The sequence below is a fragment of the Pseudomonas sp. GW821-FHT11D10 genome, from assembly GCF_058808435.1.
The window spans coordinates 173015-228359 of sequence record NZ_JBXARR010000007.1 but is presented as its reverse complement, the minus strand read 5'-3'; the positions used below and the strand labels follow the sequence as shown (position 1 = coordinate 228359).

Sequence of the window (55345 nt, the reverse complement as noted above, 5' to 3'; positions counted from 1 at the left end):
GGCGATCAACCCGGGCAACTCCGGCGGTGCGCTGGTCGACGCCAACGGCAACCTCACCGGCATCAACACCGCAATCTTCTCCAAGTCCGGCGGCTCCCAAGGCATCGGCTTCGCGATCCCGGTGAAGCTGGCAATGGAAGTGATGAAGTCGATCATCGAGCACGGTCAGGTGATTCGCGGCTGGTTGGGTATTGAAGTGCAACCGCTGACCCAGGAACTGGCCGAGTCGTTTGGCCTGTCCGGGCGTCCGGGAATCGTGGTGGCGGGTATTTTCCGCGACGGCCCGGCCCAGAAGGCCGGCCTGCAACTGGGCGACGTGATCCTGAGCATCGACGGCGAACCGGCCGGCGATGGCCGCAAATCGATGAACCAGGTGGCGCGGATCAAGCCAACCGACAAGGTCACGATTCAGGTGATGCGCAATGGCAAGGAGTTGAAGCTGACCGCTGAAATCGGCCTGCGTCCGCCGCCAGCGCCGGTGAAGGAAAAAGAAGAGTAAGACTTTGTTCGCGTCACTGGCGCGAATAACAGACATTCTCAACAGGCATGTTATATTGTTTCAATTAGCACATTGGAACAACATAACATGTCGTCTCGAAAAAAGGCCTCCCTCCTCGGCCTGACCCTTGGCCTGCTTGGCGATCCCGCGTTTGCCGATGAACCGCAAACGCTTGAACTCGACGCCATCAGCGTCACCTCCGATTACGAATCCCCTACCGGTCCGGTCAAAGGCTACCGCGCTACCCGCTCGTTCAGCGCCACCAAAACCAACACCGCAATCCGCGATATTCCGCAGGCCATCAGCGTGGTGCCCGCCAGCGTACTCAAGGATCTGGGCAGCACCAGCGTCGAACGTGCGCTGGATTTCGCCGGTGGTGTGTCGAAGCAAAACAACTTCGGCGGCCTGACGCTTTACGAATACAGCGTGCGCGGTTTCACCACCTCCGAGTTTTACCAGGACGGCTTCAGCGCCAACCGTGGTTACCCGAGTACACCCGACGCTGCCAACATCGAGCGCATCGAAGTGCTCAAAGGACCGGCCGCCAGCCTGTACGGCCGAGGCGATCCGGGTGGCACAGTGAACATCGTCACCAAGAAACCGCAGCCCGAAGCGTTCACTACCCTGCAAACCAGTGCCGGCAGTTGGGATCGTTATCGCACTGCGCTGGACTTCAACACGCCGCTGGATGATCAGGGTGATGTGCTGTCGCGGATCAACCTCGCGGTCGAGGACAACAACAGTTTTCGCGACCACGTCGACAGTAAACGCGTATTCGTCGCCCCCACTTTCAGCTGGCAGTTGAACCCGGACACCAACCTGCTGGTGGAGAGCGAATTCGTGCGTCATAGCTCGACCTTCGACCGCGGCATCGTTGCGCCAAACAATAAATGGAGCGGCGTCTCGCGCTCGACATTCCTCGGTGAGCCGAACGACGGCAACATCGACAACCACAACAACAGACTGCAAGCCACGCTTGAGCACCACCTCAGCGATGCCTGGAAACTGCGCCTGGCCAGCCATTACAAGGAAGGCAAACTCTGGGGTTTCGCCTCCGAAAACCGCCCTTTGAATGCCGATGGCCACACAATCAACCGCCGCTATCGCGAACGCGATACCAACTGGCACGACAGCATCACCCAGCTGGAACTGCGCGGCCTGTTCGACCTCGGCACCTGGCAGCACGAACTGCTGATCGGCAGCGAGTACGAGAACTTCCGCAAGAACGAGCGCGTCACCACCATCGCCGGCGGGCCTTACGCCATCGATATCTACAACCCGGTGTACGGCCAGCCCAAACCCAACGGCGCACGCTCCGGCACAGACTTCTTCGAACACGTCGAAAGCCATGCGCTGAACCTGCAGGATCAAATCGTCTTCAGCGAAAAACTGCGCGGGATGATCGGGGCACGCTTCGAGCACTTTGAGCAGAACATCGATGACCACAGCCGCAACACCACCAGCCGTCAGACCCACGATGCGCTCACCCAACGTGCCGGCCTGCTCTATCAACTGACACCGGACACCGGCCTGTTCGCCAACGCCTCGACTTCATTCAAACCGAACAACGGCCTCGATGCGGCTGGCAAATCCTTCGATCCGGAAGAAGGCGTGGGTTACGAAATTGGCATCAAGAACGAGCTGTTCGACGAACGGTTAAGCAGCACCCTCGCCTTCTTTCATATCGACAAGGAAAACGTCCTCGCCCTCGACCCGGGCACCGACACCAGCCGCGCCATGAGCAAGGCCCGCAGCCGGGGTTTCGATCTGCAAGTCACCGGGCAAGTCACCGACGCCGTCAGGGTGATCGGCGCTTTCGCCTGGATCGACGCCGAAGTCACCAAGGGTGATGCCGCGATTCCTGCCGGTAGCCGCATCCTCGGGGTGGCCAAACGCAGCGGCAGCCTGCTGGCTGTCTACGAGTTTCAGGACGGCCGCTTGCGCGGCTCGGATATCGGCGCGGCGTTCACCTACGTCGGTGACCGCTCAGGTGAGTCCGGCAGCGATTTCGAGCTGCCGGCCTATCACACCGTCGACCTGCTGGCCCATTACAAGGCCAGCGACACCGTCACTCTCGGCCTGAACCTGAACAACCTGTTCGACGAAAAATATTACGAGCGCTCGTACAGCAACTACTGGGTCAACCCCGGCGAGCCGCGCAATTTCACGGTCAGCCTGACACTCAACCTGTAAAAGGACGTCACCATGCAATACGGCAAATCCCTGCTGCTCATCGCCGCGCTGTTCGCCACTCACGCCTCGGCCCATGGTCTGTGGACCGAACAACGGCGCGGCAATATCGAAGTCGTCTACGGCCACGGTGCCGAAGACAATGCGTTCAAACCGCAGAAAGTCAGCGGGGCGTGGGCCTTTGACGCGGGCGGCAAGATGATTCCCGTCAGTGTGCAGCGCCTTGCAGATCACGCCCGCCTGCAACCGTTGAAACCGCCAGCGGTGTTGGCCGTGGCGCTGAACAACGGCATGTGGTCGCAAACCGCCGACAAGAAATGGATCAACGAGGGGCGCAGCAAAGTCCCGGGCGCCATCGAGTCGACCGAGACCCTCAAGTACAGCCTGGCGATTTATCAGCCGGGAGCGAAGCTGCCCAAACTGGATCAGATCAAATTGCTGATTTTGCCGGAGGTCGATCCGCTGACCGTCGGGCCGGGGAAATCATTGCCAGTGCGGGTGTTGCTGGATGGCAAACCGGCAGCGGGCGTGAAATTGATCGGTGACTACCGCAGCGCGCCGAATACCTTGAGCACTGAAACCGACAAGGACGGCCGCGCGCAGGTGCTGGTGCGTAATGAGGGGTTGAATGTGATTGCGGCGCAGGTGGAAGTGCCGGTGAAGGACAGTTCAGAGGTGAGCAGCAGAGGGTTGTTCAGTTCGTTGACGTTCCTTGGCGAACCGCATCACGAATAAACCAGCGCTGATCCCTGCGGGACTGAACCCACAGGGATCAGCGTCGTTTCAGAGTTCGCCCAGACCGTCGATCAACGCCTGATTCTGTTCCGGCGTGCCGATCGAGATCCGCAAGAACTGGGCAATCCGCTCCTGCTTGAAGTGGCGCACGATCACACCCTGCTCACGCAGTTTGGCTGCGAGCCCCGCCGCATCGTGTTGCGGATGCCGGGCGAAGATGAAGTTCGCCGCTGACGGCAGCACTTCAAAGCCCTTGGCCTGCAACTGCGCAACCACCCATTCGCGACTCTCGATGACCAGTGCGCAGGTCTTGTCGAAGTATTCGCGATCCTCGAACGCTGCCGCCGCGCCGACATTCGCCATGCGATCGATCGGGTAGGAGTTGAAGCTGTTCTTGATCCGCTCCAGCGCCTCGATCAGATCCGGATGGCCGACCGCCAGACCGACCCGCAGGCCCGCCAGCGAACGGGACTTGGACAGGGTCTGAGTCACCAGCAGGTTCGGATAACGGTCCACCAGACTGATCGCGGTTTCGCCGCCGAAGTCGATATAAGCCTCGTCGACCACCACCACCGAATCCGGGCTGGCCTTGAGGATCTGCTCGACCGCTTCCAGCGCCAGCAGGCAACCGGTCGGTGCATTCGGGTTGGGGAAGATGATCCCGCCGTTCGGCTTGGCGTAGTCCGCCGGGTTGATCTGGAACTGCGCATCCAGCGGCACCGCGTCGAACTTGATGCCGTAAAGACCGCAGTAGACCGGATAAAAGCTGTAGCTGATATCCGGGAACAGGATCGACTGATCGTGTTGCAGCAGACCGTGGAAGATGTGCGCCAGCACTTCGTCCGAACCGTTGCCGAGGAACACCTGATTGCTTTGTACGCCGTAGTACTTGGCGACGGCGTTTTTCAGCAGGTCGCTGTTCGGGTCCGGGTACAGGCGCAGGTTGTCGTTGAGTTCGGTCTGCATCGCCGCCAGGGCTTTTGGCGACGGGCCGTACGGGTTTTCGTTGGTGTTGAGTTTGACCAAGCGGGTCAGCTTCGGCTGCTCGCCCGGCACGTAAGGCACCAGATCCTTGACGAACGGGCTCCAGAATTTACTCATGTTCAGTTCCCCTTCACTTCGTCTTTGATGCGGTATTCGGCGCTGCGCGCGTGGGCGCTCAGCGATTCGCCACGGGCCAGGATCGATGCTGTCTTGCCAAGTTCCGAAGCACCGGCCTCGGAGCAGAAGATGATCGACGAACGTTTCTGGAAGTCATACACGCCCAGCGGCGAGGAGAAACGCGCGGTGCCGGAGGTCGGCAACACGTGGTTCGGACCGGCGCAGTAGTCGCCCAGCGCTTCGGAGGTGTGACGGCCCATGAAGATCGCGCCGGCGTGGCGGATCTGCGGCAGCCAGGCCTGCGGGTCGGCGACCGACAGCTCAAGGTGCTCCGGCGCGATGCGGTTGGCGACTTCGATGGCCTGGGCCATGTCGCGCACGTGAATCAGGGCACCACGGCCGTTGATCGAGGTTTCGATGATGGTTGCGCGATCCATGGTCGGCAGCAATTTGTCGATGCTCGCGGCGACCTTGTCGAGGAACTCGGCGTCCGGGCTGACCAGAATCGCCTGGGCGTCTTCGTCGTGCTCGGCCTGGGAGAACAGGTCCATGGCGATCCAGTCCGGATCGGTCTGGCCGTCGCACACCACGAGGATTTCCGACGGGCCGGCGATCATGTCGATGCCGACCTGACCGAACACGTGACGCTTGGCCGTGGCGACATAGATGTTGCCCGGGCCGACGACCTTGTCCACCTGCGGCACGCTTTCGGTGCCATAGGCCAATGCGGCAACGGCTTGCGCGCCACCGATGGTGAACACCCGGTCGACGCCGGCGATGCACGCCGCCGCCAGCACCAGCTCGTTGACTTCACCGCGCGGGGTCGGCACCACCATGACCACTTCGGTCACGCCGGCAACCTTGGCCGGAATCGCGTTCATCAACACCGAAGACGGGTACGACGCCTTGCCACCCGGCACGTACAGACCGGCGCGATCCAGTGGCGTGACTTTCTGGCCCAGCACCGTGCCGTCGGCTTCGGTGTAGCTCCAGGAGTCCTGCTTCTGTTTCTCGTGATAGCTGCGCACGCGGGCGGCGGCTTTTTCCAGCGCTTCGCGTTGCGGCACGGTGATGCGGGTCAGGGCCAGTTCCAGACGCTCGCGCGGCAGGATCAGGTCCGCCATCGAAGCGACTTCCAGGCCATCGAATTTCTGGGTGAACTCGACCAGCGCCGCGTCACCGCGCTCGCGCACAGCCTTGATGATGTCCAGCACCCGCTGATTGACCGAGTCGTCAGACACACTTTCCCAGCTCAGCAGATGATCCAGATGATGCGCGAAATCCGGGTCAGCAGCGTTGAGTCGGCGAATTGCAGTCGGTGCGGTCATAGCGAGAGCCTCATAGGAATGGCAAAAACTCAGGCGCCCTAACTTAGCAGTCGTTTCCGCTTGGGCACCTGAGATTCTGGCTATGAGGCGGATAGACGGGCGCGACTTAACGTCGCGCAGGTACATCAGCCGCGGTGTCGAGACTCCACTGCCTTGCGCAGGGTGTCGATCAACGCCTGGATTCGGGCGTGTTGCATTTTCATCGAAGCTTTATTGACCACCAGACGCGAGCTGATCGTGGCGATCAGTTCCTGGGGTTCCAGGCCGTTGGCGCGCAGGGTGTTGCCGGTGTCGACCACATCGATGATCTTGTCGGCCAGACCGATTAGCGGTGCCAGCTCCATCGAGCCGTACAGCTTGATGATGTCGACCTGACGGCCCTGCTCGGCGTAGTAACGCTTGGCAACGTTGACGAATTTGGTGGCGACACGCAGGCGGCCCTTGGGCTCGACCGCGCCGACCTTGCCGGCGGTCATCAGCTTGCACTGGGCAATCTGCAGATCCAGCGGCTCGTACAGGCCCTGGCCGGTGTATTCCATCAGCACGTCTTTACCGGCAACGCCGAGGTCGGCCGCGCCATGCTCGACATAGGTCGGCACGTCGGTGGCCCGCACGATCAACAGGCGAACGTCTTCCTGGGTCGTGGGGATGATCAGCTTGCGGCTCTTGTCCGGATTCTCGGTCGGCACGATGCCCGCTTCGGCGAGAAGCGGCAGGGTGTCGTCAAGGATGCGGCCCTTGGACAGTGCGATGGTCAACATGGGAAACGTCAGTCCTTATCAAGGTACTCATGTCCGGTCGCAATCGGCGCCGGACATACTTCGAGGGCGTTGCCACCCCCGATCGAAACGAATTCAACGGACACTTCCCTGTGTCCAGATGCAGCGATCAGCCCGGAACGCGACGGATCTTGGCGCCCAGCATCTGCAGTTTTTCCTCGATGCACTCGTAACCACGGTCGATGTGGTAGATGCGATCGATCAGGGTATCGCCCTGTGCCACCAGTGCCGAAATCACCAGGCTAGCCGAAGCACGCAGGTCGGTCGCCATCACTGGCGCGCCCTTGAGTGTTTCGATGCCGGTCACGATGGCGGTGTTGCCTTCGACCTGGATGTGCGCGCCCATGCGGTGCAGTTCGTACACGTGCATGAAGCGATTTTCGAAGATCGTCTCGATGACCGCACCGGTGCCTTCGGCAATGGCGTTGAGCGAGATGAACTGCGCCTGCATGTCGGTCGGGAACGCCGGGTACGGCGCAGTGCGCACGTTGACCGCTTTCGGGCGCTTGCCGTGCATGTTCAGCTCGATCCAGTCCTCACCACAGGTGATTTCTGCGCCGGCTTCACGGAGTTTTTCCAGAACGGCTTCGAGGATGGTCGGATCGGTGTCCTTGACCTTCACGCGGCCACCGGTAACCGCAGCGGCCACCAGATAGGTGCCGGTTTCGATGCGGTCAGGCATGACTTTGTAGAAAGCCGAACCCAGACGCTCGACACCGTCGATGGTGATGGTGTCGGTGCCGGCACCGGACACCTTGGCACCCATGGCGTTGAGGAAGTTCGCCAGGTCGACCACTTCAGGTTCGCGAGCGGCGTTCTGCAACACGCTGCGACCCTTGGCCAGAGCGGCGGCCATCATGATGTTCTCGGTACCGGTCACGCTGACGGTATCGAAGAAGAAGTGCGCGCCGCGCAGGCCGCCTTCAGGCGCCTTGGCCTTGATGTAGCCGCCTTCGACGTCGATGACCGCGCCCATGGCTTCCAGGCCACGGATGTGCAGGTCGACCGGACGCGAACCGATGGCGCAACCGCCAGGCAGTGCGACTTCGGCTTCACCGAAACGCGCAACCATCGGGCCCAGCACCAGGATCGACGCACGCATGGTTTTCACCAGCTCGTACGGAGCGATCAGGGTCTTGATGGTGCGCGGGTCGATTTCGACGCTGAGCTTCTCGTCGATCACAGGCTCGATGCCCATGCGACCGAACAGCTCGATCATGGTGGTGATGTCGTGCAGGTGCGGCAGGTTGCCAACGGTAACCGGGCCATCGCACAGCAGGGTGGCGGCCAGGATCGGCAGGGCGGAGTTCTTCGCCCCGGAGATGCGGATCTCGCCATCAAGACGAGCGCCACCGGTAATAATCAATTTATCCATAAGAATCTCGACGCCCTAGGGCTCAGGTGCGCTCGGCCCAGGCCGCGCTGCTGAAAAATTTCATAGTGACCGCGTGGATGCTGCCATCGGCGATCCAAGGGTTCAAATGGGCATAGATGCTTTGCTGACGCTTGACCGGGCTCAACGCCGCCAGTTCATCACTAATCACGTTCAGCTGGAAGTTGCAGCCTTCGCCTTCAACTTCCACCAGCGTTCCTGGCAGCTTTCCTTCAAGGAAGCTCTTCACTTCTACGGCCTGCATGCTCAACCTCAATCGGCGCCCTGTGCGCACGGGTCGGACATCATACAAAAAAGCCCCGCGCCTGCGAACCCCGCTGCGCAGGACTCTGACGGGGGGCTTCTCTATTGATGCGGGTTCAGGGTTGCGCCAACAGCTCGGTCAGTTCGCTGACCTGAGCAATTTCGCGCATGTCTTCGGGCATCCCGCGGATGCTGACCGCCTTGCCGGCGGCCTTTGCATCGCGAATGAAGCACAGCAGCAGCGACAGACCGACGCTGCTGGACTTCTCCACCGCCGAGCAATCGATCACCAATGCCGGGGCATTGCACGACTTGATCAGCGCCCGGCCCTGCTCGCGCAGATCAGGGCCGGTGCGGTAATCCAGCACGCCACTGAGCTGCAGCTCACTGGCTTCGTCCAGACGAATGGCCGACTCGGTCATTGGGCTGGTTTCTCGTTCTGCTCGGCCGACTGCTTGGCCTTGGCGACTTCACCGGCCCAGCCGTTGATGGTCTTGTCCAGGTCGTTGCCATTGCGCTGCATGGCGTCGGCGAACTGATCGCGGAACAGTTTGCCGATGTTGATGCCGTTGATGATCACGTTACGCAGTTTCCACTCGCCGTTGATCTTCTCCAGGGTGTACGACACCGGATAGATCGCGCCGTTGTTGCCCTTGACGGTCATGCCGACGCTGGTGCGGTCGCCCGACTCATCCTTGGGCGCATCGACAGTGATGCCCTGGTTGTTGTACTCGAGCAGCGCGTTGCCATAGAACTGGAACAGGCCGCGCTTGAAGTTTTCCTCGAAGGTCTTCATCTGCGCCGGGGTTGCCTTGCGCGAATACTTGACCGTCATGATGCTCTTGGAAATGCCCTCGGCATCCACGACCGGCCCGACGATGGTGTTCAACGCGGTGTAGAAGTCAGCCGGATCCTGCTTGTACTTCTCTTTGTTGGCAGCCAGATCAGCCAGCATCCGGTTGGTGGTGTCCTGAACCAGGTCATGCGCCGAAGGCGCCGCCACGGCATTGGCCACCAGCGGCAGCGCCGCAAGCAACACCAACAGGCCACGTCGCAAGGTAGAGATCATTCAAAAGCTCCTCATTTGGCGTCTTTGCTAACGGTATTGAGCAGGAATTTACCGATCAGGTCTTCCAGTACCAGAGACGACTGCGTGTCGTGGATGGTTCCACCATCCTTGAGCCGGGTGTCTTCCCCGCCCACGCTGATACCGATGTATTTCTCGCCCAGCAGACCCGCTGTCAGGATAGATGCTGTGGAGTCGGTCGGCAGATTGTCGACGCTTTTATCCACTTGCAGGGTCACCCGACCGGTGAAGCTGTCGCGATCCAGATCGATCGCGGTGACCTTGCCGATGGTCACACCCGCCATGGTCACTTTGGCTCTGACCGTCAAACCGGCGATATTGTCGAAATACGCGTAAAGCTTGTAGGTATCGGTGGTCGAAGTCGGAGACAGGCCACTGACCCGCAGGGCCAGCAGCAACAAGGCCAGGATCCCTGCCAGCAGGAACAGGCCGACACCGATTTCCAGGGTGCGGTTTTGCATCAGAAATCTCCAAACATCAAAGCGGTCAGAATAAAGTCCAGGCCGAGTACTGCCAGCGAGGCGTAAACCACGGTCTTGGTGGTGGCACGGCTGATCCCCTCGGAAGTGGGTTCGCAGTCATAGCCTTGAAATACGGCGATCCAGGTGACGACAAAAGCGAACACTGCACTTTTGATGATGCCGTTGAGCACATCGTCACCGAAGCTCACGCTGTTCTGCATGTTCGACCAGTAGGAACCTTCGTAGACCCCCAGCCAGTCGACGGCAACCCACGAACCGCCCCAGATGCCGACCACGCTGAAGATCATCGCCAGCACCGGGAGGGAAATGAAGCCGGCCCACAGGCGCGGGGCAATGATGTACTTGAGCGGGTCGACCCCGATCATTTCCAGGCTGGACAGCTGTTCGGTGGATTTCATGTTGCCGATTTCCGCCGTCAGCGCCGAACCGGCACGACCAGCAAACAACAGCGCGGTCACCACCGGCCCCAGCTCACGCAACAGGGTCAGTGCCACCATCTGGCCAACAGCCTGCTCCGAACCGTAGCTGGACAGGATGTTGAAGCCCTGCAGCGCCAGCACCATGCCGATGAATATCCCGGACACCACGATGATCACCAGCGACATCACGCCGACGGAGTGCAGCTGCTTGACCAGCAGGCCAAAACCGCCGCCGATACCGCCACGACCAAGCAAGGCATGAAACAGGAACAGGGTCGAACGCCCGAACACTGCGACGCTGTCGATTCCGGCGAGTCCGAAACGACGCACACGCTCCATTAATGTAATTCTGCGCATCAGCGGCGCTTCCCCAGAAGATCGGCGCGGTAATCCGGCGCTGGAAAGTGATACGGCACCGGGCCGTCGGGTTCACCGGTCATGAACTGACGGATACGCGGATCGTCCGAGCTCATCAGTTCGTCCGGCGTGCCCTGCCCCAATACCTGGCCATCACCGACCACATAGATGTAGTCGGCGATGCTCGCGGTTTCGGCGAGGTCGTGGGACACAACGATGCTGGTGATTCCCAGGGCATCATTGAGCAGACGGATCAGGCGAACCAGAACGCCCATGGCGATCGGGTCCTGGCCGACGAACGGTTCGTCGTACATGAGGATCTGCGGATCGAGGGCAATGGCCCGGGCCAGAGCGACACGGCGTTTCATGCCGCCGGACAGCTCGTCGGGCATCAGTTCGATCGCACCGCGCAAGCCCACCGCCTGCAATTTGAGCAGCACGATGTCGCGGATCATCTCGTCCGGCAGGTCGGTATGAACGCGCAGAGGGAAGGCGACGTTCTCGAACACATCGAGATCGGTGAACAGCGCACCGCTCTGAAACAGTACGCCCATGTGCTTGCGCGCATCGAACAGATCGCTGCGCGACAGCTTCGGCAGGTTCTGGCCGTTGACCCAGACTTCGCCCTTGGATGGCCGCAACTGGGCGCCCATCAGGCGCAGCAGCGTGGTCTTGCCACACCCGGAAGGCCCCATGATGCCGGTGACCTTGCCGCGCGGGATGCGGATATCGACGTTATTGAAAATGCTCCGCGCACCGCGCTTGAAGGAGACTCCCTTCAGCTCGACCGCGTAGGCGTTATCGGCACTCATCTAAACTCCTTGCGATGCAGCCTCTCACTCGGACGCCTGGCTTTCTTGAGAAAGCCCCTACATCCCGGGCAGGCCGAACTGGCGGCGAACTATATCACTGCAAAGGGCAAGCGCCCAAGGCCTGCACCGACCCGCAATCTGCGAGTTGAAGGGCTGGAAGCGTTATTTGCGGAGTTTTGGTAACGAGGAATGACAAAGCACGACGAACTTGCGTGAGGCTTTTCAACATAACCGCTATAATCGCCGCCTTTTCATCGGGCTATACGATTTCTGACATGAGCCAAACCAGCGACCTGATTCAATCGGCACAACGCACCATCCGCCTCGAAGTGGAAGCCGTACAAGGCTTGTTGCCCCATATCGACGCCGATTTCGTACGCGCTTGCGAGATGATTCTGGCCAGCAAGGGCCGTGTTGTCGTGGTCGGCATGGGCAAGTCCGGGCACATCGGCAACAAGATTGCCGCCACCCTGGCCAGCACCGGCACCCCGGCGTTTTTCGTGCACCCGGCCGAGGCGAGCCACGGCGACATGGGCATGATCACCCGTGACGACGTGATTCTGGCCCTGTCGAACTCCGGCTCCACCAACGAAATCGTCACCCTGCTGCCACTGATCAAGCGCCTGGGCATCCAGCTGATCAGCGTCACCGGCAACCCGCAATCGCCGCTGGCCAAGGCCGCCGAGGTCAATCTCAACGTTCACGTCGAGCACGAAGCCTGCCCGCTGAACCTGGCGCCGACCTCCTCGACCACCGCCGCGTTGGTCATGGGCGATGCCCTGGCCGTGGCGCTGCTGGAGGCGCGCGGCTTCACTGCCGAAGATTTCGCCTTTTCCCACCCGGGCGGCGCACTGGGCCGACGTCTTCTGCTGAAAGTGGAAAATGTCATGCACGCCGGCCAGGAACTGCCACAGGTACAACGCGGCACCCTGCTCAAGGACGCGCTGATGGAAATGACCCGCAAGGGTCTGGGCATGACCGTCATTCTTGAAGCGGACGGCAAACTGGCCGGGATCTTCACCGACGGCGACCTGCGCCGCACCCTGGATCGCAGCATTGATATCCACAGCGCCACCATCGACCAGGTGATGACCGTGCACGGCAAGACCGCCCGCGCCGAGATGCTCGCCGCCGAAGCCCTGAAAATCATGGAAGACCACCGAATCAATGCGCTGGTTGTCGTGGATGAAGAGGATCGCCCGATCGGCGCCTTCAACCTCTCCGACCTGCTGCGCGCAGGAGTGATGTAAATGAGCACCGATCTGCTGCAACGCGGCAAAGCCATCAAACTGGCGGTATTCGACGTCGACGGCGTCCTCACCGACGGGCGCCTGTACTTCCTTGAAGACGGCAGCGAATTCAAGACTTTCAATACGCTCGATGGCCAGGGCATCAAGATGCTGATGAACGCCGGCGTCCAGACCGCCATCATCAGCGGTCGCAAGACCCCGGTGGTCGAGCGTCGGGCAAAAAACCTGGGCATCCCGCACCTGTTTCAGGGCCGCGAAGACAAACTGGTCGTTCTCGACGGCCTTCTGGAGCAACTGGGCCTAAGCTATGAGCAAGTGGCCTACCTCGGTGACGACCTGCCGGATCTGCCGGTGATCCGCCGTGTGGGGCTGGGCATGGCCGTAGCCAACGCCGCTGCTTTCGTGCGCGAACACGCTCACGGCGTCACCCAGGCCCGTGGCGGCGAAGGTGCCGCCCGCGAATTCTGCGAACTGATCCTGCGCGCCCAAGGCAGCCTCGACGCCGCCAACAACGCGTACCTGTGAGTCCAACCATGTTTAGCAAAAAGTTTCGCAACATCCTGCTGTTCGGTTGCATCGCAGCGATTTTCGGTGCGGTCGGCTACTGGAACATCAGCCCGGAACGCTTCCTCGACAAGCCGCCCGTCTCCGCGGCGGAAAGCCCGATCGACTGGTATGCGACCAATACACACACGATCCAGTACCTCGAAGACGGCAAAGTGCAATACGAAATGACGTCCGAGAAGGCTGAGCACGTCAAGGTGACCGACATTACACTGGTCACCAAGCCCGATCTGAACATGTTCCGTGGCACCGACTTCCCATGGCACGTGACCAGTGAACGCGGTGAAGTGAATTCCGGTGGCACCGAGGTCGAGCTGATCGACTCGGTACGCGTCAAACGCACCGACGAAAAGAACCGCGACACCCTGATCACCTCCACTCGCATGACGGTGTTCCCGCAGCAGCAATATGCGCAGACCCAGCAACCCGTTAGAATCGACGGCGCTGGCGGTGTATCGACTGGCGTAGGAATGAAAGCGTATTTGAAGGAAAGCAGGATACACCTGCTATCGAACGTAAGAGGACAGTATGAGGCTCGTTAAAACCCTCCCTATTTTGCTCAGTCTGGGCGCAGCACTGGGAAGCGTGAGCGCCTGGGCTCTGCCGAACGATCAAGAGCAGCCAATCCGCATTCAGGCCGACGATGCCCAGCTGGACGACAAGAACGGCGTTGCCACTTATAAAGGCGACGTGATCATCACCCAGGGTTCGATGATCGTCAAAGGCAACACCGTGACCATGACCCGCGCGCCCAACGGCGACATCGACGTCGTGACTTCGGTGGGCAACCTCGCCTACTTCGAACAGTTGCAGACTGCCGGCGACGCGAAACCTGTCCAGGGCTACGGCGTGACCATTCAGTACCACGCGCAGCAGAACCGCGTTGTGCTGATCGACAAGGCCAAGGTCGTCGACAAGGACAACAACGTCACTCAAGGCGAAAAAATCGTCTATGACACGGTGAAGAAACTGGCCAGCGCCGGTCGAGCCACTGGCAGCAAGGTCACCGAAGCGCGTCCGCGCATCGACATGGTGATCCAGCCGAAGAAGAAAACCGACGAGAAAACCCAGTAATGGCAACTCTGAAAGCTCAGCACCTGGCCAAGGCCTATAAAAGCCGCCAGGTCGTGCGCGACGTCAGCCTGTCGATCGACAGCGGTCAGATCGTCGGCCTGCTCGGCCCGAACGGCGCCGGCAAGACCACCTGCTTCTACATGATCGTCGGCCTGGTCCAGGCCGATCAGGGTCGCGTGCTGATCGATGACCTGGACGTCAGCCACCAGCCGATGCACGGTCGCGCCAAGGCCGGCATCGGCTATCTGCCGCAAGAAGCGTCGATCTTCCGCAAACTGTCGGTAGCCGACAACATCATGGCCATCCTCGAAACCCGTCAGGAGCTCGACAAGGCCGGTCGTCGCAAGGAGCTGGAAAGCCTGCTGCAGGAATTCCACATCAGCCACATCCGCGACAACCTCGGCATGAGCCTGTCCGGTGGTGAGCGCCGCCGCGTTGAGATCGCCCGCGCACTGGCCACGGCACCGAAATTCATCCTGCTCGACGAACCGTTCGCCGGTGTCGACCCGATCTCGGTCGGCGACATCAAGCAGATCATCCATCACCTCAAGGCCAAGGGCATCGGCGTACTGATCACCGACCACAACGTCCGCGAGACACTGGATATCTGCGAAACCGCCTACATCGTCAACGACGGCCAGTTGATCGCCGAAGGCGACTCAGAAACCATCCTCGCCAACAATCTGGTGAAGGAAGTCTATCTGGGTCACGAGTTCCGTCTGTAAGCACGACGGCATTCGACAGCCGTCCGGGTGCTGTAACGTTGAAGCGCACTTTTATAGGCTTTTATTGTTACAGCGCTCTAGGCAAACACGACAGTTTCAGGCATATAATTTGCTTAAGTTTGGCGCTCCGGCGCCCTGTAGTGGATGGCGCATAGCGCCGGCGAATAAGGTGTTAAGCCCCTGCCATGAAACCATCGCTAGTCTTGAGAATGGGCCAGCAGCTGACGATGACACCGCAGCTGCAACAGGCCATCCGCCTGCTCCAATTGTCGACCCTGGATCTGCAACAGGAAATCCAGGAGGCTCTGGAATCCAATCCGATGCTCGAACGCCAGGAAGACGGCGACGACTTCGACAACTCCGATCCCATGGCCGACAACGCCGAACAGAAGCCCAACACCGAGATCCAGGAACCCTCCTATCAGGAGACCGCGCCGACAGTCGACAACCTCGAAGACGGCGAATGGAACGAGCGAATCCCCAACGAACTGCCCGTCGACACTGCCTGGGAAGACGTCTATCAGACCAGCGCCAGCAGCCTGCCAAGCAGCGATGATGACGAGTGGGACTTCACCACCCGCACCTCCGCCGGCGAGAGCCTGCAAAGCCACCTGCTTTGGCAGTTGAACCTGGCACCGATGTCCGACACCGATCGCCTGATCGCTGTGACCCTGATCGATTGCATCAACAATCAGGGCTACCTCGACGAAACCCTCGAAGAAATCCTCGACGCCTTTGATCCGGAACTCGACATCGAGCTGGACGAGATCGAAGCCGTCCTGCACCGCATTCAGCAGTTTGAACCCGCCGGCATCGGCGCACGCAACCTGGGCGAATGCCTGCTGCTGCAATTGCGCCAGCTGTCGGCCAAGACCCCTTGGCTGGCCGAGGCCAAGCGTCTGGTTACCGATTACATCGACCTGCTCGGCAGCCGCGACTACAGCCAGCTGATGCGCCGCATGAAGCTCAAGGAAGACGAGCTGCGCCAGGTCATCGAACTGGTGCAGAGCCTCAACCCCCGCCCCGGTTCGCAGATCGAATCCACCGAAGCCGAATACGTGGTACCTGACGTCATCGTACGCAAGGACAACGAGCGCTGGCTGGTCGAGCTGAACCAGGAATCGGTGCCACGCCTGCGAGTCAACGCCCAGTACGCCGGTTTCGTGCGCCGCGCCGACACCAGCGCCGACAACACCTTCATGCGCAACCAGTTGCAGGAAGCCCGCTGGTTCATCAAGAGCCTGCAGAGCCGCAACGAAACCCTGATGAAAGTGGCCACCCAGATCGTCGAGCATCAACGCGGCTTTCTGGAGTACGGCGACGAAGCCATGAAGCCGCTGGTGCTGCATGACATCGCTGAAGCGGTGGGCATGCACGAGTCGACGATTTCCCGGGTGACCACGCAAAAATTCATGCATACCCCACGGGGCATATATGAACTGAAATACTTTTTCTCCAGCCATGTGAGCACCTCCGAAGGCGGTGAATGCTCGTCCACGGCGATCCGCGCGATCATCAAGAAACTGGTTGCCGCGGAAAATCAGAAAAAGCCGTTGAGTGACAGCAAGATCGCTGGTTTACTGGAGGCACAAGGCATTCAGGTGGCTCGCCGCACCGTCGCCAAGTACCGCGAATCCCTCGGGATCGCGCCTTCGAGCGAACGCAAGCGGTTGATGTAAGCCACGTTACAGCGTTCCAGTGGCAGGCTCTTCGGCCTGCCGCTTTATGCACTGGCAACGAAGGAGAAGCTGTATGCAAGTCAACATCAGTGGACACCAACTGGAAGTTACCCAACCTCTCCGTGAGTACGTTGAGCAAAAGCTCAAGAGGCTTGAGGGACATTTCGACAAGATCACCAACGTGCAAGTCACGATGTGCGTCGAAAAGCTGAAGCAGAAAATCGAAGCCACGCTGCATATTCCCGGCAACGAGGTCGTCGCAAACGCGGAACATACCGATATGTACGCTGCGATCGACGCGCTGACCGACAAGCTTGATAAACAACTCAAAAAGCATAAGGAAAAGACCCAGAGCCTGCTTCAGGGCGCTACCGGTCGATAACCCCCACCCCCATGATCCGACTTGAAAGTATCCTGACCCCCGGCCGTTCCCTGGTGAACGTGCCGGGCGGCAGTAAAAAGAAAGCCCTCGAACAAATTGCCAACCTGATCGCCCGGGAAGTCCCGGATCTGGAGATGCAAGATGTCTTCGAGGCATTGATTGCCCGTGAAAAACTCGGCTCAACCGGTTTTGGCAACGGCATCGCCATTCCTCACTGCCGCCTCAAGGGCTGCGAAGCGCCGATCAGTGCGCTGATGCACCTTGATGCCCCTATCGATTTCGACGCTATCGACGGCGCGCCTGTGGACCTGCTGTTCGTCCTGCTGGTGCCGGAAGCCGCCACCGATGCGCACCTGGAGCTGTTACGCCAGATCGCCAGCATGCTCGACCGCAAGGACGTTCGCGACAGACTGCGCAGCGCGCCAAGCAACGAAGCCTTGTACCAGGTTGTACTGGAAGAACAGAACAGGCCGTAACCATGCGCTTGATCATTGTCAGTGGCCGTTCCGGCTCGGGTAAAAGTACCGCCCTGGATGTCCTTGAGGACAACGGTTACTACTGCATCGATAACCTGCCGGCAGGCCTTCTGCCGGAACTGGCCGAACGCGCCCTGATTCACACCGAGCTGGCGCAGCCACTGGTGGCGGTCTCGATCGATGCACGCAATCTGCCGAGCCATCTGACCCGATTTCCGGAATTGCTTGAAGACGCCCGTGCCAAGCATATTCAATGCGATGTCCTGTACCTGGATGCCGACGAAGAAACGCTGCTCAAGCGCTTCTCTGAAACTCGCCGCCGCCACCCACTGAGCAACGCCAATCGTTCGCTGGCAGAGGCCATTCAGGATGAAAGCGCCCTGCTCGGCCCCATTGCCGATCTCGCCGACCTGAAAATCAACACCACCAATCTCAACCTGTACCAGCTGCGCGATACCATCAAGCTGCGACTGCTGAACCAGCCGGAGCCGGGAACGGCGTTTCTGGTGGAGTCGTTCGGTTTCAAACGCGGCATGCCGGTGGATGCGGATCTGGTGTTCGATGTACGCTGCCTGCCGAACCCGTACTGGAAACCGGAGCTGCGCGCGCAATCCGGTCTCGATCAGCCGGTCGCCGAGTATCTGGCGGCGCAGCCTGAGGTCGAGGAGATGTACCAGGATATTTACACGTATCTGTACAAATGGTTGCCGCGCTTTGCGGCGAGCAACCGCGCTTACGTCACCATTGCCATCGGCTGCACCGGCGGGCATCACCGTTCCGTTTACCTGACCGAACGTCTTGGCCAGGCGCTGCAGAAGACCCTGAAGAACGTCCAGGTTCGCCACCGCGACCTCAGCTAAAGGATTCACACCGCGATGCCTGCTCGTGAAATCGAAATCATCAACAAGCTGGGCCTGCACGCCCGCGCATCGGCAAAATTCGTCGGAGTGGCGGGCCAGTTTCCCGATTGCACGATCAGAGTGGGCCGCACCCCGGAAACCACGGTTGACGGCAAAAGCATCATGGCGATGATGATGCTCGCAGCCGGAAAGGGCACCAAGATCCACCTGAGTACCGATGGCCACCAGGAACAGGAAGCCATGGACGCGCTGGTGACACTGATCAACAACTACTTCGACGAAGGTGGTTGAAAACGCTTGAAGCGAGGGAGCCAGCTCCCTCCTCCCGGCTCATCCCAACGCCGTATCCATCACCATCATCAGACAGAAGCCGATCAGCAATCCCAGGCTTGCCAGCTTCTCATGACCATTGCGTCGCGACTCCGGGATAACCTCGTGGGTCACCACCAGCAGCATCGCGCCTGCCGCCAAAGCCAACCCCAAGGGCAGCAACAACTCGGCAAGACTGACCAGCCACGCGCAGAGCAGCGCGAACACCGGTTCGACCAGACCTGACGCGGCACCAATCAAAAACGCCTTGACCCGCGGCATCCCGGCACCGGCCAGTACCAGCGCAATCACCAGCCCTTCCGGCACATCCTGCAAGGCAATGCCCATCGCCAGACTGTCTGCATCCGGCATTCCACCGCCAGCCGAGACACCGACCGCCATGCCTTCCGGGATGTTATGGGCAATGATGGCGAACACGAACAGCCAGATCCGTGGAGGAATCACCGGGTGCTCGACGGTGCCGATGAGCATTTCCGGCGAGGCCCCCGACACCCGGCGATCAACCAGATACAAGCCGAACGCCCCGAGCATGATGCCGAAACAGATCAGGCCACTGGCGCCCCACGGGCTCAGGCCCAGACTCTCGGCGGCGGCGATTCCCGGCACGATCAGCGAAAACGCGGTCGCCGCCAGCATCACACCGGCGCCAAAACCCAGCAGCGTATCGCCCAGCGCCTGGGGCATGTTGCGGATCACCAGCACCGGAACCGCGCCGAGTGCGGTGCCGAGGGCGCAGATCGCACCGCCCTGCAATGCCCGCGACAATCTCGGTTCCAGATTCAGCCATTCCAGTCCGTGGGCGACCAGCAAGGTCATGCCCGCCAACAGCAATAGCGATCCAATTGCGTAACGAAACATACGCCCACTTCCGATCGCCAGTGTTTCAGTGCCCATAGTCAGCCTTGGATTGTTTTTATAGGAGACTTAAACCAGCGCGGCCTGATAGCGCGCAGCGACTTCCGGCCAGTTGATCACGTTGTAGAACGCGCTGATGTATTCCGGCCGACGGTTCTGATAACGCAGGTAGTAAGCGTGCTCCCACACGTCGAGGCCGAGAATCGGCGTGTTGCCGTTCATCAGTGGGCTGTCCTGGTTACCGCTGCTCTCCACCACCAGTTTCTTTTCCGGGGTGACGCTGAGCCACGCCCAGCCACTGCCGAAGCGGGTCAGTGCGGCTTTGGTGAAGGCCTCTTTGAAACTGTCGAGGCCGCCCAGTTGCTCATCGATCGCCTTGGCCAGCGCGCCGTCCGGCTTACCGCCACCGCCGGGCACCATCACTTCCCAGAACAGCGAATGGTTGGCGTGACCGCCGCCCTGGTTGATCACCGCAGCACGCAGTTTTTCAGGCAGTTGCTGGACGCTGGCGACCAGTTTTTCCACCGGCCATTCCGCGAATTCGGTGCCCTCGACCGCAGCGTTCAGGTTGTTGATGTAGGTCTGGTGATGCTTTGTGTAGTGGATCTCCATGGTTTGCGCATCGATGTGCGGCTCCAGTGCGTCGTAGGCGTAAGGCAAGGCTGGCAGGGTAAAAGCCATTTCAATGGACTCCATGGTGATGTGGGGCAGGCGCGCGGCGCGCATTGCCGGTATCCGGGTGCAGCAAACGCTGGGTGCGAGGGTATTCGCCGTGTTCGCTGATGAAATTCAGTAGCTCGACGTAGGTTTTGCTGCTCTGGCGAAGGGCTGCTTCACGCAGCGCCGGGCGCAGGCGCTCGTCCTGCATGGTCTGCAACAGCCGTTGATGGATCGCGCACAGGTACTCGGCGCTCTCCTCCGGCTGATTCAGGCGCAGATGCAGATCGGCCAGGTTGTGGTGGGAGATGACGCAGGCCGCCACCGCTTCGTCGGCATCGGCCCAGCGCTCGAACAGCACTTGAGCCAGGGCCAGTGCTTGCAGATAAGCCTCGCGGGCGTCGATCAACTCGCCCAGCATGAAGCAGCGATTGGCCCGTTCGATCGTACGTTTCCAGTGCTCCATGATGAGCCTCCAAAGCGGTTGCGGTGTTTACACGCCGCCGGCGGTGAGTTTCTCGGGATTGAGCAACTCTTCCAGCTGGCTGCGCGACAGGTCGGTGTGTTCCAGCGCAACGTCGATCACCGGGCGACCCTGTTTGTAGGCCTGCTTGGCGATTTCGGCGGCCTTCTGGTAGCCGATGATCGGGTTGAGCGCGGTGACCAGAATCGGGTTGCGCGACAGCGCTTCCTTGAGCCGCGACTCGTTGACCTTGAAGCTGGCGATGGCCTTGTCACCCAGCAGACGACTCGAGTTGGCCAGCAACTCGATGCTGCTCAGCAGGTTCTGAGCGATGATCGGCAGCATCACGTTCAGCTCGAAGTTGCCCGACTGACCGGCGATGGTGATCACCGAGTCATTGCCAATCACTTGCGCGGCGACCATAGCGGTAGCTTCCGGAATCACCGGATTGACCTTGCCCGGCATGATCGACGAGCCCGGTTGCAGGCCTTCAAGTTCGATTTCACCGAGACCGGCTAGCGGGCCGGAGTTCATCCAGCGCAGGTCGTTGGCGATTTTCATCAGCGACACGGCAGTGGCCTTGAGCTGACCCGACACGGCCACGGCGGTGTCTTGTGAGCCGATCAGGGCGAACAGATCCTTGCCCGGCGTGAACTGGACATTGGTCAACTGGCTCAATTGGCGGCTGAAACGCGCAGCAAATTCCGGATGCGCGTTGATCCCGGTGCCGACCGCCGTGCCGCCCTGGGCCAGGGATTGCAGGCTTGGCAGCAAATCCTGCAGGTGACCGATATTGGCTTTGAGCTGCTGCGCCCAACCGTTGAGCACCTGGCTCATGCGCACCGGCATGGCATCCATCAAGTGGGTGCGACCAGTCTTGACGTGGTGATGAACTTGTTCGGACTTGCGCTCGATCACCTGCACCAGATGCAGCAGCGCTGGCAGCAGTTGTTCGTGCAAAGCCAACGCGGCGCTGACGTGGATGGTGGTCGGAATGATGTCGTTGCTGCTCTGGCCACAGTTGACGTGATCGTTGGCGTTTACCGGCTCTTCGAGCAGACGGCTGGCCAGGGTGGCGATCACTTCGTTGGCGTTCATGTTGGAACTGGTGCCGGAACCGGTCTGGAAGATATCCACCGGGAAATGCTGCATGAAGTCGCCTTCCAGCAGACCTTGGGCGGCATCGCTGATGGCTTTGCCTTGCGCGGCGCTGAGCTGGTTGAGCTCGACGTTGGCGCGAGCGGCGGCTGCTTTCGCCAGGATCAGGGCGCGGATGAACTGGGTCGGCATCGGTTTGCCGCTGATCGGGAAGTTATCCACTGCGCGCTGGGTCTGCGCGCCGTAGAGAGCGTCCACCGGCACCTGCAGTTCGCCCATGCTGTCGCGCTCAATACGTGTCTTGGTCATCTGAAAATCCTTGCACCAGTTCAATAAGAGGAATCGAGGGTTGCAACTCGCAGGTGGCGAGCTGCCAGGTGTAGCTTTGCCAGCGTTTGAGCCGGCATTTGCACAGCGACAGGCGCTCCATTTCACGCAGCGGGCGCCAGGCTTGATCGAGGCAGAGGCTGCGCCAGTGCCACGGCAACGCGATGTCGGTGGCCGTGTCGAGCAGCAGACGGAAGGAGGTTTCAGCGACCGTCCAGGGCGAGGTCGCCGTGCAGCAGGCCAGATACCGGCCTTCGGCCAGGTAGTGTTCGATCAGGCGCAGTTCGTCGGGATCCATCGCGCAACGGATCTGGCGACTCATCCAGCGCCAGCTTTCGAGGTACGGCTGCTCGTGCAAGGCAGAACTCATGATCCTGGGCTCATCCGATAATGAGATTTATTATTAGATGATAATGATAACCAAAACAAGAGTGGCTTTTTTGCTGCCTTCACCAGCCCGAAAAATTTGCGAACACAAAAAAGGCGCGCCACCCAATCGGGTGACACGCCTTTTTTGTACCTGCCTGAGGCTTAGCTGCCCGCGACAGTCATCTTCTCGATCAACACCGAACCGGTGCGAATGTTGCTGCGCAGTTCCAGATCGTTACCCACCGCGACGATCTGCTTGAACATGTCGCGCATGTTGCCGGCGATGGTCACTTCCTGCACCGCGAACTGGATTTCACCGTTCTCGACCCAGAAACCCGCCGCACCGCGCGAGTAATCACCGGTCACCATGTTAAGACCATGGCCCATCAGCTCGGTGACCAACAGGCCACGCCCCATGCGCCGCAGCAAGGCAGCCTGGTCTTCATCGCCATGGGTAACGAACAGGTTGTGCACGCCGCCAGCGTTGGCGGTGCTCGGCATGCCGAGTTTGCGACCGGAATAAGTGCCAAGGATGTACGACACCAGCTCGCCCTTTTCGACGAACGGTTTGGCATAGGTCGCCAGGCCGTCACCATCGTAGGAAGCACTGCCCATGGCACGCATCAGGTGCGGACGCTCGTCGATAGTCAGCCATTCCGGAAACAGTTTCTGCCCCAGAGTGCCTTCGAGGAAAGACGATTTGCGGTACAGACTGCCGCCGGAAATCGCCGACAGGAAGCTGCCGAACAACCCACCCGCCAGTTCCGCCGAAAACAAAACCGGCACTTCGCAGGTCGGCACCGGACGCGCACCCAGACGGCTCGCCGCGCGCTGTGCCGCGCGTTGACCAATGCTCACCGGATCCGCCAGCAGGCTGCCCTGACGGTTCACGTCATACCAGTAATCGCGCTGCATCTGGCCATCGGCCTCGGCGATCATCACGCAGCTCAGGCTGTGTCGGGTCGACGCATAACCGCCGATAAAACCGTGGCTGTTGCCGTACACGCGGCAGCCCTGATGGGTGCTCAACGTGGTGCCATCGGCATTCTTGATGCGTGCATCGGCGTCGAACGCGGCGGCTTCGCAGAGCAACGCCTTCTCGATGGCCTGCTCCGGGGTGATGTCCCATTGGTGGAACAGGTCGAAATCCTGAATATCCCTGGCCATCAGCGCGGCGTCGGCCAGCCCCGAGGCTTCGTCTTCGGAGGTGTGCTTGGCAATCGCCAGCGCCGCAGCGACGGTCTCGCGAATCGCATCCGGCCCGGTGGCGGAAGTACTGGCCGAGCCCTTGCGCTGGCCGACATACAACGTGATGCCAAAACCCTGATCGCGGTTGAACTCGACCGTTTCGACTTCACGTTGACGCACCGACGTCGACAGGCCCTGCTCCAGCGACACCGCTACTTCGCAGGCACTGGCACCCTGACGCTTGGCTTCGGCGATGATCTGCTCGACCTGTTCCTGCAGTGCCGGCAATGCCTGTGGGCCGACGCTTTCAACTGCACTCATGCTCATCTCCACTCAAATTCTGCTTTCGGCTGGGGCCTTCGAGCGACCGGGCCGGACAAGCGGCCCCCGACTGGTTATCATGGCGGCGTTTCTTTGCGGACTGCCACCATGGTTGATTCTTACGACGACTCCCTCGATACGGGAGAAAAAAGCAAATCCCAGGTCAAACGCGAGCTGCATGCTCTGGTTGACCTTGGCGAGCGCCTTACAACGCTCAAGCCCGACTTGCAGGCAAAACTGCCATTGACCGACGCCTTGCGCCGGGCCCTGGCCGATGCGCCCAAGCACACCGCGAACATCGCGCGTAAACGGCACTTGCAGTTCATCGGCAAACTGATGCGCGATCAGGACACTGACGCGATTCTCACCTTGCTCGATCAACTCGATGCCTCTACCCGTCAGTACAACGAGCGTTTCCACAACCTCGAACGCTGGCGTGACCGCCTGATCGCCGGTGACGATGCCGTGCTGGAAAAATTCGTCGTCGATTACCCGGACGCCGACCGCCAGCAACTGCGTTCCCTGATCCGTCAGGCCCAGCACGAGGTTGCGCAAAACAAACCTCCTGCCTCGAGCCGCAAGATCTTCAAGTACATCCGTGAGCTGGACGAGACTCAACGCGGTCTGCGTTGATATTCGCCACCGGGTGGCCGCACCGCGCGCCACCCGAAGCTCCACCCCTTCTTATGCGCCCGTGCCACCCACGGTGATCGCATCGATTTTCAGCGTCGGCTGACCGACACCCACCGGCACCGACTGCCCGTCCTTGCCGCAAGTCCCCACACCGCTGTCCAGCGCCAGATCGTTACCGACCATCGACACCCGGCTCATCGCTTCCGGACCGTTGCCGATCAACGTTGCGCCTTTGACCGGCGCGGTGATCTTGCCGTCTTCGATCAGATAAGCCTCGCTGGTGGAGAACACGAACTTGCCGCTGGTGATGTCGACCTGACCGCCGCCGAGGTTGGCGCAGTAGATGCCCTTCTTCACCGACGCGATGATTTCCGCCGGATCGCTCTGGCCGCCGAGCATGTAAGTGTTGGTCATCCGTGGCATCGGCAGGTGCGCATAGGATTCCCGGCGACCGTTGCCGGTGCGGGCCACGCCCATCAGCCGCGCATTGAGCTTGTCCTGCATGTAGCCCTTGAGCACACCGTTTTCGATCAGCGTGGTGCACTCGGTCGGGGTGCCTTCGTCGTCGACGCTCAGGGAACCGCGACGACCGCTCAGGGTGCCGTCATCGACGATGGTGCAGAGTTTCGAAGCAACCATTTCGCCCATGCGACCGCTGTAGGCGGAACTGCCCTTGCGGTTGAAATCGCCTTCCAGACCGTGACCGACCGCTTCGTGCAGCAGCACGCCGGACCAGCCCGAGCCCAGAACCACCGGCAAGGTGCCGGCCGGGGCAGGAATCGCTTCCAGATTCACCAGCGCCTGACGCAACGCCTCACGGGCATAACCCATGGCGCGGTCTTCGGCGAGGAAATAACGGTAGTCGGTACGCCCGCCGCCGCCGTGACCGCCACGCTCGCGACGGCCGTTCTGCTCGACGATCACGCTGACGTTGAAACGCACCAGCGGGCGCACGTCGGCAGCCAGGCCACCGTCGGTCGAGGCCACCAGAATACGTTCCCAGACCCCGGCCATGCTTACGCTGACCTGCTGGATACGCGGGTCGAGGGCGCGGGTAGCAACGTCGATGCGCTTGAGCAGTTCGACTTTTTCAGCGCGGCTCAGGACTTCCAGCGGGTTATCCGGCCCATACAACTGGGCGACGTCCTGGGTGCTGAACGCCTGCACCGTGCCGTTCTGCCCCGCGCGGGAAATCGAACGGGCCGCACGGGCCGCTGCGCCGAGGGCTTCGAGGGTGATTGCGTTGCTGTAGGCGAAACCGGTTTTCTCACCGGACTGCGCCCGCACGCCGACACCCTGGTCGAGGTTGAAACTGCCTTCCTTGACGATGCCGTCTTCCAGCGACCAGGACTCGGAAATCTGCCCCTGGAAATACAGGTCGGCCGCATCGATGCCTGGACCCGCCAGATCACCGAGCACGCCTTGCAGGCTCTCGATCGTCACGCCGCCGGGCGCCAACAGGTGATCACTGACTGAGGACAACAACTCGCTCATAGGTTTTACGCCTTAAATTCGTGTTCTGAAGCAGGTCGCTGTGCGCCCTGCGAAAAAAACCGCCGATGACCCGTCACCGGCATTCGCGCCCGGATGGACGCCTGTTCGTTGCTGTCGCGTTCGGCCAGCAACACGGCTTCGCCTTGTTCCTGCTGCGCCAGCACGCGGCCCCACGGATCGACAATCGCCCCGTGGCCAAAAGTTTCTCGCGGCCCTGGATGCGTCCCGCCCTGGGCTGCCGCCAGCACATAGCACTGGGTTTCAATGGCCCGCGCGCGGATCAGTACATCCCAGTGCGCCGCTCCCGTGACCGCGGTGAAGGCCGACGGTGCGGTAATCAGTTCAGCCCCGGCTGCGCGTAATTCGCTGTACAGCTCCGGGAAGCGCAAGTCGTAGCACACCGTCAGGCCCAGTCGCCCGACCGGCGTGTCCGCGACCACCACGCCACTGCCATAAGCATAGTCATCGGATTCGCGGTAACGGCCGCGATTGTCCGCTACGTCGACATCAAACAGGTGCAACTTGTCATAGCGTGCAACGATTTCGCCCTGATCGTTCACCAGCAGCGAGCAGGCATGGGACTTGGCCTCGGGCTGTCCCACAGGCGGCAACGGCAAGGTGCCGGCCACTATCCATAACCTGAGGTCGCGGGCGGTCTGTTTCAACCACGGCAGGATCGGGCCTTCGCCGAGCGCTTCGGCGCGGCCGATATCGGCGATGTCGCGACGGCCCATGGCCGCGAAGTTTTCCGGCAGCACGGCCAGCTTCGCACCGGCGTTGGCGGCCTGTTCGAGCAAACGTCGGGCATCGCGCAGATTGGCCAGCACATCGCTCTGGCTGACCATTTGAATCACCGCTAAAGACATGGCGCACTCCGCAAGAGGTATGCGGCCATGCTACTCCATCGGTTCAGGGGCTGGCTGTTCAAAAAGGCTTGTCGAAGGTGATTTTCGGCTCTTTCCACGGGCCTTTGACGGTGTATTTGACGCTGGCGAACCGTGCCACGCGATCGCCGATCAGCTTGTCGATCAGGAACAAGGCACCGCCGACCGCCGGCGCACCGACAATCAGCGCGGCAATCGGCAGGTTGTTGGTCACCGGCAAAGTCACCAACAATTTGGCATCCACCTTGTCGCCCACCAGATCCAGCGTGCCATCCAGCTCCAGGTTGCTCGAAGGACCGGTCAACTTGATCGGCTCTTTCGTCACATACACGCCGTTGGTCCCCACCAGCAGTCCCTTGACCCGGTCATAGCTCAGGCCCTTGCCGAACAGATCGGAGAAGTCGAGGCGCAAACGCCGGCCAATCGAGTTGAAGTTGAGCAGACCGAACACCCGCAATGCCTGAGCGCCGCCCTCCACTTCAACAAACTGGCCTTTGTTCAACGACGCATCGAGGGTGCCGGAGAAGCGCTTGGTCGCCAGCCACGCCGGCGAGCCCGGCCAGCGGCCATCGACATCCATGTGGAATTCTTCGCTGGTCACGCTCGGCGCAAAGCCCCAGCCCTTGAGCACATCGGCGAGGTTCTTGCCGCCGATCCGCCCCTTGTACCAACTGGTCGTGGCACCGGGCGTTCCTTCCCAGCCGCCGCTGCCCTGCAGGAGAATGCCCTTGAGGCCCAGATCGAGGTTGTTCAGGGCGATACCCTTGGCGGTCGGCCGAATCTTGAGTGACCAGCCGCCAACCAGATCCTGACCCTGGAACAATTGATTGATGGTGATATCCAGCGCCGGAATCTTGCTCGGATCGACCGAGGCCAGTGGGTCCGGCGCGTTCTCGTCGGCCTGCACAGTCGGGTCCGGTGCCGGCAACCGCACGTATTGCAGGTTCACCGCAATCGGCGCGCCCTTGGCGTCGGGAATGCCGGCCGTGCCTTTGGCCTGCTGACTGTCGAGGGCCAGAGCCCAGGCGCCGGGCTTGCGATTCACCTGCACTGCCGCCTGATCCAGCGTGGTGCCGAAGGCCGTGAGTTTGCCGATCTTGAAGTCCGCGCTGCTGAGCAACTGCTTCGCGTTGCCGCCCGGATCCTGGCCGGCGTACTTGTCCAAAAGATCCTGCCAGGGTTTGACGTCCAGCTCGGACAACACACCGCGTATCCGCAAGCCTTTGTTGCCCGGCAATACGGCTTCACCGGCGCCGAGGAACAACTCGCCCCGGCCATCAGCGAAATTGCTCGGTGGCGCGGCGAAGGTGAAGTTGGCCAGTTGATCGTAATTGACCCAGTAACGCCGCTCCTGCCCCTGCAAGGTCATGCGGAACACCGTGTCACGCCCGACATCGGCGGCCATGCCGAACGGCGCCGGCAGATCCACCGCCACGCCCTTCAGACTGGAGCTGACCATCAATTGGCTGTCGGCGCCGTCCAGATTCACTTGCAACTGGTAAGGGATGGTCCCGGACACCGGCAACGGCTGAGTCACGCCCAGCCAGTCGGTGAGTTTCTTGACCTCGACCTGCCCCGACGCTGCCACTCTTGTCTTGAGCTTGCCGGGGCCGCCGTCGGCGAAGATCTGCGCAGTGACCGGTTTGTCGAAGGCCCGGGCACTGATGTTCTGCCCGCTCAGGCCCTTGGCGCTGTCGAAGCGGAAATCGCCCTTGAGCTGGCTCAGTTCGAGCTTGGGCTCTGCCAGCTTCAATCGCGCATTGGCGGTTTTGAAATCGACGAGGATTTTCGGCTGATCACCCTTTGCCAGCGGCACATCGAGTTTGAGCTTGCCTTGCAGATCACCCTCGCCTTCCCAGCCGGCAAAGGTGTCGGCGGTGCCGATCGGCGCTTCCTGAAGAATCTTCAGGCCATCGCCCAGCCCACCCGCGAAGGTGCCGTCGAGGAACATATGGCTGTGCTCGCCGCTCGGCACATGGGGAATATTGACGAAGACGTCACTGACCTGGGTATCGAGCAACTGGCCCTTGCTGGCGAGAATCCGCACGCCGCTGTCTTCGATGAACACATCACCGCTGACCTTGCTCACGTGCGGCCAGCCCGGCTGGAACGCCAGCTCGGCGTCGTGCACCTTGAAGAACAGGCTGATGCTGCGATCTGCTTCCCCGGCGTTCTTGTTCAGCGAACCTTGATACTGGAAGAACCCTTGATCCACCGCGCCCTTGAGAATCGCCGTGCGCAGCCATTCGTCGAGGGCCGGGCTCAGGACTTCCGGCAGGTACTTGGCGGTGTAACGACCATCGCCGTCCACCAGGCCAACCCGAAGGTCCATGTAGTCTTCCTGGCTGTGATCGAAATGCAGGCGAATCAGGAAGTCGCCGGCAATCTTGCCTTCCTCGCCGAGCACCTTCAGGTAGGGCGCGATCAGGGTGAAACCTTCTTTATCGAGCTTCCAGGTCAACCGGGCGTTGGCCTGAATGTATTGCCACGGCTTGGCGAAAATCGGATCGAGGTGCAGGACGAAATCCTTGCTGTCCATGCGCAGCTCGCCGCCGCCGAGATTGCCGGTAAGACTGCCGCTGACATTCCGCGCTGCCGGCGCGCCGTGATAGGCGTCAAACCCGACTTGATCAAGGTTGGCGGCGAAGCCGAATTTGCTGTCGTCGGTCGCGTTCGGCCGGAAATCCAGCAGCACGTTACGCAGACCGCCGGTCACTTTCAGGCGCTCGACCACGGTGGCGAAGCCTTGGGGCAACGGGCCGAGGGCATTGAGCAACGGTGTTATGGGCGTCAGGTCGAGCCGGTCGGCCTGCAGATGCCAGAGTTCTTCGTTCTTGTCGGTGGCGGCAGTCTGTTTGATCTGCACATGCGATTCCCAGCGGGTTTCGCCGAAATTCATCGCCAGCGAATCAAGCGTGACAGTGGCTCCCTCGGGACCGCGCTGGAAATAGCCGTTGAGCGCCAGATTGTTGATCTGGATCGGCTTGCGCTCGGCGTAGGCACCGGTCAACTGCGGCGCGTTGAGACGGATCGCAGCGCTCTGCAACGCCCCCTCGCGCCAGTTGACCCACAGCTCGCCACCGGCCTTGATCTCGGAGAAATTCCATTGCTGGGTCAGGCGCTCGGGTAGCCATTTTGACCAGTCGCTCTGCGGCAGGCTGACATAACCCTCCACTTCGCTGTTCTGCCACTGACTCGGACGAATCCGCGTGCGCAGACTCAGCGCCACGGGCTGGCCGTCAGGCAGGGTCAGTCGTGCATCGAGGCGCTGACGGCTGGTGCCGGTCTTGAGATTGAGGCCGACATACGTGAGGGTCAGCGGTGCCTGTTCCCGCGGCTGCAAGGTCACCTGACTGTCGAGCACCGACAGTTGCTGAATCATTTGCATGCGGTTGAACAGTTGCTCGGGATCCATGGGCTGATCCTGCTGCACCGGCAAGCCTTCCAGCGCCCACTTTCCGTCTTCGCCTTCCTTGAGGCTGATCTTCAGACCATTGAGTTCAAGATGGGCGATGCGCACTTCGCGGGCCAGCAGACTGGCCCACAGATCCGGCACTGCGCGCACCCGATCCAGGCGCAAGGCATTGGCGCCGCTGCCGACCATCACGTCGTGGGCCAGCAGGATAGGCGCAAATCCACTCCAGTTGCCTTCCAGCTCGCCGATCTGCAGCGGCATGCCCAGGGCAGCACTGGCCTTGTCTTCGATATCGGTGCGGTATTCGGCCACCAGTGGCGTGAGTTCCCGGCCGAGACTGACGTACAACGCCATCAATACCAGAACCAACGCGCACAGGCCCAGACCCCAGCGGGTCAGTGCGGCCAAAATGCGTGTCAGACGTTCCATGTCAGTTGGCTCCCATGGCAAAAATACTGCAAAAAGCTGAGGCCAGCCGTTTCAGGAAAAGGGTGACGCAGGGGTTCAGAGCAGCACCACGTCATATTGTTCCTGGGAATACATGGTTTCTACCTGGAAGCGTATGGTGCGCCCGATGAAACCTTCAAGTTCGGCCACGTTACCGGACTCTTCATCGAGCAGGCGATCCACCACTTTCTGGTTCGCCAGCACCCGATAACCCTCGGCCTGATAGGCCCGGGCTTCACGCAGGATCTCGCGGAAAATCTCGTAGCAAATGGTTTCCGGGGTTTTCAGCTTGCCCCGGCCCTGACAGCTGCTGCACGGTTCGCACAGCACCTGCTCGAGGCTTTCGCGGGTGCGCTTGCGCGTCATCTGCACCAGGCCCAACTCGGTAATACCGATGATGTTGGTCTTGGCGTGATCGCGCTCCAGTTGTTTCTCCAGGGTACGCAGCACCTGACGCTGGTGCTCTTCGTCTTCCATGTCGATGAAGTCGATGATGATGATCCCGCCCAGGTTGCGCAGGCGCATCTGCCGGGCAATCGCGGTCGCGGCTTCGAGGTTGGTCTTGAAGATGGTTTCTTCGAGGTTGCGATGACCGACGAACGCCCCGGTGTTCACGTCGATGGTGGTCATGGCTTCCGCCGGATCGATCACCAGATAACCGCCGGACTTCAGCGGCACCTTGCGCTCCAGGGCTTTCTGAATTTCGTCTTCGACGCCGTACAGATCGAAAATTGGTCGTTCACCCGGGTAGTGTTCCAGACGATCGGCGATTTCCGGCATCAGTTCGGCGACGAACTGCGTGGTCTTCTGGAAGGTTTCCCGGGAATCGATGCGGATCTTCTCGATCTTCGGGCTGACCAGATCGCGCAGGGTGCGCAGCGCCAGGCCGAGGTCTTCGTAAATCACGCTAGGCGCGCCGATGGTCTTGATCTGCTCGTTGATCTGATCCCACAGGCGGCGCAGGTAGCGGATGTCCATCAGGATCTCATCGGCCCCGGCACCCTCAGCTGCGGTGCGCAGAATAAAGCCGCCAGCCTCCTTGATGCCTTCTTTGGCCACGCAATCGCTGACCACTTGCTTGAGGCGTTCGCGCTCGGCTTCGTCTTCGATCTTCAGGGAAATGCCGACGTGGGCCGTGCGCGGCATGTACACCAGATAGCGCGACGGGATCGACAGTTGCGTGGTCAGGCGAGCACCTTTGGAACCGATCGGATCCTTGGTGACCTGCACCACCAGGCTCTGGCCTTCGTGCACGAGGGAACTGATGCTTTCCACCGCCGGGCCTTCGCGCAGGGAAATTTCCGAGGCATGAATGAAGGCTGCGCGATCCAGGCCGATGTCGACGAATGCCGCCTGCATGCCCGGGAGAACCCGCACCACCTTGCCTTTATAGATGTTGCCGACGATCCCGCGTTTTTGCGTACGCTCGACGTGCACTTCTTGCAGCACACCGTTTTCGACCACCGCCACGCGCGATTCCATCGGCGTGATGTTGATCAGAATCTCTTCACTCATGGCAGGGTCTCGTTCAGGCATGTTCACGATAATGGCCGCATCTTGTCCGTTCGACGCTTATAGCGCGTTCAGGGTTTGCCAACAGGGTATGCCGAAATGGCCGAGCAGTTCTGCGCTTTCGCACACCGGCAAGCCGACGACCGCCGAGTAACTGCCATTGAGGCCGGCGACGAATACCGCGCCGAGCCCCTGAATGCCGTAGCCACCCGCCTTGTCCCGGGGTTCGCCGCTGGCCCAGTAGGCGGCGGCTTCTTCGCGGCTGATCGACCGGAACCGCACCAGACTGCGCACCACCCGCGACTCGCAGCGCTCGCCGTCAAGCACGGCAATCGCCGTCAGCACTTCATGCTCCTTGCCGGACAACATCATCAGCATGGCGCATGCGTCGGCTTCGTCCACCGGTTTGCCAAGAATTTTGCCGTCCAGCACCACGGCGGTGTCGGCGCCCAGTACGCAAAACGCTACGTCGCAAACGACGGTGCGCCGCCCGGCCTCGGCCTTGCCGCGCGCCAGGCGCTCGACATAGGCCGATGGGGATTCATTGGCGAGAGGGGTTTCATCGATATCCGCGCTGATGGCGGTAAACGGGATGCCGATCTGCGTGAGCAACTCACGCCGACGCGGCGATCCTGATGCGAGGTAAAGCTTTTTCATCAAGACATCTCCCTGTTTGGTGCCCTGCCTCACAAATGCTGTTCCCTTTGGTCGGCGTCTGTTGTTGCCATACTGCGTTGCCGTTCCTCGCCATAGCACGCTATGACTCGTCACGGCGCCTTGTCTGGCAACGACAGCCACTCGCCCAAAAAGAACTTCATTTGCGAGGCAAGGCACTGGTTTGGGCAAATGCCTGACCGAATCAGTTGATTTTGTAGCGCCGGCGCAATCCACGCAGAGCGAAGCTGACCCATGGCCAGAGCAAGGCACTGACCAGTGCCGGCAGGACCAGCGCGAGGGTCGGCTGACGGTTGCCGGTCAAGGCACTGAGCCAAAGCTGTACGAGCTGGGCGAGGCCGAAGATCACCAGGATCACCAGGCTCTGCTGCCACATCGGGAACATGCGCAGGCGTTGCTGCAATGACAGCACCAGGAACGTGATCAGGGTCAGGATCAAGGCATTCTGACCGAGCAGATCGCCCTGCAGCACGTCTTCGGCCAGTCCCAGACAGAAGGCCGTGACCATGCCGACGGTGTGCGGCAAATACAAAGCCCAGAAGGTCAGGAGCAAAGCCAGCCACAGCGGGCGCAGGATTTCCATGAAAATGGGCAGTGGCGACACACTGAGCAGAATGCCGACAATAAACGTCAGCCAGACAATCCAGCCGTTACGCGATGCGGTAGCCCCGACCATTATTCTTGCCTCCCGGTGGTCGCCGGCGCAGTGACTGGCGGTTTGGCCGCTGGTCGAGCCGCCGGCTGATTCGCCGGTGGTTTGCTGGCCGCTGGTGTGGCTGCAGGCGGTTTGCTTGCAGCGGGTTTGGCCGGCGTGGTGCTGGCGGCAGGCGCAGCCGACGGCGTCGCCGTGGCTGGAGTTGCTGCTGCGGCAGGCGGGGTGACGATTTTCGGCACCGCGGACGGAATCACAGGACCGCCACCAAAGGCATCGAGGTTTTCCTGAGCCTGCGCGGCATCGTTGGCACGTTCTTCGGCGGTGCGGTTGTCACTGAATACCAGCAGCAGGTAACGGCTGCGGTTCAGTGCGGCGGTCGGCACGGCGCGAACAATAGCGAATGGCTGGCCGGAATCGTGGATCACTTCCTTGACCGTCGCCACCGGATAACCGGCCGGGAAACGCTGACCGAGACCGGAGCTGACCAGCAGATCACCTTCCTTGACGTCGGCAGTGTCCGCCACGTGGCGCAACTCCAGACGCTCAGGGTTACCGGTGCCGCTGGCAATCGCCCGCAGACCGTTACGGTTCACCTGCACAGGAATGCTGTGGGTCGAGTCGGTCAGCAGCAACACGCGGGAGGTGTACGGCATCAGTTCGACCACCTGCCCCATCAGGCCGCGAGCATCGAGCACCGGTTGACCGAGCACCACGCCATCACGCTCACCTTTATTGATGATGATGCGATGGGTGAAAGGGTTGGGATCCATGCCGATCAGCTCGGCCACTTCGACCTTCTCGTTGACCAGCGCGGAGGAATTGAGCAACTCGCGCAGACGGACGTTCTGCTCGGTGAGGGCGGCAAGCTTCTGCATGCGACCCTGTAACAGCAGGTTCTCCGACTTGAGTTTTTCATTTTCGGCGACGAGCTCGGTGCGACTGCCGAACTGGCTGGCGATACCTTCCCACAACCGTCCGGGCAGGTCGGTAATCCAGTAGGCGTCCATCAGCACCAGCGAGGCCTGGCTGCGTACGGGTTTAAGCAGGCTGAAGCGCGCGTCAACGACCATCAGCGCGACCGACAGTACGGCCAGCACCAACAAGCGCACGCCCAGTGAGGGGCCCTTGGCGAAAAGCGGTTTAATAAGCCGCTCCTCCCAGGCAAATGTTCTGTTTATTCATACGGCATCAAACCGGCCTGGATGAAGACTGACAGAAGATAAACGCCAACAGGCAGCACTGCAAAGTGCTGCCTGTGCGCTCACCCACGTATTGCACCCGGCGATTATTCGCTGGAGAGCAGGTCCATGGTGTGCTTGTCCATCATTTCCAATGCACGGCCACCGCCGCGAGCGACGCAGGTCAGCGGATCTTCGGCGACGATCACCGGCAGACCGGTTTCCTGAGCCAGCAGCTTGTCGAGGTCACGCAGCAGCGCGCCACCACCGGTCAGCACCAGGCCACGCTCGGCGATGTCGGAAGCCAGTTCCGGCGGCGATTGCTCCAGAGCACTTTTCACGGCCTGAACGATGGTAGCCAGCGACTCTTGCAGAGCTTCCAGCACTTCGTTGGAGTTCAGGGTGAATGCGCGTGGAACGCCTTCGGCCAGGTTGCGACCGCGAACGTCGACTTCGCGAACTTCGCCGCCCGGGTAAGCAGTACCGATTTCCTGCTTGATGCGCTCGGCGGTGGATTCGCCGATCAGGCTGCCGTAGTTGCGACGCACGTAGGTGATGATCGCTTCGTCGAAGCGGTCGCCGCCAACACGTACGGATTCGGCATAGACCACACCGTTCAGGGAGATCAGCGCGATTTCGGTGGTACCACCACCGATATCCACGACCATCGAACCGCGTGCTTCTTCAACCGGCAGACCGGCACCGATCGCAGCCGCCATCGGCTCTTCGATCAGGAACACTTCGCGGGCACCGGCGCCAAGGGCCGATTCACGGATGGCACGACGCTCAACCTGGGTGGACTTGCATGGAACGCAGATCAGCACACGAGGGCTGGGCTGCAGAAAGCTGTTTTCGTGAACCTTGTTAATAAAGTATTGCAGCATCTTTTCGCAGACGCTGAAGTCGGCGATCACGCCGTCCTTCATCGGACGAATGGCAGCAATGTTGCCCGGCGTACGGCCGAGCATGCGCTTGGCCTCGGTGCCGACAGCGACGACACTTTTCTGGTTACCGTGTGTCCGAATGGCCACAACCGATGGCTCATTCAGGACGATACCGCGCTCGCGCACGTAAATAAGGGTGTTGGCAGTGCCCAGGTCAATGGAAAGATCGCTGGAAAACATGCCACGCAGTTTCTTGAACATGGGAAAGGGACCCTAGGCAACGCGTGGGTAAAAAAGTGCGGCAAACTCTAACAACGACAGGGATTTTGGGCAAGGCGCCAATATGTTAAATTGGCCGCTTTTCTGTGCACCAAGCCCCACAATCGCGGCCTTATGACCGTAGAAGTGCGGTAGTGTTCCGACAATCTAACACACGGACGCCGTCCGTCCTGTTTTCCACTGGAGAAACCCGATGGCGCTAGAACGCTCCGACGTGGAAAAAATCGCTCATCTGGCCAGCCTCGGCCTGAATGACGCCGATCTTCCACACATCACTTCGGCCCTCAACAGCATTCTCGGGCTGGTCGACGAAATGCAGGCGGTCAATACCGACGGTATCGAGCCGCTGGCCCACCCGCTGGAAGCCAGTCAGCGCCTGCGCGCCGACGTCGTGACCGAAAGCAATAACCGCGAGGCTTATCAGTCCATCGCACCAGCGGTCGAAAACGGCCTGTACCTGGTTCCGAAAGTCATCGACTAAAGGGAAAGAGCCTGCAATGCATCAATTGACTCTGGCCGAGATCGCCCGCGGTCTCGCCGATAAAAAGTTTTCTTCCGAAGAGCTGACCAAAGTCCTGCTGGCGCGCATTACCCAGCTCGATCCGCAGCTCAACAGTTTCATCAGCCTCACCGAAGAGCTGGCCCTCGAGCAGGCGAAAGCCGCCGACGCGCGCCGGGCCAACGGTGAGAGCGGCGCGTTGCTTGGCGCGCCGATCGCCCACAAAGACCTGTTCTGCACCCAGGGCATCCGCACCAGCTGCGGCTCGAAGATGCTCGACAACTTCAAGGCTCCGTACGACGCCACCGTGGTGTCGAAGCTGGCCGCCGCCGGCACTGTGACCCTGGGCAAGACCAACATGGACGAATTCGCCATGGGTTCGGCCAACGAGTCGAGCTGGTACGGCGCGGTGAAAAACCCGTGGAACCTGGAACACGTACCGGGCGGTTCGTCCGGTGGTTCGGCGGCGGCAGTTGCCGCTCGTCTGCTGCCTGCGGCCACCGCGACCGACACTGGCGGCTCGATCCGTCAGCCGGCTGCATTCACCAACCTCACCGGCCTGAAACCGACCTACGGTCGCGTTTCGCGCTGGGGCATGATCGCTTACGCCTCCAGCCTCGATCAGGGCGGCCCATTGGCTCGCACTGCCGAAGACTGCGCGATTTTGTTGCAAGGTATGGCCGGCTTCGATCCGAACGACTCCACCAGCATCGATGAGCCCGTGCCGGACTACGCCGCCGGTCTGAATGGTTCGCTGCAAGGCCTGCGCATCGGCGTGCCGAAGGAGTACTTCGGCGCCGGTCTCGATCCGCGCATCGCCGACCTGATCCAGAACAGCATCAAAGAGCTGCAGAAGCTCGGTGCCGTGATCAAGGAAATCAGCCTGCCGAACATGCAGCACGCGATTCCTGCGTACTACGTGATCGCTCCGGCAGAGGCCTCCTCCAACCTCTCGCGTTTCGACGGCGTGCGCTTCGGCCACCGCTGCGAAGACCCGAAGAACCTGGAAGACCTGTACAAGCGCTCCCGTGGCGAAGGCTTCGGGCCTGAAGTGCAGCGCCGGATCATGGTCGGTGCCTACGCGCTGTCCGCCGGTTACTACGACGCCTACTACCTGAAAGCGCAGAAGATCCGTCGCCTGGTGAAGAACGACTTCATGACCGCATTTAATGAAGTCGACATCATCCTCGGCCCGACCACGCCAAACCCGGCCTGGAAACTCGGCGCCAAGAACAGCGACCCAGTCGCTGCCTACCTGGAAGACGTCTACACCATCACCGCCAACCTCGCGGGCCTGCCGGGCCTGTCGATGCCGGCCGGTTTCGTCGACGGTCTGCCGGTCGGCGTGCAACTGCTCGCTCCGTATTTCCAGGAAGGCCGTTTGCTCAACGTTGCGCACCAGTATCAGTTGAACACTGACTGGCACACCCGCACCCCAACCGGCTTCTGAGGAGACACACATGCAATGGGAAGTCGTGATCGGGCTGGAGATTCACACCCAGCTCACCACCCGGTCGAAAATCTTTTCCGGTAGTTCCACCACGTTCGGCTCCGAGCCGAACACCCAGGCCAGCCTGATCGACCTGGGCATGCCCGGCGTGTTGCCAGTGCTGAACCAGGAAGCGGTGCGCATGGCGGTGATGTTCGGTCTGGCGATTGACGCCGAGATCGGTCAGCACAACGTGTTCGCACGTAAAAACTATTTCTACCCGGATCTGCCGAAGGGCTACCAGATCAGCCAGATGGAATTGCCGATCGTCGGCAAGGGCCACCTGGACATCGCTCTGGAAGACGGCACGGTCAAACGCGTCGGCATCACCCGCGCGCACCTGGAAGAAGACGCCGGCAAGAGCCTGCACGAAGAATTCAGCGGTGCCACCGGCATCGACCTGAACCGTGCCGGCACGCCGCTGCTGGAAATCGTGTCCGAGCCGGACATGCGTAGCGCCAAGGAAGCCGTGGCCTACGTCAAGGCGATCCACGCGCTGGTACGTTACCTGGGCATCTGCGACGGCAACATGGCCGAAGGTTCGCTGCGTTGCGACTGCAACGTGTCGATCCGTCCGAAAGGCCAGGTTGAATTCGGCACCCGCTGCGAGATCAAGAACGTCAACTCGTTCCGCTTCATCGAGAAGGCGATCAACTCCGAGATCCAGCGTCAGATCGACCTGATCGAAGACGGCGGCAAAGTGATCCAGCAGACCCGTCTGTACGATCCGAACAAGGACGAAACCCGTCCGATGCGCAGCAAGGAGGAAGCCAACGACTACCGTTACTTCCCCGATCCGGACCTGCTGCCGGTGGTCATCGAGGATTCGTTCCTCAATGACGTGCGCGCCACCCTGCCGGAACTGCCACCGCAGAAGCGCGAGCGTTTCCAGAGTGCGTTCGGTCTATCGGCCTATGACGCCAACGTGCTGGCCACCAGCCGTGAGCAGGCGGACTACTTCGAGAAGGTCGCAGCCATCGGCGGTGACGCCAAACTGGCGGCGAACTGGGTGATGGTCGAGTTGGGCAGCCTGCTCAACAAGCAGAACCTGGACATCGAGGATTCGCCGGTTTCGGCCGAGCAACTGGGCGGCATGCTGCAGCGCATCAAGGACAACACCATCTCCGGCAAGATCGCCAAGGTGGTGTTCGAAGCAATGGCCAACGACGAAGGCAGCGCAGACGAGATCATCGAAAAGCGCGGCCTGAAGCAGGTTACCGACACCGGCGCGATCTCGGCGGTACTGGACGAAATGCTCGCGGCCAACGCCGAGCAGGTCGAGCAATACCGTGCGGCAGACGAAGCCAAGCGCGGCAAGATGTTCGGCTTCTTCGTCGGTCAGGCCATGAAAGCCTCCAAAGGCAAGGCCAACCCGCAGCAAGTGAACGAACTGCTGAAAAGCAAGCTCGAAGGCTGACGATGGCCCAGCGCCCGAGGATCATTCCCACGCTCTGCGAGGGAATGCCGCCTCGGACGCTCCGCGTCCATTGCGGTGTGACGCAGAGCGTCACGGGGTGCATTCCCACGCCGGAGCGTGGGAACGATCACTTGGGAGCTTTTGAATGAAACGTCTGCTCGGCGCCTGCGCCCTGCTCTCTTTGCTGGCCGGTTGCGCCAGCACCGACACCATCGACCCGCACGGTTACGACCAGACCGGCGTCGCCTCCTATTACGGTGCCAAGCACCACGGTAAACGCACCGCCAGCGGCGAAGCGTTCAACCAGAATTCCCTGACCGCCGCCCACCGCCAGCTGCCGTTCGGCACGCGGGTGAAGGTCACCAACCTGAAAAACGATGAATCCGTCGTGGTCCGCATCAACGACCGTGGCCCGCACACCCGTGGCCGCCTGATCGATGTTTCACGTGCGGCGGCCGAACAGCTCGGTATGCTGCGCAGTGGAACCGCCCGGGTCAGGATCCAGGCCCTCGACGACTGATGGAGCGTCCACCATTTTCGGACTGACCGACTTACCTCTGATCAGCGTGATCGAATTGCTCAGCGGGCTGTTCCTGCTGATCGCCGGCGCCGAGCTGATGGTGCGCGCCGCCGTGCGCCTGGCCGCGCGCCTGCATGTACGACCGCTGATCATCGGCCTGACCATCGTCGCCCTTGGCAGCAGCGCCCCGCAAATGGCCGTCAGCCTGCAAGCCGTGCAGGCACACACGCCGGACATCGCCGTCAGCAGCGTGATCGGCAGCAGCATTTTCAACATTCTCGTCACCCTCGGCCTGTCGGCGCTGATCATTCCGCTGCGGGTGTCGCGGCAACTGGTGCGCCTCGACATTCCGTTGATGATCGGCGCCAGCCTGCTGGTGTTCGTGCTGGCGTGGAATGAAGAACTCGGGCGCTTCGACGGTATTCTGCTGCTCGGTGCACTGGCGCTTTACCTCGGATTGTTGCTGCGCCAGTCGCGGCACTCGACCCGACCGCATTCCGATCAACCCCACGATCCTCAGGCGCCGTGGTTCACCAGCCTGCTGATGATTGTCGGCGGTCTGGGCATGCTGGTGTTTGCCGGGCACTTGTTGCTGGGTGCAGCCGTGGTCGTCGCCACTGACCTGGGATTCTCTGAACGGGTGATCGGCCTGACCGTGGTCGCGGTCGGCACCTCGCTGCCGGAACTGGCTACATCGTTGATCGCCGCGCTGCGCGGTCAGCGGGACATTGCGGTCGGCAACGTGATCGGCGCCAACCTGTTCAACCTGCTCGGGGTGCTGGGCCTCACCGCGCTGATCGCACCGACGCCGCTGTCGGTCTCGCCAAACGCACTGGATTTCGACCTGCCGGTGATGCTCGGCGTCGCTGCGCTGTGCCTGCCGGTGTTCTATTCCGGTTATCGCGTGACCCGGGCCGAAGGTTTGCTGCTGTTGGGTTTGTATCTGGCGTACGGGCTGCACGTGGTGTCGTTCACCACCGGCATGCCACTGGCCGGCAAACTCGAGCGATTGATGCTGTTTTATGTGCTGCCGACGCTGCTGACGTTTCTGTTTTTCACGTCCGTGCGCGCCTGGCGCCGCCAACACCACAAGAGGGATGTGCCATGACCGAATCGAAGAAATCCGGGGTTGAAGTCCGCCGTCAGGTAATGGGCGACGCGTTTGTCGACCGCGCGCTGGGCAACGCCACCGAGTTCACTCAACCGTTGCAGGATTTCGTCAACGAACACGCCTGGGGCGGCGTGTGGAATCGCGAAGGTTTGCCGCTGAAAACCCGCAGCCTGATCACCCTCGCCGCGCTGACAGCACTGAAGTGCCCGCAGGAATTGAAGGGCCACGTGCGCGGCGCGTTGAACAACGGCTGCACCGTTGAAGAGATCCGCGAAGCGCTGCTGCATTGCGCGGTGTATGCCGGCGTGCCGGCGGCGATCGATGCGTTTCGTGCGGCGCAGGAAGTGATCGACACCTACCAAAAACCTGAGTAACCGTCGCCCTCAGATCCACCCGCCCCACTGCAGGAAGAAGATCCCGATGTTGGTGGTGATCGCCGCCATCAACGTGGTCAGCACGATGATCGCCGCTGCCAGTTCATGATTGCCCTGGGCCGCACGGGCCATGACAAAACTGGCGGCGGCAGTCGGGCTGCCGAAGTACAGAAACAGAATCCCCAGCTCCGCCCCGCGAAAGCCCCACAGCCATGCGCCCAGCGTGGCGATCACCGGCAGACCGATCATCTTCACCAGACTCGAACTGAGCGCCATGTTGCCGCTCTTGCGCAGTGCCGCCAGCGACAGCGTGCCGCCAATGCAGATCAGGGCCAGCGGCAACGTGGTTTGCGCCAGGTACTGGCCGGAGGTTTCCAGCCAGCCCGGCAGACCGATCTTGAAATACGCAAACGGCGCTGCCGCGATCACGCTGATGATCAGCGGATTGCTGACCACGCTTTTGCAGATGCTCCACGGATCGGACTTGATTACCGGGCTGTACACCGCCAGCACGATGGTCGACAGGGTGTTGTAGAAGAGGATCACCAGCGCCGCGAGAATTGCCCCGAGGGAAATTCCGTAGTCGCCATACATGCTCGCCGCCAGCGCCAGGCCGATCACCCCGTTGTTGCCGCGAAACGCACCTTGGGTGTAGATGCCGCGATCTTCACGCGGACAACGGAAAATCGCCCAGCCCCAGGCCAGGGCAAAACTGGCCAGCGTGGCGAGGGCGAAGTAGATCAGCAGCGCCGGTTGCAGCGCGGCGTGCAGGTCGGCATGCAGGATGCCGAGAAACAGCAGCGCCGGCATGGTGACGTTGAACACCAGCGACGAGGCCGTGTGGATGAAGTTGTCGTTGATCCAGTCGATGCGCTTGAGCAGCACACCGAGAAACAGCATGGCAAACACCGGCGCGGTGATGTTCAGGGTTTCGAGGAAAATTGCCAGCATGCCGGGGAGCCTTGGAGGTGAGCGTCGTTAGGGGGCTAATGATAAGCCACTTTCACCCCGTTCGTTCCCACGCTATGCGTGGGAACGATCAACATACTCAGGTGATAGGCGCCGGATTGAACAACGTAATGTCGTTATGCAGCTTGTGTTTCTCCGCCCACGTCTGCTGCTTGCCGCTCGCCACATCCAGGTAGTAGTGGAACAACTCCCAGCCCAACTCCTCAATGGACGCGCGCCCGGTAGCAATCCGCCCGGCATCGATGTCGATCAGATCCGGCCAGCGCTGCGCCAGCTCCGTACGGGTCGAAACCTTCACCACCGGCGCCATGGCCAGACCATAAGGCGTACCACGACCAGTAGTGAAGACGTGCAGGTTCATCCCCGCCGCCAGTTGCAACGTACCGCAGACAAAATCACTCGCCGGCGTCGCACAGAAAATCAAACCCTTCTGCTTGAAACGCTCCCCCGGGCCGAGCACACCGCTGATCGCGCTGCTGCCGGACTTCACGATCGAGCCCAGCGACTTCTCGACAATGTTCGACAACCCGCCCTTCTTGTTGCCCGGCGTGGTGTTGGCGCTGCGATCCGCTTCACCCTTGGCCAGGTAACGGTCGTACCAGTCCATCTCGCGCACCAGTTCCTCGGCAACGGTTTTGGTCTGGGCCCGTGAGGTCAGCAGGTAGATCGCGTCGCGCACTTCGGTGACCTCGGAAAACATCACCGTCGCCCCCGCCCGCAACAGCAAATCCGAGGCGTAACCCAGCGCCGGGTTGGCGGTGATGCCGGAAAACGCATCGCTGCCGCCGCACTGCATACCGAGGATCAACTCGGACGCCGGCACGGTTTCCCGGCGGCGCTGGTCGAGTTTCTTCAGGCGGACTTCGGCCAGTTCCATGATCTGCTCGATCATCTCGGTGAAACCGTGACTGGAATCCTGCAAGCGATACAGCCACGGCTCGCTCAGATCTACAGAAGCGTCGTCCTCGTGCATCACCTGCCCAGCCTGCAATTTCTCGCAACCCAGACTGATCACCAGCGCCTCGCCACCGAGGTTCGGGTTGCGCGCCAGATTGCGCACGGTGCGGATCGGGATGTAGGCGTCGGTGGCCGTGATGGCCACGCCGCAACCGTAACTGTGAGTCAGCGCCACCACGTCATCGACGTGCGGGTACTTCGGCAACAGTTCGTCCTTGATCCGCTTCACTGCGTGATCCAGCACCCCGGTGACGCATTGCACGGTGGTGGTGATCCCGAGGATGTTGCGCGTGCCGACGGTGCCGTCGGCGTTGCGATAACCCTCGAACGTGAAGCCTTCCAGCGGTGTCTGCGCGGCCGGCACATCGGTGGACAGCGGCAGGCTGTCCAGCGGCGGCGCGGTCGGCATGCGCAGTTGATCTTCCTTGACCCAACTGCCACGGGGAATCGGCTGCAACGCGTAGCCAATGATCTGGCCGTAGCGAATCACCGTACCACCCTCGGGGATGTCCACGAGGCTGACCTTGTGACTCTGCGGCACAAAATCCACCGTCACCAGGCCATCGGCAAATGCGGTGCCGGCCGGAACGCCCTGGTCATTGACCACAACCACTACGTTGTCCCGCTCGTGCAGGCGGATGTAGCGCGGCGAGTCGGAATGTTCAATCAACTGCATGACGCCGCTCCTCAGGAATGCGCTTGAGACAATTTACCAGCCGCTTCGGAACCACCGTTGGTTGGCGGCTCTTTCAGGACCACACGCTTGATCGGGCCGACGATCACCAGATAGCTGAACACCGCCACCAGCGCGTTGGCGCCGACGAACACCAGTGCCCATTTGAACGAACCGGTGGAGCTGATGATGTAGCCGATGACGATCGGGGTGGTGATCGACGCGATGTTGCCGAAGGTGTTGAACAGGCCGCCACTCAGACCGGCGATCTGTTTCGGCGAGGTGTCGGACACCACCGCCCAGCCCAGCGCGCCCACGCCTTTGCCGAAGAACGCCAGGGCCATGAAGCCGACCACCATCCATTCAACGTCGACATAGTTGCAAGCCACGATGCTGCTCGAAACCAGCAGACCGGCAATGATCGGCGCCTTGCGGGCGAAGGTCAGCGAATGGCCCTTGCGCAGCAGGTAATCGGAAATCACCCCGCCGAGGACGCCACCGATAAAGCCGCAGATCGCCGGCAACGAGGCAATGAAACCGGCCTTGAGGATGGTCATGCCGCGCTCTTGCACCAGGTACACCGGGAACCAGGTCAGGAAGAAATAGGTGATGCCGTTGATGCAGTACTGGCCCAGGTACACGCCGAGCATCATGCGATTGGTCAGCAGTTGGCGGATGTAATCCCATTTCGGACCGTCAGCCTTTTTGCCTTGTTTCTGGTCCATGTCGACCATGCCGCCGTTGTCGGCGATGAACTTCACTTCCGCTTCGTTGGCCATCGGGTGTTGGCGCGGGCTGTGGATAACCTTCAGCCAGACCAGCGAGAACACGATGCCGAGCAGGCCCATGACGATGAACACGTGCTCCCAGCCAAAGGTGTAAACGATCCAGCCCATCAGCGGTGCGAACAGCACGGTCGCGAAGTATTGCGCCGAGTTGAAGATCGCCGAAGCCGTACCGCGTTCAGCCGTCGGGAACCAGGCCGCCACAATGCGCGCGTTGCCGGGGAACGATGGCGCCTCGGCCAGACCCACGAGGAAGCGCAGCATGAAAAGCGCGACGATGGCCGTGGACATGCCGAACTCACCGACGAAGCCTTGCAGCACGGTGAACAGCGACCAGGTGAAGATGCTCAGGGCATAGACTTTTTTCGAGCCGAAACGATCGAGCAGCCAGCCGCCGGGAATTTGCCCGGCCACGTAGGCCCAACCGAATGCAGAGAAGATGTAGCCGAGGGTGACCGCGTCGATGCCGAGGTCTTTTTGCAAACTGGAACCGGCGATCGCGATGGTGGCGCGGTCGGCGTAGTTGATCGTGGTCACCAGGAACAACATGAGCAGGATCAAATAGCGGACGTGAGTCGGCTTGGACGATTGCATGTAGATGTACTCCCACTGATTATTTTTATGCGGGTAAAACATTCTTTGGTCTTGTGCCGCGCAGGGCCTCAGGCGAAGGCCCGGCGCGGGTGCAGCGATTTACGAACCGATGTAGCTGGTCTTCACGACCGTGTAGAACTCTTGCGCATAGCGGCCTTGCTCACGTGAGCCATAGGATGAACCCTTACGGCCACCGAACGGAACGTGGTAATCGACACCGGCGGTCGGCAGGTTGACCATCACCATCCCGGCCTGGGAATGACGCTTGAAGTGGTTGGCGTACTTCAGCGATGTGGTGGCGATACCCGCCGACAGACCGAATTCGGTGTCGTTGGCCATGGCCAGTGCAGCCTCGTAATCGGCTACGCGGACGATGTTGGCCACCGGGCCGAAGATCTCTTCGCGGCTGATGCGCATCGACGCTTCGCTGTCGGCAAACAGGGTCGGCGCGAGGAAGTAACCCTCGGTGTCGCAGGTCACCAGACCACCGCCGCTGACCACACGCGCACCTTCGGACTGACCGATGTCGATGTATTTCAGGTCCTGTTCAAGCTGCGCCTGCGAGACCACCGGACCGATGTCGGTGCCGGCCTTCAGCGCGTGGCCGACCTTGATCGACTTCATGCGCTCGGCCATCGCTTCGACGAACTTGTCGTGAATCCCGGCGGTGACGATCAAGCGGCTCGACGCGGTGCAACGCTGGCCGGTGGAGTAGAACGCGCTCTGCACCGACAGCTCGACCGCCTGCTTGAGGTCGGCGTCGTCGAGAATGATCTGCGGGTTCTTGCCGCCCATTTCCAGCTGAACCTTGGCCTGGCGCGACACGCAGTTGACGGCGATCTGACGCCCCACACCGACGGAGCCGGTGAAGCTGATGCCGTCGACTTTCGGGCTGTTGACCAGCGCTTCACCGACCACGCGACCGCTGCCCATCACCAGGTTGAACACGCCGGCCGGGAAGCCTGCGCGGGAGATGATTTCGGCCAGCGCCCAGGCGCAACCCGGCACCAGATCCGCCGGTTTCAACACCACGCAGTTGCCGTAGGCCAGGGCCGGGGCGATTTTCCACGACGGAATCGCAATCGGGAAATTCCACGGGGTGATCAGACCGACCACGCCGAGGGCTTCGCGGGTGACTTCGACGTTGACGCCCGGGCGCACCGACGGCACGTAGTCGCCGGACAGACGCAGGCATTCACCGGCGAAGAACTTGAAGATGTTGCCGGCGCGGGTCACTTCGCCAATGGCTTCGGGCAGGGTCTTGCCCTCTTCCCGGGCCAGCAGGGTGCCGAGTTCTTCGCGGCGGGCGAGGATTTCAGTGCCGACTTTATCGAGCGAGTCGTGACGGGCCTGAATGCCCGAGGTCGACCACGCCGGGAACGCGGCGCGAGCGGCGTCGATGGCGGCGTTGACCTGAGCCAGGTCAGCCTTGGCGTAATCGCCGATGGTGTCGCTCAGCTCGGACGGGTTGATGTTGACCGAGTAATCGTTGCCGGCGACCCATTCACCGTTGATGTAGTTGTCATAGCGCTTGGTCACGAATCATTCTCCTGACGCAAAAGGCCGCTGATTGCTCAGCGGCCTTGTTTATAGAGTTGTGTTACTGCGCACCTTGCTTGTCGATCAGCGCGGCGAGCATTTCGTACTCTTCGCGGGTCAGGTCGGTCAGCGGCGCCCGCACCGGGCCTGCGTCATAGCCGGCGATTTTGGCGCCTGCCTTGACGATGCTCACGGCGTAACCGGCCTTGCGGTTGCGGATGTCCAGGTACGGCAGGAAGAAGTCGTCGATGATCTTGCCGACGGTGGCGTGATCTTCGCGGGCAATCGCGTGGTAGAAGTCCATCGCGGTTTTCGGGATGAAGTTGAACACCGCCGAGGAGTAGACCGGCACGCCCAGGGCCTTGTAGGCAGCAGCGTAGACTTCGGCGGTCGGCAGACCACCGAGGTAGCTGAAGCGATCACCGAGGCGACGACGGATCGACACCATCAGCTCGATATCGCCCAGACCGTCCTTGTAACCGATCAGGTTCGGGCAGCGCTCGGCCAGACGTTCCAGCAGCGGCGCGGTCAGGCGGCAGACGTTGCGGTTGTAGACCACCACGCCGATGTTGACCGATTTGCACACCGCTTCAACGTGGGCGGCAACGCCGTCCTGGCTGGCTTCGGTCAGGTAGTGCGGCAGCAGCAACAGGCCTTTGGCGCCCAGACGCTCGGCTTCCTGAGCGTATTCGATGGCCTGGCGGGTCGAACCACCGACACCGGCGAGGATCGGCACGCTGCTGGCGCAGGTGTCGACGGCAGTCTTGATGATTTCCGAGTATTCGCTGGCAGCCAGGGAGAAGAATTCACCGGTGCCACCGGCGGCGAACAGGGCTGAAGCACCGTACGGGGCCAGCCATTCCAGGCGTTTGATGTAGCCAGCGCGGTTGAAATCGCCCTGGGCATTGAAATCGGTCACCGGGAACGACAGCAGGCCGGCGGAGAGGATGGACTTCAGTTCTTGTGGATTCATTATTCGAACACCCTGGTAGCAACGTTTTTTTGTGAGTGGACCGTTCAGCCTTCGCCGAAGTTGTAGGTCATCGTACAACTTAAAAGATAACCGTCAACTGCATTTCATCGTCTTCGCCTCCTCCTGCGTGGGAGTCTGCTTACCTTGACGTAGGAAACTTCTGGGCTAGGCTGCCGATTACTGTATATAAATACAGTTAAATATTTTTGCGAATGGCATATCAAGGAGCAAGAAATGTCAGATCCACAAAACGATCCACAACAACCGCCGATCCCGCTCATTGCCCGCTTCGAGGAGTTGTTTAGCGAAACGGGGATCGAGATCGAGGGCGAACAGTCTCATCTCGTATTGCTGGCAACCGACTCGCACATCGAGCCCCCGCCCCCCACTCCGCGTAAACCAAGAGCAAGCAAAGGGATCGGGCTGTATTACGAAATACTTGAACACACGGCCATCGGCGACAATGTGCTCCTGCGTCTGGACGCAACAACGCCACCAAGACCGGCCAGCAAGATTCCCCTGCATCTGCCCAATGGGTTGGCACTGACCTATGGTCAGATATTGGGCTTGGGTGGCGATTTCTATGGAATTCCCGAGCAACCGATCTGCGACGGTGCGACAACCGCCGAGCGCCTTAAGCGCTTTACTGCTGCGTTCAATTCAATGGCGACCGCACCTGCCGCGAAAGCCGAAGTCGACAAGATCCTCGAGGTGGCAAAGCAAGAAGCTGCGGCGGTCGAACAAGCCATCAGCGAGGGCAGACCCGCCCATGAGGCGTACGAGAAACTGGGTGATACGTTGTCCGAAGAGTGGAATAAAATCACCGGCGGCGGAAGTCTTGTCTCCGCCCTGTTTCCACTGGGTCGCTATCTGAAACTGGCGGCCAACAATCCCGACCATTTTGGTGAATGGGCAAAACGCGCCTATATCGCCGGCCACTCGGCAGCACTCAAGCAGGCCGTCGCCGCCCACGGCACGCAGGACACCGCGGCTCTGGAACTGGCCTACGCCATGAATGCCTTCGCCGATCATTTCCTCACCGACCTTTTCGCCTCAGGTCACCTGCGCGTTCCGCGCCGTGAGCTGGCTGCGGTGGTGACACCCGGCGATCTGGGTTCGCTGATTTCTCGTTTCATGCACGACGAAGACAACCAGTTTGGCCTCAAGGTGCGCAACAGTCTGGGCGAGCACTGGCGCACTTTTGGCGACAAACGCTACTTCGACCTCATTCCTGACGAAGAACAGTTCGCCAACCAATCCCATGTCAAACAGGCTACCCAAGCCTCCGCCGACGAAGTGTTCGACGCCTACCTCATTGGCAAACGCCGTGATGAGCCTGACTTCGCCGCGCTGAAGCACCTGCCGGATCTCGACGATGTGCACAAAGTGGAGAACAACTTCTCGCCACTGTTCCGCCTTCAAGGCAACAAAGTCCTGCGGCGCAAGGACGTCAACAACCTCAACGACACCGCCACCGTCGACGACTGGTGGGGCTGGAGCACTTACCTGCTGCTCAAGGACTATCACCCGACCGGCAACACGAATTAAGGAGCGATTCGATGACGATCAAATTGAAAGTGGAACTGGCTTCCGGCCAATCGTTGAAAGGTGCGCCGCTGCAATTGCTGCGCGACGGCGTGGCCATCGCCCGGGCGTCGGTGGATGCTCAGGGCCAGGCAACGTTCGACGTCAGGCCCGGCCCGGGAAAACTGGCGGTCAGGGTGGATCGTTCGATTCTGCCCAAGAGCTGAAATGCCCGGACAAGATTGCCCCGGCGCGCCTCACCGATTCGCCGGGTAAAGTGCGACGACTGCCGCGAAGGATCGCGGCAGATCTTTCAAGGAGAACGAAGCATGACGTTTGCCGCTGCACACCTTCCGCAATTCCCCGACCACGCCAGCGACTCGATCATCCTGCGGCTGTCGACTCTGGATGACGACTTGATCGTTCGTGTGCCCGACGGGCAGAACACACCGCCGAACTGGGATGTGTATCCGATCCTCGGTGACGATCCTGAAGAGCCTGAATGGCAGGGTTTGTCGGAGCCGACCGGCGTCTGGGATGACGCACTGGATGACATGGTCGGCATGACCGGGATCGAACTGAGCATCCCGAGATTCGAGCTGGAAAAGTACCTGAACAGTACCGTTGAGTTGCGCTACAAGTTTGCTGATGAGGCCAGTCTGGAGCCGTGTTCGGAACCGCTGAAACTCTACATCGAAGCCTGATTTCTCAGCCCTGCGCCTGCGCCTCTTCATGGGCCTGACGCAGCCGTTCGCGGCTGTTGGTCAAGTGCAGGCGCATGGCCGCGCGGGCGGCGTCGGAATCCTGGCGGGCGATGGCCTCGTAGATTTCCTCGTGCTCGCGGCTCAGGCGATTCATGTAGTGCTGCTGATCGTCATGGGCCAGGCGCGCCGAGTTCAGGCGCGTGCGCGGAATGATGCTGGTGCCCAGATGGGTCATGATGTCGGTGAAGTAACGGTTGCCGGTGGACAACGCGATTTGCAGGTGGAACTGGAAGTCCGACGCCACCGCATCGCTGGCGTGGGCCACACTTTCGTTCAGTGCATCGAGGGCGGCGCGCATGGCGGCTAGTTGTTCGGCGCTGCGGCGTTGCGCGGCGAGACCTGCGGACTCTACTTCGAGGCTGATCCGGAATTCGAGAATCGCCAGCACATCACGCAGTGTGACCACGGTGGCCGGGTCGATCCGGAAACCGCTCGGGCTTGGCGTATCGAGCACGAAAGTGCCGATGCCGTGGCGGGTTTCAACCTGACCTGCGGCCTGTAGCCGGGAGATCGCCTCGCGCACCACGGTGCGGCTGACGCCATGGGCTTCCATGATCGCCGACTCGGTGGGCAACTTGTCGCCACGCTTGAGCAGACCGTCGCGGATCTGCTCGGTCAGCACCGTCACCAGTTCCTGAGCCAGGCTGCGGCGCTTGCGAGGGAGGCGCGGGGTGTCGATCGGGTTTTCCATGGTCTGCGTTTGTCTCGAAAAATCGGCTTGAAGGGCATCATAGCGCAAGCGGGTTGTACGATCACTGTCCTCTGTGGGAGCGAACTCCCACAAAGTCAGAGCCTGTCAGGCCGTTACGGTCTGCTCGACCAGATGCCCGCCATCGATCCGCACATGCCGTGGATGGAAGCGTTTGAGGCTGCTGCGATGGCCGACGCTGACGATGCTCAGGCCCGGCAACTGGTCGATCAGCGCCTGATACAGCGTGGCCTCGTCTTCTTCATCCATCGCCGACGTCGCTTCGTCCATGTACAGCCATTGCGGTGCATAGAGCAGCGCGCGGGCGAAGGCCAGACGTTGCTGTTCTCCCGGCGAGAGCATGCGCTGCCAGTGATTGGCCTCGTCCAGTCGAGCCACCAGATGCGGCAAACGGCAGGTTTCCAGCACTTGTGCATAACGCTCAGGCGCGTAGGTGTCGCCCGGTTGTGGATAACTCAAGGCGTCGCGCAGGGTACCGATCGGCAGATACGGTTTCTGTGGCAGGAACAGATAACGCGAAGCGGGCAATCGAATGCTGCCGTGCCCCGCCGGCCACAAATGGCCCATCGCCCGCAGCAGCGTGGATTTACCGCTGCCGGAACGACCACTGAGCATCACGCGGTCGCCCTGCTCCACGGTCATGTCGGCGCTGGTCAGCAGATGACGACCGTCGGCCAGATCGAGGCCCAGGTTATGAACTTTCAGCTCATTGCCCTGATTCTGCACATCGATGGCCGGTGCACGTTCTTCGTTGTCGGTCATCGCCTGGCGGAAGCTCAGCAGACGATCACACGTGGCGCGCCACGCAGCGAGATCCGAATACGCGTTGATGAACCAGCTGAAGTTCTCCTGCACGTTGCCGAATGCCGAGTTGATCTGCATCAGCTCACCCAGTTCGATCTTGCCGGTCAGGTAACGCGGGGCCGCAACGATGAACGGGAAGATGATTGCGATCTGGCCGTAACCCGAGGTGAAGAACGTCAGGCGCTTGGACACCCGCATGATGTCCCAGAAGTTGTGCCAGACCAGACCGAAGCGGTTGCTCAGGCGACGATTTTCGTTCGGTTCGCCGTTGTACAGCGCAATGCTTTCGGCGTTCTCACGCACCCGCACCATGGAGAAACGCAGGTCGGCTTCGAAGCGTTGTTGTTGGTTGTTCAGGCCGATCAGGCGTCGACCGATCAGGTGCGTCAGCCAGCTGCCGACCGCCGCATACAGCAGCGCACACCAGAACATGTAGCCGGGAATCTCGATGCCGAACACCTCGATGCTGCCGGAGACACCCCACAGAATGATCGAGAACGACACCAGGCTGACCACCGTGCGGATCAGGCCCAACGCGAGACTCAAGGTGTTGCTGGTGAAGGTATTGAGGTCTTCGGAAATCCGCTGGTCAGGGTTGTCGGTGTAGCCGCCCTGCTCCAGCTGGTAATAGTTTTTGTGCCCGAGCCAGCGCTTGAAATGGTTCTCGGTGAGCCATGCCCGCCAACGGATGGTCAGCATCTGCGTCAGGTACAGGCGATACACGGCGCCGAGGATCGCCACCGCCGCAATACCGCAGAAATACAGGATCAGCTGCCAGAACGCCGCCTCGTCTTTCTTTTGCAGGGCGTTATAGAAATCCTTGTACCAACTGTTGATCCACACCGAGATCGCCACGCTGAACAACGTCAGCGCGATCACGGCAATCAGCAACGTCCAGGCCTTGCCCTTCTCTTCGCTGCGCCAGTAAGGCGTGGTCATGGCCCACACCTTGCGAAAAAACTGCCCGCGCACAGTATCGTTGACCGCGGAATATTCAGCGTTCTGATTCATGGAAAAGGCTCGATAAAGAAAAGAACAGACACGCACCGATCATAGATGATCGGTGCGCTTTATCGCGAGGGCTGGCGATGGTCGTTCAGCGCAGGTTCAGCGACGAACCGGGCGCTTCTGCAGTTTGCGCTGCAGGGTGCGGCGGTGCATGCCCAGGGCGCGGGCAGTGGCGGAGATGTTGCCTTCGTGCTCGGTCAGCACGCGCTGAATGTGTTCCCATTGCAGGCGATCCACCGACATCGGGTTTTCCGGCACCAGGCTGTCGAGGTCAGCGTGTTCGGACAGCAGCGCTGCCAGCACATCGTCGGCGTCGGCCGGTTTGCACAGGTAATTGCAGGCGCCGCGCTTGATCGCTTCGACTGCGGTGGCAATGCTCGAGTAACCGGTGAGGATCACCACGCGCATTTCCGGGTCCAGCTCCAGCAGTTTCGGCAGCAGGACCAGACCGGAGTCGCCGTCCATTTTCAGGTCCAGCGCGGCATAGTCCGGCAGATCGGCCTGGGCGATAGTCAGGCCTTCCTCGGCGGAACCGGCGGTGCTGACGCGGAAACCACGGCGGGCCATGGCGCGGGCCATCACCCGGGTGAAGGTCGCGTCGTCATCGACCAGCAGCAAATGCGGCAGTTCTTCGCCTTCGACTTGGATTTCGTCACTCATGTTGCTCTCCTCGGGCGCCGTGGGGCAGGCGCAGCTCGGTGAGCGTGCCGCCTTCCTCATGACTATAGAGTTTCACTGAGCCGCCGGCGCGTGTCACGCTGGCCTTGCTCAAAAACAGGCCCAGGCCGAAACCTTTGCCCTTGGTGGTAAAAAACGGTTTGCCGATCTGCTCGGCGATGGCCAGCGGTACACCGGCGCCATGATCGCGAATGCTGATGGTCAGGTCTTCGGCCGTCCAGTCCAGGGTCACCTGAAGGTTTTCCGGGCAGGCGTCGGCGGCGTTGTTCAACAGATTCAACAAGGCCTGGGTCAGATCCGGCGGCGGCGCCACACGTGGCAACGGGCCCTGGCCCAGACGCTGGAAGCGGTAACTGGCCTCCGGGCGCATCAGGTGCCAGCGATTGAGCGCTTCGTCGAGCCACTCGGTGACGTCCTGCATCTCCACCGCCATCCGGCGATTGGCTTCAGCGGCGCGCACCAGTTGTTGCAGGGTCTCCTTGCAGAGCTTCACCTGATCCTTCAGCACCTTCAGGTCTTCCTGAAGCATCGGGTCGTGATGATCCTGCTGCATTTCATTGAGCAACACGCTCATGGTCGCCAGCGGCGTGCCCAATTCATGAGCGGCACCGGCGGCCTGAGTCGCGACGGCCAGCAATTGCTGATCGCGCAGGCCTTCTTCCCGACGGATCGCACGCAATTCCTCCTGCCGGCGCAGCTCTTCAGCCATACGCGCGGCGAAGAAGGTAATCACCGCCGCCGCCAGCGCGAAGCTCAGCCACATGCCGTAGATCTGCAGGTTCTCCCGGGCAACCGGCAGGGTTTCCAGCGGGTAGAAATGCGTCAGCATCAGCGTGTACAAGGCCAGCGCGATGCCCGACAGCACCACCGAATAACGCCATGGCAGCGTCACCGCAGCGATGGTCAGCGGCACCAGATAATACGAAACGAACGGGTTGGTCGAACCACCGGAGAAATACAGCAAGGCACTGTGGATAACCAGATCGCAGGCCAGTTGCAGCGCGTATTCGAGCTCGGTAACCGGCCACGAAGTACGCAGACGCACGGCGGTGAACACACACAGCAGGATCGAACAGCCGAGGGTCATCACCAGTTGCACCCACGGCAACGGCAACAGATCCAGCCAGTAAGCCAGGCCCACGGAACCGGCCTGCGCGGCGAGCACCAGGGTGCGGATGAAAGTCAGCCGCCAGAGGTTCTGGCGAGTGGCGGAAGTCAGTTGTACGGGGGCGAGCATGAGCTCTCCTGATGAGCGCTCCAGGCGGATCGCACGGAGTATAACCAAGGCGCGGGCTTGAGAGGCGAAAGTGCGGCAAACGACCACATGGCGCAAAGTTTTTCTGCGGCTATAAGGGCCCCTTCGCGAGCTTGCTCGCGATTGGTTGCGCAGTTGCTACCAGCCATCTGTATAGAAGTTGTAACTGGGCGAACCGGATCATAAAAGCTAGAGTCTGATGGTTTCACGCAGGCCCCCGAACCATCACCTGCGCCCTCATCAAGGAGCTTTCATGCACACATTTCGCCGCAGCGCCGCCCTTCTCGCCCTGACCGTCGGCAGCATCGCCAGCCTTCCGGCCCTGGCCGCCGATGAGCTGCACTACAACCAGATTTCCCTGCGCGCCGAAGTCAGCCAGGAAGTGGCCCGCGACCTGATGATCGTGACTCTCTACACCGAAGAACAAAACACCGACCCGGCCAAACTTGCTGCCGACGTCAGCACCACCATGAACAAGGCACTGGCCCAGGCCAAGCAAGTCAAAGACATCACCCTGCGCCAGGGCAGCCGCAACAGCTACCCGATCTACGACACCAAGGGCCAGAAAATCACTGGCTGGCGCGAACGCGCCGAACTGCGCCTG

At 61.0% G+C, this 55345-nt stretch carries 57 protein-coding genes (2 of these 57 cut by a window edge); 24 read left to right on the top strand and 33 right to left on the bottom strand.

Going from position 1 to position 55345, the window contains the following annotated elements; translation table 11 throughout:
* The 3 genes from algW to AC1RT4_RS21230 all read left to right on the top strand — a co-directional run.
* On the top strand, positions 1-499 hold the 3' end of the coding sequence (algW, locus tag AC1RT4_RS21240) for a Do family serine endopeptidase AlgW (protein WP_273902588.1). It extends 659 nt beyond the left edge of the window; only the last 499 of its 1158 coding nucleotides appear in the window; its start codon lies beyond the left edge, outside the window; it ends in the stop codon at positions 497-499.
* Positions 500-586: 87 nt separating this feature from the next.
* A complete protein-coding gene (locus tag AC1RT4_RS21235; protein ID WP_493087617.1) occupies positions 587-2692 on the top strand; it encodes a TonB-dependent siderophore receptor in 2106 nt (701 codons plus the stop codon).
* A gap of 12 nt (positions 2693-2704) precedes the next feature.
* Entirely contained in the window at positions 2705-3424 is a 720-nt protein-coding gene (locus AC1RT4_RS21230; RefSeq protein WP_493087615.1) for a DUF4198 domain-containing protein, read from the top strand.
* Positions 3425-3472: 48 nt separating this feature from the next.
* Here AC1RT4_RS21230 and hisC read toward each other — a convergent pair whose 3' ends face one another.
* From hisC to AC1RT4_RS21180, 10 genes are all read right to left on the bottom strand, one after another.
* Positions 3473-4525, bottom strand: a complete 1053-nt coding sequence (hisC, locus tag AC1RT4_RS21225; protein ID WP_493087613.1) for a histidinol-phosphate transaminase — start codon at positions 4523-4525, stop codon at positions 3473-3475.
* 2 nt (positions 4526-4527) lie between these two features.
* Positions 4528-5853 carry a histidinol dehydrogenase gene (gene hisD / locus AC1RT4_RS21220; protein WP_007953552.1) on the bottom strand — a complete coding sequence of 442 codons (1326 nt, stop codon included), beginning with the start codon at positions 5851-5853 and terminating at the stop codon, positions 4528-4530.
* A gap of 125 nt (positions 5854-5978) precedes the next feature.
* Positions 5979-6614, bottom strand: coding sequence for an ATP phosphoribosyltransferase (hisG, locus tag AC1RT4_RS21215; protein ID WP_007953554.1), 636 nt, complete (start codon positions 6612-6614; stop codon positions 5979-5981).
* Between the two features lie 127 nt (positions 6615-6741).
* Complete coding sequence (gene murA / locus AC1RT4_RS21210; RefSeq protein ID WP_007953555.1) at positions 6742-8007, bottom strand: UDP-N-acetylglucosamine 1-carboxyvinyltransferase; 1266 nt, start codon at positions 8005-8007, stop codon at positions 6742-6744.
* Between the two features lie 22 nt (positions 8008-8029).
* Positions 8030-8269: a BolA family protein gene (locus tag AC1RT4_RS21205; protein WP_039769303.1), complete on the bottom strand. Its 240-nt coding sequence runs from the start codon at positions 8267-8269 to the stop codon at positions 8030-8032.
* A gap of 115 nt (positions 8270-8384) precedes the next feature.
* Positions 8385-8690 (bottom strand): STAS domain-containing protein, encoded by a 306-nt coding sequence (locus AC1RT4_RS21200; RefSeq protein WP_007953557.1) that lies wholly within the window; start codon positions 8688-8690, stop codon positions 8385-8387.
* The gene (locus AC1RT4_RS21195; protein ID WP_007953558.1) at positions 8687-9337 is read right to left on the bottom strand and encodes an MlaC/ttg2D family ABC transporter substrate-binding protein; all 651 of its coding nucleotides are present in this window, start codon (positions 9335-9337) and stop codon (positions 8687-8689) included. Before AC1RT4_RS21195 ends, AC1RT4_RS21200 begins: the two co-directional genes overlap by 4 nt.
* 11 nt (positions 9338-9348) lie before the next feature.
* Positions 9349-9816 carry an outer membrane lipid asymmetry maintenance protein MlaD gene (gene mlaD / locus AC1RT4_RS21190; RefSeq protein ID WP_007953559.1) on the bottom strand — a complete coding sequence of 156 codons (468 nt, stop codon included), beginning with the start codon at positions 9814-9816 and terminating at the stop codon, positions 9349-9351.
* On the bottom strand, positions 9816-10613 hold the full coding sequence (gene mlaE, locus AC1RT4_RS21185) for a lipid asymmetry maintenance ABC transporter permease subunit MlaE (protein WP_007953561.1): 798 nt from the start codon (positions 10611-10613) through the stop codon (positions 9816-9818). The genes mlaD and mlaE overlap by 1 nt, the downstream gene beginning before the upstream one ends.
* Positions 10613-11425, bottom strand: coding sequence for an ATP-binding cassette domain-containing protein (locus AC1RT4_RS21180; protein ID WP_007953564.1), 813 nt, complete (start codon positions 11423-11425; stop codon positions 10613-10615). Before AC1RT4_RS21180 ends, mlaE begins: the two co-directional genes overlap by 1 nt.
* Before the next feature lie 275 nt (positions 11426-11700).
* Here AC1RT4_RS21180 and AC1RT4_RS21175 point away from each other — a divergent pair, with 275 nt between their 5' ends.
* The 10 genes from AC1RT4_RS21175 (at position 11701) to AC1RT4_RS21130 (ending at position 18726) form a co-directional block, all read left to right on the top strand.
* On the top strand, positions 11701-12675 hold the full coding sequence (locus AC1RT4_RS21175) for a KpsF/GutQ family sugar-phosphate isomerase (protein ID WP_011332477.1): 975 nt from the start codon (positions 11701-11703) through the stop codon (positions 12673-12675).
* A complete protein-coding gene (locus tag AC1RT4_RS21170; RefSeq protein WP_011332476.1) occupies positions 12676-13200 on the top strand; it encodes a KdsC family phosphatase in 525 nt (174 codons plus the stop codon).
* Between the two features lie 8 nt (positions 13201-13208).
* Positions 13209-13781 carry an LPS export ABC transporter periplasmic protein LptC gene (lptC, locus tag AC1RT4_RS21165; protein WP_011332475.1) on the top strand — a complete coding sequence of 191 codons (573 nt, stop codon included), beginning with the start codon at positions 13209-13211 and terminating at the stop codon, positions 13779-13781.
* A complete protein-coding gene (gene lptA / locus AC1RT4_RS21160) occupies positions 13768-14313 on the top strand; it encodes a lipopolysaccharide transport periplasmic protein LptA (protein WP_127796934.1) in 546 nt (181 codons plus the stop codon). Before lptC ends, lptA begins: the two co-directional genes overlap by 14 nt.
* On the top strand, positions 14313-15038 hold the full coding sequence (lptB, locus tag AC1RT4_RS21155) for an LPS export ABC transporter ATP-binding protein (protein WP_011332473.1): 726 nt from the start codon (positions 14313-14315) through the stop codon (positions 15036-15038). Before lptA ends, lptB begins: the two co-directional genes overlap by 1 nt.
* Before the next feature lie 185 nt (positions 15039-15223).
* Positions 15224-16717, top strand: coding sequence for an RNA polymerase factor sigma-54 (locus tag AC1RT4_RS21150; RefSeq protein WP_011332472.1), 1494 nt, complete (start codon positions 15224-15226; stop codon positions 16715-16717).
* Between the two features lie 73 nt (positions 16718-16790).
* Positions 16791-17099, top strand: a complete 309-nt coding sequence (hpf, locus tag AC1RT4_RS21145; protein ID WP_007953578.1) for a ribosome hibernation-promoting factor, HPF/YfiA family — start codon at positions 16791-16793, stop codon at positions 17097-17099.
* Positions 17100-17110: 11 nt separating this feature from the next.
* On the top strand, positions 17111-17575 hold the full coding sequence (gene ptsN / locus AC1RT4_RS21140) for a PTS IIA-like nitrogen regulatory protein PtsN (protein ID WP_007953580.1): 465 nt from the start codon (positions 17111-17113) through the stop codon (positions 17573-17575).
* A gap of 2 nt (positions 17576-17577) precedes the next feature.
* Complete coding sequence (rapZ, locus tag AC1RT4_RS21135) at positions 17578-18435, top strand: RNase adapter RapZ (RefSeq protein WP_127796932.1); 858 nt, start codon at positions 17578-17580, stop codon at positions 18433-18435.
* 15 nt (positions 18436-18450) lie between these two features.
* Positions 18451-18726 carry an HPr family phosphocarrier protein gene (locus tag AC1RT4_RS21130; protein WP_007953585.1) on the top strand — a complete coding sequence of 92 codons (276 nt, stop codon included), beginning with the start codon at positions 18451-18453 and terminating at the stop codon, positions 18724-18726.
* 39 nt (positions 18727-18765) lie between these two features.
* Here the strand turns inward: AC1RT4_RS21130 and AC1RT4_RS21125 are convergent, their stop codons facing one another.
* The 6 genes from AC1RT4_RS21125 to pmbA form a co-directional block, all read right to left on the bottom strand.
* Complete coding sequence (locus tag AC1RT4_RS21125) at positions 18766-19659, bottom strand: ZIP family metal transporter (RefSeq protein WP_493087605.1); 894 nt, start codon at positions 19657-19659, stop codon at positions 18766-18768.
* A gap of 30 nt (positions 19660-19689) precedes the next feature.
* A complete protein-coding gene (locus tag AC1RT4_RS21120; RefSeq protein ID WP_045121714.1) occupies positions 19690-20301 on the bottom strand; it encodes a superoxide dismutase in 612 nt (203 codons plus the stop codon).
* 1 nt (position 20302) lies between these two features.
* Positions 20303-20743, bottom strand: a complete 441-nt coding sequence (locus AC1RT4_RS21115; protein ID WP_007953590.1) for a DUF2753 family protein — start codon at positions 20741-20743, stop codon at positions 20303-20305.
* 27 nt (positions 20744-20770) lie between these two features.
* Positions 20771-22147, bottom strand: a complete 1377-nt coding sequence (locus tag AC1RT4_RS21110; protein ID WP_007953592.1) for a class II fumarate hydratase — start codon at positions 22145-22147, stop codon at positions 20771-20773.
* On the bottom strand, positions 22128-22535 hold the full coding sequence (locus AC1RT4_RS21105; RefSeq protein WP_493087602.1) for a FagA protein: 408 nt from the start codon (positions 22533-22535) through the stop codon (positions 22128-22130). Before AC1RT4_RS21105 ends, AC1RT4_RS21110 begins: the two co-directional genes overlap by 20 nt.
* A 161-nt stretch (positions 22536-22696) precedes the next feature.
* A complete protein-coding gene (gene pmbA / locus AC1RT4_RS21100; protein ID WP_039769277.1) occupies positions 22697-24043 on the bottom strand; it encodes a metalloprotease PmbA in 1347 nt (448 codons plus the stop codon).
* 108 nt (positions 24044-24151) lie between these two features.
* Here pmbA and yjgA point away from each other — a divergent pair, with 108 nt between their 5' ends.
* Positions 24152-24676 (top strand): ribosome biogenesis factor YjgA, encoded by a 525-nt coding sequence (gene yjgA, locus AC1RT4_RS21095; RefSeq protein ID WP_007953598.1) that lies wholly within the window; start codon positions 24152-24154, stop codon positions 24674-24676.
* A 51-nt stretch (positions 24677-24727) separates the two neighbouring features.
* Here the strand turns inward: yjgA and tldD are convergent, their stop codons facing one another.
* The 8 genes from tldD to mreB all read right to left on the bottom strand — a co-directional run bounded on the left by tldD (position 24728) and on the right by mreB (position 36081).
* Entirely contained in the window at positions 24728-26170 is a 1443-nt protein-coding gene (gene tldD / locus AC1RT4_RS21090) for a metalloprotease TldD (RefSeq protein ID WP_493087599.1), read from the bottom strand.
* A 5-nt stretch (positions 26171-26175) separates the two neighbouring features.
* The gene (locus AC1RT4_RS21085; protein WP_085611331.1) at positions 26176-27036 is read right to left on the bottom strand and encodes a carbon-nitrogen hydrolase family protein; all 861 of its coding nucleotides are present in this window, start codon (positions 27034-27036) and stop codon (positions 26176-26178) included.
* Between the two features lie 58 nt (positions 27037-27094).
* The gene (locus AC1RT4_RS21080) at positions 27095-30898 is read right to left on the bottom strand and encodes a YhdP family protein (protein WP_493087597.1); all 3804 of its coding nucleotides are present in this window, start codon (positions 30896-30898) and stop codon (positions 27095-27097) included.
* A 75-nt stretch (positions 30899-30973) separates the two neighbouring features.
* The gene (rng, locus tag AC1RT4_RS21075; RefSeq protein ID WP_085685711.1) at positions 30974-32431 is read right to left on the bottom strand and encodes a ribonuclease G; all 1458 of its coding nucleotides are present in this window, start codon (positions 32429-32431) and stop codon (positions 30974-30976) included.
* A gap of 57 nt (positions 32432-32488) precedes the next feature.
* Positions 32489-33085 (bottom strand): Maf family protein, encoded by a 597-nt coding sequence (locus AC1RT4_RS21070; RefSeq protein ID WP_493087594.1) that lies wholly within the window; start codon positions 33083-33085, stop codon positions 32489-32491.
* A 202-nt stretch (positions 33086-33287) separates the two neighbouring features.
* Entirely contained in the window at positions 33288-33779 is a 492-nt protein-coding gene (mreD, locus tag AC1RT4_RS21065; RefSeq protein ID WP_064593386.1) for a rod shape-determining protein MreD, read from the bottom strand.
* Complete coding sequence (mreC, locus tag AC1RT4_RS21060; protein WP_493087760.1) at positions 33779-34903, bottom strand: rod shape-determining protein MreC; 1125 nt, start codon at positions 34901-34903, stop codon at positions 33779-33781. Before mreC ends, mreD begins: the two co-directional genes overlap by 1 nt.
* A gap of 140 nt (positions 34904-35043) precedes the next feature.
* Positions 35044-36081 (bottom strand): rod shape-determining protein MreB, encoded by a 1038-nt coding sequence (gene mreB / locus AC1RT4_RS21055; protein ID WP_002555108.1) that lies wholly within the window; start codon positions 36079-36081, stop codon positions 35044-35046.
* Between the two features lie 211 nt (positions 36082-36292).
* Between mreB and gatC the strand changes: the two genes are divergently transcribed.
* The 6 genes from gatC to AC1RT4_RS21025 all read left to right on the top strand — a co-directional run bounded on the left by gatC (position 36293) and on the right by AC1RT4_RS21025 (position 41509).
* On the top strand, positions 36293-36580 hold the full coding sequence (gene gatC, locus AC1RT4_RS21050; protein WP_007953612.1) for an Asp-tRNA(Asn)/Glu-tRNA(Gln) amidotransferase subunit GatC: 288 nt from the start codon (positions 36293-36295) through the stop codon (positions 36578-36580).
* 16 nt (positions 36581-36596) lie between these two features.
* A complete protein-coding gene (gene gatA / locus AC1RT4_RS21045; RefSeq protein ID WP_192563526.1) occupies positions 36597-38048 on the top strand; it encodes an Asp-tRNA(Asn)/Glu-tRNA(Gln) amidotransferase subunit GatA in 1452 nt (483 codons plus the stop codon).
* Positions 38049-38058: 10 nt separating this feature from the next.
* Positions 38059-39504 (top strand): Asp-tRNA(Asn)/Glu-tRNA(Gln) amidotransferase subunit GatB, encoded by a 1446-nt coding sequence (gatB, locus tag AC1RT4_RS21040; protein WP_493087591.1) that lies wholly within the window; start codon positions 38059-38061, stop codon positions 39502-39504.
* Between the two features lie 145 nt (positions 39505-39649).
* Positions 39650-40024, top strand: coding sequence for a septal ring lytic transglycosylase RlpA family protein (locus AC1RT4_RS21035; protein ID WP_085685701.1), 375 nt, complete (start codon positions 39650-39652; stop codon positions 40022-40024).
* A gap of 46 nt (positions 40025-40070) precedes the next feature.
* A complete protein-coding gene (locus AC1RT4_RS21030; RefSeq protein ID WP_085746915.1) occupies positions 40071-41132 on the top strand; it encodes a calcium/sodium antiporter in 1062 nt (353 codons plus the stop codon).
* Positions 41129-41509, top strand: coding sequence for a carboxymuconolactone decarboxylase family protein (locus AC1RT4_RS21025; RefSeq protein ID WP_493087588.1), 381 nt, complete (start codon positions 41129-41131; stop codon positions 41507-41509). The genes AC1RT4_RS21030 and AC1RT4_RS21025 overlap by 4 nt, the downstream gene beginning before the upstream one ends.
* A gap of 9 nt (positions 41510-41518) precedes the next feature.
* Here the strand turns inward: AC1RT4_RS21025 and AC1RT4_RS21020 are convergent, their stop codons facing one another.
* The 5 genes from AC1RT4_RS21020 to kdgD form a co-directional block, all read right to left on the bottom strand.
* The gene (locus AC1RT4_RS21020) at positions 41519-42460 is read right to left on the bottom strand and encodes an AEC family transporter (protein ID WP_179692640.1); all 942 of its coding nucleotides are present in this window, start codon (positions 42458-42460) and stop codon (positions 41519-41521) included.
* A gap of 97 nt (positions 42461-42557) precedes the next feature.
* Entirely contained in the window at positions 42558-44111 is a 1554-nt protein-coding gene (gene garD, locus AC1RT4_RS21015) for a galactarate dehydratase (RefSeq protein WP_493087586.1), read from the bottom strand.
* A gap of 11 nt (positions 44112-44122) precedes the next feature.
* Positions 44123-45487, bottom strand: a complete 1365-nt coding sequence (locus AC1RT4_RS21010) for an MFS transporter (RefSeq protein ID WP_127796921.1) — start codon at positions 45485-45487, stop codon at positions 44123-44125.
* Between the two features lie 99 nt (positions 45488-45586).
* Positions 45587-47026 carry an aldehyde dehydrogenase family protein gene (locus AC1RT4_RS21005; protein WP_007953623.1) on the bottom strand — a complete coding sequence of 480 codons (1440 nt, stop codon included), beginning with the start codon at positions 47024-47026 and terminating at the stop codon, positions 45587-45589.
* Positions 47027-47087: 61 nt separating this feature from the next.
* Positions 47088-47999: a 5-dehydro-4-deoxyglucarate dehydratase gene (kdgD, locus tag AC1RT4_RS21000; protein ID WP_007953624.1), complete on the bottom strand. Its 912-nt coding sequence runs from the start codon at positions 47997-47999 to the stop codon at positions 47088-47090.
* Between the two features lie 234 nt (positions 48000-48233).
* Between kdgD and AC1RT4_RS20995 the strand changes: the two genes are divergently transcribed.
* The 3 genes from AC1RT4_RS20995 to AC1RT4_RS20985 all read left to right on the top strand — a co-directional run bounded on the left by AC1RT4_RS20995 (position 48234) and on the right by AC1RT4_RS20985 (position 50227).
* Complete coding sequence (locus AC1RT4_RS20995) at positions 48234-49547, top strand: phospholipase (protein WP_493087583.1); 1314 nt, start codon at positions 48234-48236, stop codon at positions 49545-49547.
* Between the two features lie 11 nt (positions 49548-49558).
* Positions 49559-49750, top strand: a complete 192-nt coding sequence (locus tag AC1RT4_RS20990) for a hypothetical protein (protein ID WP_493087581.1) — start codon at positions 49559-49561, stop codon at positions 49748-49750.
* A 102-nt stretch (positions 49751-49852) separates the two neighbouring features.
* The gene (locus tag AC1RT4_RS20985; protein WP_493087579.1) at positions 49853-50227 is read left to right on the top strand and encodes a hypothetical protein; all 375 of its coding nucleotides are present in this window, start codon (positions 49853-49855) and stop codon (positions 50225-50227) included.
* A gap of 4 nt (positions 50228-50231) precedes the next feature.
* On the opposite strand, the gene AC1RT4_RS20980 is transcribed toward AC1RT4_RS20985, so the two are convergent.
* The 4 genes from AC1RT4_RS20980 to AC1RT4_RS20965 form a co-directional block, all read right to left on the bottom strand.
* Positions 50232-50978 carry a FadR/GntR family transcriptional regulator gene (locus AC1RT4_RS20980; protein ID WP_007953639.1) on the bottom strand — a complete coding sequence of 249 codons (747 nt, stop codon included), beginning with the start codon at positions 50976-50978 and terminating at the stop codon, positions 50232-50234.
* A 105-nt stretch (positions 50979-51083) separates the two neighbouring features.
* On the bottom strand, positions 51084-52811 hold the full coding sequence (locus AC1RT4_RS20975) for an ABC transporter ATP-binding protein/permease (RefSeq protein WP_493087577.1): 1728 nt from the start codon (positions 52809-52811) through the stop codon (positions 51084-51086).
* Positions 52812-52907: 96 nt separating this feature from the next.
* Positions 52908-53468: a response regulator transcription factor gene (locus tag AC1RT4_RS20970; protein ID WP_003221630.1), complete on the bottom strand. Its 561-nt coding sequence runs from the start codon at positions 53466-53468 to the stop codon at positions 52908-52910.
* A complete protein-coding gene (locus tag AC1RT4_RS20965; RefSeq protein WP_011332442.1) occupies positions 53461-54723 on the bottom strand; it encodes an ATP-binding protein in 1263 nt (420 codons plus the stop codon). Before AC1RT4_RS20965 ends, AC1RT4_RS20970 begins: the two co-directional genes overlap by 8 nt.
* Positions 54724-54994: 271 nt before the next feature.
* Between AC1RT4_RS20965 and AC1RT4_RS20960 the strand changes: the two genes are divergently transcribed.
* On the top strand, positions 54995-55345 hold the beginning of the coding sequence (locus AC1RT4_RS20960; RefSeq protein ID WP_085608062.1) for an SIMPL domain-containing protein. 366 nt of this gene lie beyond the right edge of the window; the window shows 351 of its 717 coding nt (coding positions 1-351); it begins with the start codon at positions 54995-54997; its stop codon lies off the right edge, out of view.

What these genes read in the sequence shown, in the direction of transcription:
- AC1RT4_RS21235 (WP_493087617.1), top strand. Translation starts at nt 587, where the DNA reads ATGTCGTCTCGAAAAAAGGCCTCCCTCCTCGGCCTGACCCTTGGCCTG.
- AC1RT4_RS21230 (WP_493087615.1), top strand. Translation starts at nt 2,705, where the DNA reads ATGCAATACGGCAAATCCCTGCTGCTCATCGCCGCGCTGTTCGCCACT.
- hisC (WP_493087613.1), bottom strand. Translation starts at nt 4,525, where the DNA reads ATGAGTAAATTCTGGAGCCCGTTCGTCAAGGATCTGGTGCCTTACGTG.
- hisD (WP_007953552.1), bottom strand. Translation starts at nt 5,853, where the DNA reads ATGACCGCACCGACTGCAATTCGCCGACTCAACGCTGCTGACCCGGAT.
- hisG (WP_007953554.1), bottom strand. Translation starts at nt 6,614, where the DNA reads ATGTTGACCATCGCACTGTCCAAGGGCCGCATCCTTGACGACACCCTG.
- murA (WP_007953555.1), bottom strand. Translation starts at nt 8,007, where the DNA reads ATGGATAAATTGATTATTACCGGTGGCGCTCGTCTTGATGGCGAGATC.
- AC1RT4_RS21205 (WP_039769303.1), bottom strand. Translation starts at nt 8,269, where the DNA reads ATGCAGGCCGTAGAAGTGAAGAGCTTCCTTGAAGGAAAGCTGCCAGGA.
- AC1RT4_RS21200 (WP_007953557.1), bottom strand. Translation starts at nt 8,690, where the DNA reads ATGACCGAGTCGGCCATTCGTCTGGACGAAGCCAGTGAGCTGCAGCTC.
- AC1RT4_RS21195 (WP_007953558.1), bottom strand. Translation starts at nt 9,337, where the DNA reads ATGATCTCTACCTTGCGACGTGGCCTGTTGGTGTTGCTTGCGGCGCTG.
- mlaD (WP_007953559.1), bottom strand. Translation starts at nt 9,816, where the DNA reads ATGCAAAACCGCACCCTGGAAATCGGTGTCGGCCTGTTCCTGCTGGCA.
- mlaE (WP_007953561.1), bottom strand. Translation starts at nt 10,613, where the DNA reads ATGCGCAGAATTACATTAATGGAGCGTGTGCGTCGTTTCGGACTCGCC.
- AC1RT4_RS21180 (WP_007953564.1), bottom strand. Translation starts at nt 11,425, where the DNA reads ATGAGTGCCGATAACGCCTACGCGGTCGAGCTGAAGGGAGTCTCCTTC.
- AC1RT4_RS21175 (WP_011332477.1), top strand. Translation starts at nt 11,701, where the DNA reads ATGAGCCAAACCAGCGACCTGATTCAATCGGCACAACGCACCATCCGC.
- AC1RT4_RS21170 (WP_011332476.1), top strand. Translation starts at nt 12,676, where the DNA reads ATGAGCACCGATCTGCTGCAACGCGGCAAAGCCATCAAACTGGCGGTA.
- lptC (WP_011332475.1), top strand. Translation starts at nt 13,209, where the DNA reads ATGTTTAGCAAAAAGTTTCGCAACATCCTGCTGTTCGGTTGCATCGCA.
- lptA (WP_127796934.1), top strand. Translation starts at nt 13,768, where the DNA reads ATGAGGCTCGTTAAAACCCTCCCTATTTTGCTCAGTCTGGGCGCAGCA.
- lptB (WP_011332473.1), top strand. Translation starts at nt 14,313, where the DNA reads ATGGCAACTCTGAAAGCTCAGCACCTGGCCAAGGCCTATAAAAGCCGC.
- AC1RT4_RS21150 (WP_011332472.1), top strand. Translation starts at nt 15,224, where the DNA reads ATGAAACCATCGCTAGTCTTGAGAATGGGCCAGCAGCTGACGATGACA.
- hpf (WP_007953578.1), top strand. Translation starts at nt 16,791, where the DNA reads ATGCAAGTCAACATCAGTGGACACCAACTGGAAGTTACCCAACCTCTC.
- ptsN (WP_007953580.1), top strand. Translation starts at nt 17,111, where the DNA reads ATGATCCGACTTGAAAGTATCCTGACCCCCGGCCGTTCCCTGGTGAAC.
- rapZ (WP_127796932.1), top strand. Translation starts at nt 17,578, where the DNA reads ATGCGCTTGATCATTGTCAGTGGCCGTTCCGGCTCGGGTAAAAGTACC.
- AC1RT4_RS21130 (WP_007953585.1), top strand. Translation starts at nt 18,451, where the DNA reads ATGCCTGCTCGTGAAATCGAAATCATCAACAAGCTGGGCCTGCACGCC.
- AC1RT4_RS21125 (WP_493087605.1), bottom strand. Translation starts at nt 19,659, where the DNA reads ATGGGCACTGAAACACTGGCGATCGGAAGTGGGCGTATGTTTCGTTAC.
- AC1RT4_RS21120 (WP_045121714.1), bottom strand. Translation starts at nt 20,301, where the DNA reads ATGGCTTTTACCCTGCCAGCCTTGCCTTACGCCTACGACGCACTGGAG.
- AC1RT4_RS21115 (WP_007953590.1), bottom strand. Translation starts at nt 20,743, where the DNA reads ATGGAGCACTGGAAACGTACGATCGAACGGGCCAATCGCTGCTTCATG.
- AC1RT4_RS21110 (WP_007953592.1), bottom strand. Translation starts at nt 22,147, where the DNA reads ATGACCAAGACACGTATTGAGCGCGACAGCATGGGCGAACTGCAGGTG.
- AC1RT4_RS21105 (WP_493087602.1), bottom strand. Translation starts at nt 22,535, where the DNA reads ATGAGTTCTGCCTTGCACGAGCAGCCGTACCTCGAAAGCTGGCGCTGG.
- pmbA (WP_039769277.1), bottom strand. Translation starts at nt 24,043, where the DNA reads ATGAGTGCAGTTGAAAGCGTCGGCCCACAGGCATTGCCGGCACTGCAG.
- yjgA (WP_007953598.1), top strand. Translation starts at nt 24,152, where the DNA reads ATGGTTGATTCTTACGACGACTCCCTCGATACGGGAGAAAAAAGCAAA.
- tldD (WP_493087599.1), bottom strand. Translation starts at nt 26,170, where the DNA reads ATGAGCGAGTTGTTGTCCTCAGTCAGTGATCACCTGTTGGCGCCCGGC.
- AC1RT4_RS21085 (WP_085611331.1), bottom strand. Translation starts at nt 27,036, where the DNA reads ATGTCTTTAGCGGTGATTCAAATGGTCAGCCAGAGCGATGTGCTGGCC.
- AC1RT4_RS21080 (WP_493087597.1), bottom strand. Translation starts at nt 30,898, where the DNA reads ATGGAACGTCTGACACGCATTTTGGCCGCACTGACCCGCTGGGGTCTG.
- rng (WP_085685711.1), bottom strand. Translation starts at nt 32,431, where the DNA reads ATGAGTGAAGAGATTCTGATCAACATCACGCCGATGGAATCGCGCGTG.
- AC1RT4_RS21070 (WP_493087594.1), bottom strand. Translation starts at nt 33,085, where the DNA reads ATGAAAAAGCTTTACCTCGCATCAGGATCGCCGCGTCGGCGTGAGTTG.
- mreD (WP_064593386.1), bottom strand. Translation starts at nt 33,779, where the DNA reads ATGGTCGGGGCTACCGCATCGCGTAACGGCTGGATTGTCTGGCTGACG.
- mreB (WP_002555108.1), bottom strand. Translation starts at nt 36,081, where the DNA reads ATGTTCAAGAAACTGCGTGGCATGTTTTCCAGCGATCTTTCCATTGAC.
- gatC (WP_007953612.1), top strand. Translation starts at nt 36,293, where the DNA reads ATGGCGCTAGAACGCTCCGACGTGGAAAAAATCGCTCATCTGGCCAGC.
- gatA (WP_192563526.1), top strand. Translation starts at nt 36,597, where the DNA reads ATGCATCAATTGACTCTGGCCGAGATCGCCCGCGGTCTCGCCGATAAA.
- gatB (WP_493087591.1), top strand. Translation starts at nt 38,059, where the DNA reads ATGCAATGGGAAGTCGTGATCGGGCTGGAGATTCACACCCAGCTCACC.
- AC1RT4_RS21035 (WP_085685701.1), top strand. Translation starts at nt 39,650, where the DNA reads ATGAAACGTCTGCTCGGCGCCTGCGCCCTGCTCTCTTTGCTGGCCGGT.
- AC1RT4_RS21025 (WP_493087588.1), top strand. Translation starts at nt 41,129, where the DNA reads ATGACCGAATCGAAGAAATCCGGGGTTGAAGTCCGCCGTCAGGTAATG.
- AC1RT4_RS21020 (WP_179692640.1), bottom strand. Translation starts at nt 42,460, where the DNA reads ATGCTGGCAATTTTCCTCGAAACCCTGAACATCACCGCGCCGGTGTTT.
- garD (WP_493087586.1), bottom strand. Translation starts at nt 44,111, where the DNA reads ATGCAGTTGATTGAACATTCCGACTCGCCGCGCTACATCCGCCTGCAC.
- AC1RT4_RS21010 (WP_127796921.1), bottom strand. Translation starts at nt 45,487, where the DNA reads ATGCAATCGTCCAAGCCGACTCACGTCCGCTATTTGATCCTGCTCATG.
- kdgD (WP_007953624.1), bottom strand. Translation starts at nt 47,999, where the DNA reads ATGAATCCACAAGAACTGAAGTCCATCCTCTCCGCCGGCCTGCTGTCG.
- AC1RT4_RS20995 (WP_493087583.1), top strand. Translation starts at nt 48,234, where the DNA reads ATGTCAGATCCACAAAACGATCCACAACAACCGCCGATCCCGCTCATT.
- AC1RT4_RS20990 (WP_493087581.1), top strand. Translation starts at nt 49,559, where the DNA reads ATGACGATCAAATTGAAAGTGGAACTGGCTTCCGGCCAATCGTTGAAA.
- AC1RT4_RS20985 (WP_493087579.1), top strand. Translation starts at nt 49,853, where the DNA reads ATGACGTTTGCCGCTGCACACCTTCCGCAATTCCCCGACCACGCCAGC.
- AC1RT4_RS20980 (WP_007953639.1), bottom strand. Translation starts at nt 50,978, where the DNA reads ATGGAAAACCCGATCGACACCCCGCGCCTCCCTCGCAAGCGCCGCAGC.
- AC1RT4_RS20975 (WP_493087577.1), bottom strand. Translation starts at nt 52,811, where the DNA reads ATGAATCAGAACGCTGAATATTCCGCGGTCAACGATACTGTGCGCGGG.
- AC1RT4_RS20970 (WP_003221630.1), bottom strand. Translation starts at nt 53,468, where the DNA reads ATGAGTGACGAAATCCAAGTCGAAGGCGAAGAACTGCCGCATTTGCTG.
- AC1RT4_RS20965 (WP_011332442.1), bottom strand. Translation starts at nt 54,723, where the DNA reads ATGCTCGCCCCCGTACAACTGACTTCCGCCACTCGCCAGAACCTCTGG.